The following is a 56,114-nucleotide window of genomic DNA, read 5'->3' as shown; positions in this document are numbered from 1 at the left end:
TGTCCGCGCGGCTGTTCGCTTCCGACGAAGCACGCGAAGGCATGACGGCGTTCCTCCAGAAGAGACCGCCGAGTTGGGCGCCCGACGCAGGCTCATGATGAGCTAGCCGACTCACGCAACACACGCTGCACGAACCCGAGCTTGCCCACGACCGGCGGCGGGATCTCGAATGGGTAGAGTGGGTTCTTCCCATCGCGGTGTTGACCCGGTTGTACAACAGCGACAACCACTTCCAGTCATAGAGAAGTCGCTCGATGGGCTCGTTGACGTATGAGGGAAGCAAGTCGAGATCGTGGGGGAACGAGAACCGTACCTTGTCAGCGCGCAGCACCAGGCCCGCCTCGCGTGAGGTATCGATCGTGTCGGTGATGTGCAGAAAATGCGCGAAGCACTCCGCGAAGTCCTCCCACGGGTGCATCGTCGCGTACTCGGAAATGTATGAGTCGCGCCAATTCCCGGGTGCGCCGAATTTGTAGTGCCGCTCGATCTCTGCTGCGTAGTCGGCCCGCTCGTCGCCGAACAGGCTGCGGCAGTCGTCGAGATATCGGTCAGCGCCCGCGCCGGTTTCGATCAACACGTGCTGGTAGTAATGGCCAACCTCGTGACGGAAATGACCGAGCATCGTCCGGTACGGCTCACCGAGCCGCACCCGCAGCGACTCTCGGTACGCGTCAAGTGACTCCACGAGGTCGATCGTGATCACGCCGTTCGCGTGCCCGATCACGACGCGTTCGGTGCCGCTGTAACTCGACACCAGGTCGAAGGCGAGGCCACCGGCCTGCTGCCAATGCGGCTTGATGGGCAGGTGAAGATGCACGAGTTGGTAGACCAGCCGCCGCAGCGCGGTCGCGGTCGGCACCAACTTCTCGACGGCGATCGTGTCGTCGGCGTCGGGTTCACGCCGGATCAGTGAGTCGGCCAGGCAGCGACCACGACTGCCCGCTTCGATCTCGTCCTGCCATACCAGCCAATTGCACCCGAGACTGTCCGCCTTGGTGCACCGGACCATCGCCCGTCCATTAACCGTCGCACCACCCAACATTAGAGCGATCATCGATTTGCTGGAGAGGTCAAATCCCAACTCGGTCAAACAGTTCGGGCAATGCTCGGCCTCAAAGGGGATGAACCGGACGCAGACCGGACAGGCGAATGCGCGCATGTTACTCATCGTTGCACCAATGGCGGTCTACCATCATCGATATGAAGCGCCTGCTCCTCCGGACCCTGGTGTTTCTGGGATCATCGGCGATCGGCTTGCTCGTAGCCTGGTGGCTGGTCGAGGGTATGTCGATGACGGTGCCCGGCTTCATCGTGGCCGTCGTTGTCTTCTCGGTCGCACAAGCCCTGCTCGCTCCGCTCGTCACCAAGCTCGCTCGTCGCTACGCCTCCGCTCTGCTCGGCGGCGTGGGCTTGATATCGACACTGCTCGCGCTGATCCTTGCGCACGTTTTCACCAATGGGCTCAATATCAGCGGCTTGGGATCGTGGGCCGCAGCAACGGTTTTGGTGTGGCTCGTCACAGCGTTCGCGACTTTGCTGCTGCCAAAACTGCTGATACGGAACGAAACAGCCACCAAAGCCTGACCGCGCCATGTGCCGTTGACGTAAGCTGTCGCCGGCAGCGAGGCTGTTGCGCCGACTAACGGTTAAGGAGTAGCCGCATCATGTGGGACACGTTCTGGCATTTTCTGTGGTCGACGGTCGTCATCTTCGCGTTCATCGCGTACCTGATGATCCTTTTCAGCATCATCGTCGACCTGTTCTGGCGTGACCATAAGACCTCTGGTGTGGTCAAGGCGATCTGGGTGATCTTCCTGATCGTGCTGCCCTACCTGACGGCGCTGGTGTACCTGATCGCCAGAGGCGACGGTATGGCACTGCGCGCCCGCGAAGCCGCGTCCTCCGCGAAGAAAGACACCGACGACTACATCCGCCAGGCTGCCGGCCGGTCGCCCGCGCAGGAGATCACTGACGCCAAGGCCCTGCTCGACGGCGGCACGATCACCCAGCAGGAGTTCGACTCACTGAAGGCCAAAGCGCTGAGCCAATAGGACAGGCGCCGCCGTCATCCACACCGCGGAACGTCGGTGCCGCGCGTCGCGGCGGCAAGCAGCCGCTTCAGCTGCCGCTGTTCGGCGGCCGTGAGTTTGTCCAGAACCCGCTGATCGGCGACGCGAACGGCATGCTCGGCGCGCTGCAACAACGCTTTGCCTTTCGCAGTGAGCTGCGCGGGCAGCGCGCGCCCCGAGGCCACGCTGGCGGGCCGGGCCACCACGCCCCGCTCTTGTAGAGCGCGCAGCACGTTGTTCATGGCTTGCGGCGAGACGTTCGTGTCGCGCGCCAGTTCGGCATTCGACCGACCGGGCGACATCGACAGGATCCGCAGGCAGACGAAGTCCGGCAATCCCAGCTCGAACGGCCGTAGCTCCGCGGTGACCGCAGGGCGCAGCTCGGACATGATCCGGTGCATCAGGTATCCAAGCGGCTCCTCATCCAGATCCATATCAACCATATTGACATATATCAAGGCGGTTGATATGCATGACGTATGACCACTGCACCGAATGACATGGATTTCGATTCCGCCTATCGTGGCGAGGCCCCTGAACTCGGAGTGGGCGTTCGCCCGCCATGGAGCATCGGCGAGCCGCAACCCGAGCTTGCCGCCCTGATCGACGCGGGCAAGTTCCACGGTGACGTGCTCGACGTCGGCTGCGGCGAGGCCGCGGTTTCGCTGCACCTCGCCGGATCGGGCTACACCACTGTCGGACTTGACCTTTCGCCGACTGCCATCGACCTCGCCCGCGCAGAGGCCGCGAGCCGCGGCCTTGCGAATGCGACGTTCGAGGTCGCCGATATCAGCGCCTTCGGCGGCTACGACGGCAGATTCGGCACGATCGTCGACAGCACGCTTTTCCACTCCATCCCGGTCGAATTACGCGACGGGTACCAACGTTCGATCGTGCGAGCGGCGGCGCCGGGTGCGTCGTACTTCGCGCTCGTCTTCGACCGGGCAGGCATGCCCAACGGCCCGGCCAATCCCGTGACCGAACCCGAGCTGCGCGACGTGGTGTCGAAGTACTGGACGGTCGACGAGATCAGGCCGGCCCGGATCCACGCAAACGTGCCCGAGGGATTTGGCGCGATCGTGGGCGTCGAGCTGCAAGACGAGCCGAACGGGCGCAAATCGATGTCCGGCTGGCTGTTGTCCGCGCATCTGGGCTGAACACTCGCCGGCGTTTGCTGGCCGTGACGCGCACGGCGACGATGGCCGTGTCCTCCGCACGCGGCAAGGTACCTCGCGGGCTAACGGTTCGACGTCCGCACGATCCGGCGGATATTGCGACGTCAGGGGTGTGCCTACCTCGATCTTGGAGGTTACCTGGGCAACGTTACGTTCGCGTCGTAGGCTCGATAGTTGATGACGAGCAATATGCCTCAGCGGAACGCAGAGACGCGGGCCGCCGACACCGACCGGATCCGGGTCGCGCAGTTGCTGACGGATGCCGCAGCACAGGGCAAGCTCGAGATGAGCGAGTACGAGGAGCGGCTGGCCAAGGCCTATGCCGCCAAGACCTGCATCGAACTTGATGAGCTCAGCGGCGATCTGCCCGGAGCTGCGATGCCGCGTCGAGGCTCGGTCCGGCCCGCGCCGTCGACGGTGCTGCTTGCCATCATGAGCGGGTTCGAGCGCCGGGGACGTTGGAACGTGCCCCGCCACCTGACCACCTTCGCGCTGTGGGGCGGCGGCGTCGTCGACCTGCGATATGCCGATTTCACCAGTTCCGAGGTCGAGATCAAGTCGTACGCGATCATGGGCGGCCAGACCATCCTGGTGCCACCGGAAGTCAACGTCGACGTGCACGGCGTCGGGGTCATGGGGATGTTCGGCGCAGACACGAACGGCGCCGGGATGCCGGGTGCTCCCCATGTGGTCGTGCGGGGCTTCTCGCTGTGGGGCAGGGTCGGCGTAAAGCGCAAGCACCGCAAGCACTCCGAGGACTAATCCGGCGATGGCGGCCGGAATCGATGCGGATCCGAACCGGCTCGGGGGTCTGGAGTGGGTCCGAAGAACCCACGGAAAGCTGACCCGGCGGGAACGCGCCCGGTTGCTCGCTGCCATTGCCAGAGGGCAATGGGAGAACGTCGTCGGTCGCACGAAACTGATGTTCGGCTCCGTGCCGCCGGGCGCGGCCGACGTCGACCTCGACGCGTTCGCAGTGCCCGACACCCGGTTCGCGCGCGAGGCGGAGGAGGCCTGCGCCGAGTTGCCGCAAGGTTGGATCGGCCACTCGTACCGAACTTGGTTGTTCGGCAATGCGCTTGCTGTTGTCGACGGCACACCACTCGACCGTGAATTGTTCTACTGCGGTGCGCTCCTACACGATTACGGAATCATCAACCCGACGCCGGGCGAGGACTTCACGGCGCGCAGCGCTGAGCGGACGTCGGCCGCTGCCGTCGCCGCCGGCGCAGACCCGCAGCGGGCACACCAACTTGCCGACGCGATCTGCGTCCACACCACTCCCGGCGCGACCATCGAGCGCGACGGACCGCTGGGCACGTATCTGCAGTGGGGCGCGATGGTCGACGGAGCCGGGCTGCGAAGTTGGGACATCACCTCCGAAGTCCGCTCCGAGGTCGTCCGGCGTTATCCGCGCGACGGGTTCAAGGCCGAGCTGATCGCGGCGGTGCGCGCCGAGGCCACCGCGGTGCCCGGTGGTCGATTCGACCTGCTGAGGCGATGCGGGATGACGCTTGCCGTGCGGGCCGCGCCGTTCCCGTCGTGAGGGCTCACCGGTTAGCGCGAGCGTGCGTGTCTGCGGGCGACACGCCGGCTGATTAGCCGAGTCTCCGCACGCTCGCGAGGAGTGGACGCAGCGAAGTTCGTCGCTGCCGAGAGTGCGTGTACTCGTGGACTTTCCTGGCGTGTCGGCCGTAGACACGCACGCTCGCGGGAGAAAGCTAGCGGCGGCGTGACCGCAGGTAGTCGCCGACCACCGCGGCGCCCAGCCCGTCCAGATCGGGAACCACGACGCGGCCTCCCACCCGCCGTGCGACTTGGTCGATGAAGCGGGCCAGGCCGGGGTCGTTGCCGAGGCGGAAGATCGTCACCTGCGCGCCGAGGCGCGCCATGTCGTCGAATCCGCGCACAGTGTGCGCGATCGTCCGCGGATGCGGCGGATAGTCGAAGAACACCTGGGCGGGCTCGTCGCTACGGCCCAGCCCGCTCTCGAGGTGAGCCGTCGGCTCGCCGTCGGTGACCACCAGCACGACGGGCTGAGCACTGGGGTGACGGCGAAGGTGCCTTCCGGCCAGCGCCAGCGCGTGATGCAGGTTGGTGCCCTGCTCGTAAACGCCTTCCAGGCCGGTCAGTTCAGCGGCGGAGAGTGTTCGCGCATAACGGCCGAACGCGATGATCTGCAGTGCGTCGGAGCGAAAACGGGTGCTGACAAGGTGATTCAGCGCCAACGCAGTGCGCTTCATCGGCAACCACCGATTCTCCATCACCATCGAGAACGAGGTGTCGACGAGCAGGGCCACGACGGCCTGTGTGCGCGTCTCGGTTTCGGAGACCTCGACGTCGTCGACGGTGATCCGGATCGCGCCGCCGCCCGCATTGGTTCCGGCCTCGCGTAACACGGCGTTCGTCAGCGTGCGGGTGACATTCCATGGCTCGGTGTCGCCGAACTGCCATGGCCGGGTCGCCCCGGTCAACTCACCCGCCGCGCCCGCGCGCTGTGTCTCACGCTCGCCGCGGCGGCCGGACAACTGCTGCGCGACGTCGCGCAGCGCGGCTTGACCCAACTGCCGCATGGCTTTTGGTGACAACCGCCATTGGCCGTCGGAGCCGCGGTCAAGGAAGCCCTGATTCAGCAGCGCCTTCTCCAGCTCTGCCAGTGTCTGGGCGTCGACCGCGGCTTCGTCGCCGAGCTGACGGGCAAGCATCTCCAGGTCGACGTCGTCCATCGTCGCGCCGGCGTAGCTTTGCGACAGCGCCTCGGCCAGCTGCTCCAATTCGGCGATGTCCGACAGCGCCTGTGCGCCCGCACCCATGCCCAGCGGGTCGTCCCCGGAGAACCGCGACGACCCCGACCAGTCCTCGCCCGGCCGCGCAGCCTGCAGATGCCCGTCAAGCCGGTTCAGTGCGTTCATCAGGGACGGCGACCCAAAGGCCTGCTGCGCCAGTGCATCCAGCTCGGCGCGCTGGTCGGGGCTCAAGCTGTTACGAAACCGCTGAGCGGCAGCCGCCCGTTGGGCCAGCGAATCGATCAGCTCGTCCACGTTGCGCGGGTTCTCCGGGAAGAACTCGCCGTGCTTGGACATGAAATCCTCGAAATCCTGCTGGGTGTCCTCGCCTCGGGCGTGCTTGTCGAGCAGGTCGTTGAGATCGTCGAGCATGTCGTTGACGCGCTGGCGGTCCTCGTCGGTGGCGTTTTCCAGCGCCTCTTTCATGCCAGCGAACCGCTGATCGAGCATCTCCCGGCCGAGCAAATCCTTGATCTGGTCGTACTTTTCGCGGGCTTCTTCGCTGCGCCACTCGTAGTCGGCGAGCTCCTGCACCGCCTTCGCCGGCGACGGCGGCAACGATTCGATCCGCATCTCCGCGAACCGTGCGTCGTCGTCGAGCGCTCGCGCCAGTTCCTTGCGTTCGGCCAGCACCGCCTCATCGAGCAGGCGCTTGACCTCCTGCAGGGTGCCGTCAAGGTTGTGCTGGCTCAACAACTCTCGGCGTCGACGATTCGCTTCGGCGGCCAGCCGGTCGGCGCCGCGCATGTCCTTGGTGCCGCGCCGCAACAGCTCCGACAGGGCACGCCGCGGTGACGTGCCGTCCATGACGTCGCGACCAATCTGCTCCAGCGCGTCGCGCAGGTCGACCGGCGGTGCCAACGGATCGGGGCCGCCGGTGTACGGGGAGTAAATCGAAGACCGGCCGTGCCTCCTTGCAGGCCTAGCCATAGACGGTCTCTCCGTCACCGCTGACCTTGTCGATCCGCTTGGCCAGATAGAGCGCTTCCAGCGCCAATTCGATTGCGGCAGCGCGCTGTCCGTCGGACTTGGCGTGCAGGCGCTGCTGAATCGCGGCGACGGCCGCAACCTCGGGCACAGCAGCCAGGACGTCTCGTGCCGAGACCCGCTCACCGGTGGTGACGGGTGAGCCGTGCTCGACGGCGGCGACGATCGGCCCGACGTCGATGCCGCCCAACAGTTTCTGCGCAGTGTCCGCGGTCGCCCGCCGAAGCAGATGTTCAAGCACCGCCTGTTCGCGGCCTTCCTCTCCGGACTCGAACTCCAGCTTGCCCCGCAGCACGTCGATCACGGTCTCCAGATCGACGACCCGGGCGACCGGATCTTCTTCTCCGAGAACGGCACCGCGATGACGCGCCGACGCGGCGACGGTCTCTGCCGCCGCGATCGCGAAGCGCGCCGACACCCCGGACCGCTGGTCGATCGAACGGGATTCACGCAGATAGCGGGCGAACCGGGCGAGGATCTGCAGCAGGTACTCGGGCACCTCAGCCGCCAGATGGGCCTCCTGGCGGATCACGTCCACCTCGGCGTCGAGCTCCAGCGGGTAGTGCGTGCGGATTTCGGCGCCGAACCGGTCCTTCAGCGGGGTGATGATGCGGCCGCGGTTGGTGTAATCCTCGGGGTTCGCGCTGGCGGCCACCAACACGTCCAGCGGCAGCCGCAACGTGTAGCCGCGTACCTGAATATCGCGTTCCTCCATCACGTTCAGCATCGAGACCTGGATCCGCTCCGCAAGGTCGGGAAGCTCGTTCACCGCGACGATGCCCCGGTGCGCACGCGGCACCAGTCCGTACGCGATGGTCTCGGGGTCACCAAGACTGCGGCCCTCGGCCACCTTGATCGGGTCGATGTCGCCGACCAGGTCCGCCACGCTGGTGTCCGGGGTGGCGAGTTTCTCGGTGTAGCGCTCGCTGCGGTGCCTCCAGTCCACCGGCAGCTCGTCACCGAGTTCGGCGGCTCTGCGGATCGAGCCCGGGGTGATCGGGTGATACGGGTGCTCGCCCAACTCGGCGCCGGCGATCACCGGCGTCCACTCGTCCAGCAAGCCCACCAGCGATCGCAGCAGCCGTGTCTTGCCCTGCCCGCGCTCGCCAAGAAGGACGAAGTCGTGCCCGGCGATCAGCGCACGTTCGAGCTGCGGAAGCACGGTGTCGTCGAAACCGAATATCCCGGTCCAGACGTCGCGACCCTCGGCGAGCGCGGCGAGCAGGTTCTCGCGGATCTCTTCTTTGACGGCACGCTCGCGGTGGCCTGACGCGCGCAGCTCGCCGAGCGTGCGCGGGAGTTCTTTCGAGTGGGTCACCACTTCACGTTACGACTGCTTGGCGAAGTGTTCACATCGGCACGGCTATGAGGTCGGTCAGGTACGAGATTTCTCGCTTCTGCGCCGTGATCATCAGCTGGGCCGTCTTCATCGCCTCTGGGCTTTGGCCGTGCGCGAGCTCGGCTTCCGCCATCGTGACGGCGCCCTGGTGATGGCTGATCATCGACGTGATCCACAACGAGTCGAAATCAGTACCGGACAGCGTCTGAAGCCGACTCATCGTGGCGGGATCGACCATTCCCTCCATCGTCGTCGGCATGGGCGCGGGGTCCGGTTCGCCCCACTGGTGAAGGAAGTCCGTCAGCAAGCTGATCTCCGCGCGTTGATCGGTCTTGATGTGGATCGCCGCCGTCTTCAGCTTCTCGTTGCCGGTGCGCGAGGGCACCATGTCCGCCATGTCGAGTGCTTGCTGATGGTGGGGAATCATGTGTACTGCGAACATGACGTCCTGGCTGTTGTGAACGCTTGACGTGCGGTCGTCGCGTGAGCCGGCAGCGGCCTCATTGCGCGAATCCTGGCAGCCGCACGCCGCCACGAGGGCGAGGACGCCGACGAGGGCCCATGCCCATACCGCGCGCATCACTCCCACACCTCCATGGTGCCTGGAGCTTCGCTGTGGCCCCTGCTGGTCAGCGCAGAATTTGGTGTCAGCGTGCGCTCGCTTGATCAAGATGCCGGCGGCGTAGTTCGTTCATCAGCTGATCCCAGAGCTGGGGGCCCTTATTTTCGAGAGTCTCGAACCGGAGTCCGAACTCGGGCGCAGAGGGTGTGTGCCTCGTGCCCCAGGCGCCGAGCTGAATCATCAACGGCAACAGCTGAATCGCGGACTCCGTCAAGTTGTAGATGACCCTTTGCTTATGAGCGGGATCATCGGTTCTCGTCACCAGACCGTGGTCGACGAGGGCTTGAAGCCGGGCTGCCAATATGTTTGAAGCGATGCCTTCCTCCGAGCTTTGCAGCAGGTCCCGGAAATGCCGCCGGTCGGCGAACATGATGTCTCGCAGGACAACTAGCGACCACTTGTCGCCGAGTATCTCGACCGCAAGGTTGATCGGGCACGGTGAACGTCCTTCGTTACCCACAAGCCCGCCTCCAAATCGATACCGCCCGCGAATTCACTGGCCGTGGAGTGCGCATACCCCAAGGTCAGTGATCTGAAGCCGGCTGAATGTTCTAGTACGAAAAGACCGCTAAGACAACGACCAGAGCCACCACCGCGGCCAGCACAAGCGCCGCCAGTGCGCGGCCGATCCAGCGATCAGAATTCGTCAGGGGTTGGTAACTGTCCGTGGGCGCAACTCCCCATCCTCCGCCGCGGCTCGCGTGGGATGGCGGCAGAGCGTCTGGACGGATGCGGTGACGCCGTCGTAATAGGGCCATAGCAATTCCTTTCCCGACGGGCCTAGCCCGCGAATCTGAATCCTCTGCGGCGACACGCCGAAACGAATCGCACAGACTTCAGATTCGCGAGGCCGGTGCTCGGCGATCCGACATGCCGCAGTTCGCATTCTAATAGCAGAATGCAACCGGTTGCAATATACAATTGGTACCTCAGAGTGGGCAGCGCGCGTTCAGTGCGCGAAATGCCTTGCGCCGGTGAGGTACAGCGTCACCCCGGCCCTGGTCGCAGCGTCGGTCACAACGTCGTCGCGCACGGATCCGCCCGGATGGACGATCGCCTTGACACCTGCTTCCGTCAGCGTCTCCAGCCCGTCGGGGAAGGGGAAGAACGCGTCCGAGGCGGCCACTGCCCCCTTGACCCGATCACCCGCGCGCTCCACCGCGAGGCGGGCAGCGTCGACGCGATTCACCTGACCCATCCCCACACCGACCGTGGCGCCGCCGGTAACGATCACGATCGCGTTCGACTTGACCGCGCGAGCGCTGCGCCACGCGAACTTCAGGTCGGTCAGCGTCTCTGGGTCGGCGGGATCTCCCGCCACCAACTGCCAGTTGGCGGCGTCGTCGCCCGGGGCGTCCAGCGCATCGCGCTGCTGCATCAGCACTCCGCCGCTGATCTGCTTGAACTCGACACCGTCGACCAACGGCTCGGACGCGACGAGCACGCGGATGTTCTTCTTGCGTGCGAGCACGTCGACGGCGCCCTGTTCGTAGGCCGGCGCGATGATGACCTCAGTGAAGATGTCGGCGACGGTCTCGGCCATCTCGACGCTGACCGCGGTGTTCGACGCGATCACGCCGCCGAATGCGCTCACCGGATCGCAAGCGTGCGCCTTGCGGTGCGCGTCGGCAACCGAGACCGACGAGATCGCGATGCCGCACGGGTTCGCGTGCTTGATGATGGCCACGCACGTCTCCTCATGGTCGAATGCGGCTCGCCACGCGGCGTCGGCATCCGTGAAGTTGTTGTAAGACATCTCTTTTCCGTGCAGCTGTTCGGCCTGCGCCAGCCCGGGCCAAGCCGAATCGTCAAGATAGAGCGCGGCCTTCTGATGCGGGTTCTCGCCGTATCGCAACACGGCAGATCGCCGCCACGCTCCCGCAAACCACGACGGCAACGGCTGCGGCGGATCCTGCGGTGCCAGCGTGGAGCCCATCCACGTCGCCACCGCTACGTCGTACTCGGCGGTGTGGCGAAATGCCAACGCCGCCAGTCTCTTCCGCTCGTCGAGAGTGAACCCGCCGTTTCGCACAGCGGCGAGCACGCCATCGTAGCCACGCGGGTCGGTCACGACCGCGACGGTGGGATGGTTCTTCGCGGCAGCGCGCACCATCGCCGGGCCGCCGATGTCGATCTGCTCGACGCACTCGTCGACGTCTGCGCCGGATGCGACAGTCTCGGAGAACGGGTACAGATTCACCACCACGAGGTCGAACGGCGCAATGCCAAGCGCCCGAAGAGCTTCGAGGTGGTCAGGCTTGCGGGAGTCGGCCAGCAGGCCCGCGTGCACTGCGGGGTGCAGGGTCTTGACTCTGCCCTCCAGAATCTCCGGGAACCCCGTCACGGACTCGACCGGCGAGACGGGAATTCCCTCGCCAGCAATTGTTTTCGCGGTTGAACCAGTAGAGACCAGCTCTACGCCCGCATCGTGCAGTCCGCGGGCCAGCTCAGGAAGTCCGGTCTTGTCGTAGACACTGACCATTGCGCGATTAATCGGCCGCTTCGTGCTGTCTTGCTCCTCGCGTCCGCGTCCTGTCATCCTATCGTCGCCTTTCGTCCCGTCCAGGTCACGCCGCGGGTGGCCACGTCGGCGATCACCTCTGCCAGCAGCCGTCTTTCGACGACCTTGATTCGTTCGTGCAACGCCGCCTCGTCGTCGTCGTCCAGGACGGCGACGACCTCCTGCGCGAGGATCGGTCCGGTGTCCATCCCCGCATCGACGAGGTGCACCGTGCAGCCGGTGACCTTCACTCCGTAGTCGAGTGACTCCGGCACCGCGTGCGCGCCGGGGAAAGCTGGAAGCAACGCGGGATGCGTGTTCACTATCCGGCCGAGGTAGCGGGAAAGGAATCGCGGGCCAAGTAGTTTCATGAATCCAGCCGACACCACGAGGTCTGGTCGGTGCGCCGAGGTGGCCTCGGTCAGTGCCGTGTCCCACGCGGCGCGATCGGCGTGGTCCTTGAGCCGGACCGTGTACGCCGGCACCTCCGCTGCCGTCGCGATGTCGACGGCGGGGCAGTCTCGATCGACACCGACGGCCACCACCCGACCGGGGTAATCACCGCAGGCCGTGTTCAGCAGTGAAGTGAGCAGCGATCCGGTACCCGAGGCCAGGACCACGATCCGCGCCGGCGCGGTGGGAGGCACGCGCAGCGGCTGTTTCACGCTGGCAGCCTAGTCGGAGGACTCGGGCGTGCTGTCGTCAGCCACGCGCGTGCCGTCGTCGCCCACCGGCGCGCTTTCGTCAGCAACGGGCGCCTCGTCAGTCGCCACAGGCGTGCTTTCCTCGGCCGCGGGCGCCTCGTCGGTCGCCACGGGCGTGCCTTCCTCAGCCGCGGGCGCCTTGTCAGTCGTCTCGGCGACGTCGCGGTCCTCCTCGGCGTCAGGCACGCGGCGGCGGCGAGGCGGCCGGACGATGCCGCCCGACATTGCGACGGTCAGCGCGCCGATTCCGGCGAACCAGACGAACACCGCCGGCCCGAAGGTGCTTTGATCGACGCCGACCTCGCCGAAGTTGCCCAGCCGGCCGCCGGCCGCGTATCCCAGCACAGCCAACACGAGCGCCGAGATCAGGGCAGCGAGCACCAGCTTTGCCAACGCGGTCGTCACCGGCAACGGGCGGCGCGCACACTGCTGGCCGAGTGCCACCGCGGACGCGGCAGCCGCGATGAGCAGGATCACCCAGATCGGGCCCAGCGGCGGCGGCGGAGCCGCGGCCAGCACCGGCACCGCGGGAATGTCGCCGCCATAGACCGTGAACGCGGAGAACGTCGCGATCCCGACATGAACGCTCGATCCCACCGCGACGGCGGCGGCACCCACGATCACGTTGGGGATGTACAGGATGGCGAGCAGGGTGAGGCTCAACTGCCCGAACAAGGAGTCGGTGACCGCGTACGCGTCATGCATGGCGGCCCAGTGCACGACGAGGGAGACGGTCGTGATCACACCGGACAGGCCAAGCAGCGCGCATACTCCGGCTGCGGCGGCACGCACCGAGTCGCCCACCCACACCGGCACTTTCGCGTCGTGCATGACGCGGTCCCGGGTTCGGGAGACGACTCCGAGGGCCGCGCCGATCGCGTGAACTGCCAGCACTCCTCCGAAGGCACGCAACGCATTTGGGGTCTGAAGCTCGGTCAGCACCGACCCGGCGTCGTGGATCACGGCTAGTGCGATCGCGGTCATCAGCAGCGGGCCACCCAATGAAGCGGCGACGATCCAGCGAATGACGAACCACGAGCTGTCGGCCGGTGTCGCACGCGCGGTGGTGCGTGCGGTACCCCACACCATGGCGAGCACCGGCAGCAGCGGCATCACCGAAAGCTCGTGGCCTGCAATGGTGACCGGAACCTGATGGACGCCGAGCCATAGGCTCGCGATCGCGCCCATCGCGCCCGTCAGATCACTGTTGGCGACGACCAGCTGGATCAGGACGACGGCGGCGATCACCAGCAGCGCGACCAGCGACGGACCGAAGGCAACGGTGAGCAGGTCTCGGCCCTGCCGCGGTCCCGCTGCCCGGTTGCGGTCCATCAGGGGCTTTCCGGCCAAGCGCTACGAATGCCTTTCTACGCTGGCGGCGATGCGGGCGATTCGCTGGGCTTCGGCTCGAGCCGCACCTCTTGGGTGGGCTGATCGTGCGAAGGCACCGGCGGCTGTTGGTCTTGACCCGCAGGCTGACTGGGCGGCGGCGCATAGGTGGGGAAGCCGGTCGGCGGGGTGGGAGGACCAGAGGCGTGCCCGTGCGGCGGGAATCCGCCGCCCGCCGGGCCGCCGGCAAATCCGGTCGGCGCACCGGCTGGCTGAGCCGCCGGGAAGGGACCCGTCGAAGGACCACCGGGCACGCCATAGGGCGGGAAGCCCTGTGGCTGGCTGAAACTCTGCGTGGCCGCGCCCGCCTGCTGCGGTACGCCCTGCGGCTGGATGAATTGCGGTTGCTGGCCGGGCTGCATGTAATACCCACCGTATTGCTGGTAGGGGTCGTACCTGGGCCGCGGCGCAGGCGGCGAGATCACGCCGGCGTCCAGCAGCAGGGCCGCGATCGCCAGCACTGTCTGCAGCGCCGCCACGACGACGATCACGATCAACGCCCAGCCCGCAACCTTCGCGTGGCTGATGAGGTCGTAGATCGTCAGCAGGAACCCGACAACCGCGATCACGGTGATCACGCCGGTGTATTTGCTCTGCTTGGGCAGCAGTCCGACGACCGCGAACAGCCCGGCGAACAACGCGGCTATCACGCCGAGCGTCACGGTGGCGCCGGCGCCCGCGTCTCCCTTCCAGATCGGCCCGAAATTCAAGAGATAGGCGGCCAGGCCCAGGATCGCCACGCCGACGAGCAGATACACGGGTAGCTTGCTCGGTCCGGCGTCGACCGCCGGCAGCTGGGTTGTGGGTGTCTGCGCACCCGGCTGCTGCGCGCCCGGGTACCCGGGCCCCCCTGAGGGATAGGTCATGGCATCTCCCGTGCGGTAGGCATCGGATCAGTCGTCGGCACCACGCTAGCGCACTGGACTGAGCGATCCCCGGCGACGGCGGCTGTCGCGAGGCCGTGAGGGCCGCCTTGCACTTCAAGACTGAAACACGTTCTAATTCCGGGATGGACTACGGGATCGTTCTGTTCACCAGCGACCGGGGTATCGCGCCCGCGGCAGCGGCCAAGCTCGCAGAGGACCACGGCTTCCACACGTTCTATGTCCCCGAACACACCCACATACCGGTGAAGCGCGAGGCGGCCCACCCGACGACCGGCGACGCGTCGTTGCCCGACGACCGCTACATGCGCACACTGGACCCCTGGGTCAGCCTCGGGGCCGCGTCGGCGGTCACTTCGCGGATCCGGTTGTCGACTGCCGTCGCGTTGCCCGTCGAGCACGACCCGATCACGCTGGCCAAGTCGATAGCGACTCTGGATCACCTCACCAATGGCCGCATCAGCGTGGGTGTCGGATTCGGTTGGAACACAGACGAACTCGCCGATCACGGGGTGCCTGCAGGCAAGCGGCGGACGATGCTGCGTGAATACCTCGAGGCGATGCGGGCGCTGTGGACGCAGGAGGAGGCCGCCTACGACGGCGAGTTCGTCTCCTTCGGGCCGAGCTGGGCATGGCCGAAACCTGTTCAGTCGCACATTCCGGTGCTCGTGGGGGCGGCCGGAAACGAGAAGAACTTCAAGTGGATTGCGCGCAGCGCCGACGGCTGGATCACCACACCGCGCGACTTCGACATCGACGAACCCGTGCGCCTTCTGAACCAGATCTGGTCGGACGCCGGACGAGAGGGTGCTCCGCAGATCGTCGCGCTCGACTTCAAGCCGGACGCCGAGAAGCTGGCCCGCTGGGCCGACCTGGGCGTGACCGAGGTGCTGTTCGGGCTCCCCGATTGCGCCGAGGACGAGATCGCGGCCTACATCGCCAGACTGGCGGACAAGCTCGCGGCCGCCGTCTGACACCGGCACGACCGCTACCATCTGGTCACGTAGATCCTGCGCTGACGAGGGGCGAGTTAACGATGTCGGTGTTCATTAGTCACTCCAGCCGTGACGGCGATGCGGTCAGCACCCTGGTCGAACATCTGGAAGCCGCGAACGAAACCGTATGGCTCGACAAGAAACTCAGCGGCGGACAGGCATGGTGGGACGAGATCCTCAGGCAGATCCGCGAGTGCGCGGTGTTCGTCGTCGCCCTGTCGAACAACTCACGCAACTCCAATCCGTGCCGCTCCGAGCTGGATTACGCCAAGGCACTTGGATTGCCGATCCTGCCGGTGCAGATCGGCGAGACAGACTGGTACCTCGTCGACCCAACATTCACCAACATCCTCGACTACCGCACGCCGAACGCGCAGAGCAGCATCAAGCTGATCACCTCGCTGAGGGCCAAGGCCGCCGAGCGTTCGGACCTACCTGATCCGCTGCCCGAGCCGCCGCCGGTGCCCTACGAGTACCTGCAACGAATCGGAGCCACCATCGATGCGGAGTCGGTGTCGCCCACCGAGCAGTCCAGGATCGTCATGGAGCTTCGCTCGTCGTTGGCCAACGAGACGGATCCCAGTGTCGTCAGCGACATCCGGCACGTCCTGCGCAATTTGCGACGCCGACCGGATGTCACCTTCACCACGGCCAGCGAGATCGACGAGCTGCTGGCGCAAACCGAGGAGCTGCCGCCGCCCGCACCACCGCCCTCCGAGAGCGAGACCGCGTCGATTCCGCCGATGGCCACGGTGCCGCACCTGCAGCCGCCGGCGCCTCCTCCCCCGTCGTACTCGCCGCCGAGTCAGCCGTCGATGCCGTCATGGCAACCGCCCGCTCCGCCGCAAGCTCCCAACCGTGGAAAGTGGATTGCGCTGAGCGTCGGAGCGATCGCGGCCGCGGCGATCGTGGGGTTGGTCATCTGGCTCGTGGTCCGGCCATCAGGCGGCGGCTCGTCCACGGCAAGCAAGGGCACGTCGACGTCGAGCACGACGCGGACGTCGACGAGCACCCCGTCGTCCTCGGAGCCACCGACCGTCGTCCCCGGCGGCGAGGCTGAGCTACGCGAGATGCTGCCGCAGGGATACACAGAAAGCGCATGCCGCAGCGGCAACCCGCAGGGACCAGGCGGCGTGGCCCGGCTGGACTGCGGGCAAAACACGATGACAGGCGGCCCGTCAGGAGCCACGTATTTGACCTTCTCCGATCAATCGTCCGTCGACGAAGCATTCGACAAAGTTGTCGCCAACAGCAACGTAGAGATGTTGACCTGCCCCGGATTACAAGAACCAAGTCCAACCGTGTGGCACCTTCGCTCAACTCCCACCGTCGACGAGGGAAAGATCGCCTGCGGGAAGTACAAGAACCAGGACTTGTACACCTTGCTATGGACCCACGACTCGAAGCTCTTCTACGGAGGCGGAGACAGCACCGACATCGACGCGCTCTACAAGTGGTGGCAGCAGTACACCTGACCGCCCGCCGTTAGAGGTTCTTCAGGATCTCCCTGGCGATGTTCGCAGTCTCCGAGGGCGTCTTGCCGACCCTGACGCCTGCGGCCTCGAGTGCTTCCTTCTTCGCGGCCGCCGTGCCCGACGACCCCGAAACGATGGCGCCCGCGTGGCCCATCGTCTTGCCTTCCGGCGCAGTGAATCCCGCGACGTAGCCCACCACCGGCTTGGACACGTTGGCCTTGATGTAGTCGGCCGCCCGCTCCTCGGCGTCGCCGCCGATCTCGCCGATCATCACGATCAGCTTCGTGTCGGGATCCTTCTCGAACGCTTCGATCGCGTCGATGTGCGTGGTGCCGATCACCGGGTCACCCCCGATACCGATGGAGGTCGAGAAGCCAAAGTCGTTGAGTTCGAACATCATTTGATAGGTCAGGGTGCCCGATTTCGACACCAGCCCGATCGGGCCCGAACCCGTGATGTCTGCGGGGGTGATCCCCGCGAGCGCCTCACCCGGCGTGATGATGCCGGGACAGTTCGGGCCGATGATGCGGGTCGTGCCCCTCCTGACGTTATAGGCCCACGCATATGCGGTGTCCTGCACCGGGATTCCCTCGGTGATGACGACCAGCAGCGGGATCTCGGCGTCGATGGCCTCGATGATCGCGTCCTTGGCGAACTTCGGCGGAACGAACACCACCGACACGTTCGCGCCCGTCTCTTTCATCGCCTCGACGACCGTCCCGAACACAGGCAGCTCAATATCGTTGCCGCCCTTGTCTTTATGAGTGACGGTAGTACCGGCCTTACGTGCGTTCACACCGCCGACCACTTGCGTACCCGCCTTGAGCATCCGGGCGGTGTGCTTGGTGGCCTCCGCCCCGGTGATGCCTTGGACGATGACTTTCGAGTCCTTGTTCAGGAAAATGGACATGGGTCATTTCTCCTTTAGGTCAGGCGCTCGCGGCCAGCTCGGCGGCCTTGTCGGCGGCCTCGTCCATCGTGGCGACCTCCGTCACCAGCGGGTGGTTCGCCTCGGCCAGAATGGCGCGGCCCTCGATGACGTTGTTGCCGTCGAGGCGCACGACCAGCGGCTTGGTCGCGGAGTCGCCGAGGATCTTCAGCGCGGTGACGATTCCATTCGCCACTTCGTCGCACGCGGTGATGCCGCCGAACACATTCACGAACACGCTCTTGACCTGCTCGTCGCCGAGCACGACGTCCAGGCCGGCGGCCATGATCTCGGCCGAGGCGCCGCCGCCGATGTCGAGGAAGTTGGCCGGCTTGACGCCGCCGTGCTTCTCTCCGGCGTAGGCGACCACGTCCAGCGTGGACATCACCAGACCGGCACCGTTGCCGATGATCCCCACCTCACCGTCGAGCTTGACGTAGTTGAGGTGGTTCTCCTTGGCCTTGAGCTCCAGCGGATCGGTGGCGTCACGGTCCTCGAACTCGGCGTGCTCCGGGTGACGGAAGTCGGCGTTCGCGTCGAGAGTGACCTTGCCGTCCAGCGCGAGGATCCGGTCGTCAGGTGTGCGCACCAGCGGGTTGACCTCGACCAGCGTGGCGTCCTCCTTAACGAAGACTTCCCACAGCTTGGCGATGGTGATCGCGGCGGCGGCGAGCACCTCGGCGGGCAAGTGACCCTGCTCGGCGATGGAGCGCGCGAACGCGAGATCGACACCGTCGACGGCGTTGACGGGAACCTTGGCGAGGCGTTCCGGCTTCGTCGCGGCCACTTCCTCGATCTCCATGCCGCCTTCGACCGAGCACATGGCCAGGTAGGTGCGGTTCGCACGGTCGAGCAGGAACGAGATGTAGTACTCCTCGGCGATGTCGCTCGCCTCGGCGACGAGCAGCTTCTTGACGATGTGGCCCTTGATGTCGAGGCCGAGGATGTTCTTCGCGTGGGTGTAGGCGTCGTCAGGCGTCGCGGCGTACTTGACGCCGCCCGCCTTGCCGCGGCCACCGGTCTTGACCTGCGCCTTCACCATGACGGGCTTGCCGATCTCCTCCGCGATGGCGCGGGCGTCCTCCGCGCTGGTGGTGACCCTGCCCGGCGTCGTCGGGACGTTGTGCTTGGCGAACAGCTCCTTCGCCTGGTACTCGAAAAGATCCATGGGCTCACTGTCTGTCGGCGTCGACGGTTTCGCGTAGTTCGCTCGGGGAACTTTATCCAGACACGCCCGCGGGTTGAGCACCGCCCGGCGTTCGTGTGGTCGATTTCACCGCGATTGCGAGTGATTCAGATCACAAAACCGGCGGGAATTAAGTGCTGGGTTGCTGAAACTTTGGCCGTTGGTTAACGTCTGCCGGAGCCATATAACGTTTCGGTCACAGCATCTAAGGATCTTTCGGGTTGGCGCAGCACGGTTCTTTCCGGTCGCCGCAGGGGGGCGCGTCGGATTCTCGGCATCGTTGGATCGACCCCGAAGTCACTGACATCATCCCGTTCAATGAGTTCGGCAGCCTCGATGACCTGGACTTCTACGGGAATTCCGCGTTCGATACCGACTCGCAGGTGTTGCGCGCGCCTGAACTCGACGACCTGAGCGACACCGACAACCTGACGCCGTTGCGGTTGACGATGCCCGAGGAGTTCGCCGCCGGGCCGCCCACATCGCACCGACTGCGCTCGCGTCGCCCGGAGGTCGCCGGCGCCCCCGTGTCGCGCGGCCAGCACCGCAAAGAGCAGACCTCCGCGAACGTTGCCAAGGGCCGGCTGATGGTCGCTGCGATGGCCACCGGCGCAGTGGCGGCCGCGGCGCATGCCGCCGTCCAGGACGCCGACGCCCACACCAGCGAGACGGTGCTCGCCGCCGATCAGTCGACGCTGGAAGGCGCGACGATCCAAACAACCGGCAGCGGAGTGCAATTGGTGTCGGTTGCCCCGGCGACGAGCACCGCGGTTCATTCCGAGGAGGCCGCCAAGGGCGCTGCCTTCGCCCAGGAGCGCGCCGACCGCGAGGCGAGGCTGCAGCGGCCGCTGTACGTGATGCCCACGAAGGGCATCTGGACATCAGGCTTCGGATACCGCTGGGGAGTGCTGCACGGCGGCATCGATCTGGCGAATGCCATCGGAACGCCGATCTACGCGGCCACCGACGGCGTGGTGATCGACGCCGGACCCACCGCCGGTTACGGCGCCTGGGTCAAGCTGCGCCACGCTGACGGCACCGTCACGCTGTACGGGCATGTCAATACCTGGACGGTCAGCATCGGCGAGCGCGTGATGGCGGGCGACCAGATCGCAACGATCGGCAACCGCGGCAACTCGACGGGGCCGCACCTGCATTTCGAGGTTCTCCTCAACGGCACAAACCGTGTCGATCCGGTGCCGTGGCTGGCCAAGCGAGGATTGAGCCCGGGCAACTACGTCGGCTGAGCAGGTGACCTCTTCCGACGAACCGCGCAGCGAACCCTCGGGCGAGGACACCAGCGAAACCTCGGATGAGGGGCCGCGAATCTTCCGGGAGTTCAGCGGTCCGATGCCCGTCAGCGACGACACCCGGACCTCGATCATCCGACGGCATCCGACCGGGCCCATCCCCGAGCCGCTGAGCGACGACACCCGCACCAGCATCATTGGGCCCCAACCAGACACGTTGCAGCCTGCGGTCGACGACGACGACGCGACGCACATCTTCAGGCAACGGCCCGTGCGGATTCCAGGACAGCGGCCGCCGAGCAATGCGACTGCAGTGATGGCTTCGGCGGTCAGCATCATCAGCGGCTGGGCCACCGCGGTGGTGGCGACCGGCTTGATCACCGCCTGGTGGAAGACGGACCGACTGTTCACCTTCGGAGTCGCGTTCCTCACCGCGGTGTTCGGCGCCTGCACGATTGCCGGGGTGATCATGTTGATGCTCCGCCGTCGCATGGGCGTCGTTGTCACCGTCGTCGCCGCGGTCCTGGCGATCCTGATTTTCTCGGGTATCTTCATCGCCGGCGCGCACATGGCGGGAGTGGTCTATGCGTTTCCCGTGCTGCCGGCGCTGACGATTGCGTTGGCGATCGCCCCGGCCACATGGAAGTGGACGAAACCCGGCTGAGGCCGGTCGGTATCCCTAGAATTTTCCTGGACAGTTGTTGGCAGCCGAGCGGAAGGTCCTCGAATGAGCGATTGGATGCCGCCCGAGCAGCCGCAGCCCTACCCGCAGTACCCCCAACAGCCCCAGCCCTACCCGGCGTACCCCCAGCAGCCCCAGCCATATCCGCGGCACTCTCAGCAACCCGAGCCCTACCCGGAACAGCCCCAGCACTATCCGCAGTACCCTGAGCAGCCTGGGCTTCCTCCCCAGCAGTTCCAGCCGTACTACCAACAGCCGCCGCAGAATTCAGCGAGCGGAGGGACCGCGATTGCGGCTGCTGTGCTGAGTTTCCTTGGGGCCGCGCATCAAACCCTTGTCGCAATCACCGGAATATCCGACACGGGCTCATCTGACTACGCCGACACAATGCAGATTCTTCCCGGCTGGTGGAAGGCGTATTCGGTGACGACGTGGGTTTCGGCCTTCTTCGTCGCCATCGTGCTGATCGTGGGTGGAGTCCAATTGCTGCGCAAACGCTCCTACGCGAGGTGGCTGATCGTCGGTGCGAGCGGAATCGTCATCGCGATAGAGCTTGTCTCAATCGTCATCCTGGCCGACTTGGGTGACAGAATCGCCAAGGGCGTCAAGGGCGCCAAGGGCGCCAGCAGCGTCATGGTGTCGCAGATCACGGGCATGGGGACAGCAGTATTGCTCGTGTTGATGATCTTTCCCATCGTCACGATACTGCTGACGCTGCTGCCGCCGACGAAACGGTGGTGTCTGCAGCGCGCCGACTGATCAGAGCTTGTGCACGGGAGCGTGGTTGTGCATCAACTTGACCCGGCCGGCACTGCCGAAGTCGATCAGCGACATCGCCGATTCGCCGACTCCTGAAACCTCCTCGACGCGCCCGAGGCCGTACTTGTCGTGGCTCACCCGGTCACCGGGTTCGAGCACCAGCAGCGCGCGCTTGCCCGCAGCGGATCGCGCCGGCGACGGCCGCGGCGTTCCGAAACGGCCCGCGCCGCTGACGGGGGCGCTGGGCGCAGGCGTCGAGTCCACCCGGCGCCAATCAACGAGATGTTGCGGGATTTCGCGCAGGAAGCGGGATTCGGGGTTCATCATCGGCTGACCCCACGACGACCGCACCTTCGCGCGAGTGACGTAGAGGCGCTGGCGCGCCCGGGTGATCCCCACGTAAGCAAGCCGGCGCTCCTCGGACAACTCCATCGGATCGCCCAGCGCGCGCATGTGGGGGAACATGCCGTCCTCCCAGCCAGTGACGAACACGACGGGAAACTCCAAGCCCTTGGCGGTGTGCAACGTCATCATCGTCACCACGCCAGCGCCGTGCTCGGGGATCTCGTCGGCGTCGGCGACGAGCGATACCCGCTCGAGGAAAGCCGCCAGTGCGCCGGTGTCAGGAACATCCTCGTCGTCGCTTTCCCGCAGCGCTTCAGCGTTGGCCAGGTCGATGCTGAATTCGTGTGCGACACTGACCAATTCATTGAGGTTGTCGAGGCGCGCCATGTCCTGCGGATCACTGGACGCCTCGAGCTCGGCGCGGTAGCCCGTGCGGTTCAGCACTGCCTCGACCAATTCGCCGAGCTCGTCGCCGAGTCGGGAGCGCAGATCGTCGATCAGTTCGACGAACGCCGAGATCGCCTTCTCTGCACGGGTATTCAGCATCGGCACTCGACCCTCGGCGGCGGCCTGCAGCGCATCGGCGAACGTGGCGCCGGTGTTCTCCGCATACACCGCGACGCATGCCTCGGCGCGGTCGCCGATACCACGGCGGGGAGTGTTGAGGATCCGCCTTAAGCTCACCGCGTCGCCGGGGTTGTCGAGCACCCGCAGGTACGCGACGATGTCGCGAATCTCCTTGCGCTCATAGAACCTAACGCCACCGACCACCTTGTACGGGATGCCGGCCCTGATGAACACCTCTTCGAGAGAACGTGAGGAGTTGTTGGTGCGGTAGAACACCGCGACGTCGTTGTAGGTGATGTCGCCTGCGTCGGAGAGGCGGTCGATCTCGCTTGCGACAAAGGCGGCTTCGTCGTGCTCGTTGTCGGCGACGTAGCCGACGATCAACTCTCCGTCGCCCGAATCGGTCCACAGCCGCTTCTCGCGACGTCCGCTGTTGTTCTTGATGACGGAGTTGGCGGCTGTCAGGATGTTCTGCGTGGAGCGGTAATTCTGCTCCAGCATAATGGTTTTCGCCTCAGGATAATCGCGTTCGAAGTCCTCGATGTTGCGGATCGTCGCACCTCGGAACGCATAAATCGACTGGTCCGCGTCGCCGACCACGACCAGCTCCGCCGGTGGTACGTCGTCATCACTGTCCGTACCCGCCAGCTCTCGCACCAAGACGTATTGCGCGTGGTTGGTGTCCTGGTACTCGTCGACGAGAATGTGCCGGAACCGCCTGCGGTAGTACTGCGCTATCTGCGGAAACCGTTGCAGCACAGCAACGGTTTCACCGATGAGGTCGTCGAAGTCAAGGGCGTTCGCTGCCCGCAGCCTGCGCTGGTACTCGCTGAATGCTTCGGCGGTGATGCGGGTCAGCTCGGCGGAGTCGGCGGACAAGTCCGCAACTGCCTGCTCTGGATCGACCAGTTCGTTCTTCAGATTCGAGATGCAATTGGCAAGCAGCCGTGGGGAATACTTCTTGGTATCCAGGCCCATGTCTTTGGCGATGAGCATCAGCAAACGGCGGGAGTCGTCGGCGTCGTAGATCGAGAAGTTGGAGTTCAGACCGGGCAGCAGTGAGGCCTGGTTGCGCAGGATCCGCACGCACATCGAGTGGAACGTGGACACCCACATCGCCCTGGCGCGCTGGCCAACGAGGCTGATCACCCGTTCGCGCATCTCGGCGGCGGCTTTGTTGGTGAACGTGATCGCGAGAACCTGACCCGGACCGACCTCCCTGGCGGCCAGCAGGTAGGCGATCCTGCGGGTGAGCACCGCCGTCTTGCCCGACCCGGCGCCCGCGACGATGAGCAGCGGCGAGCCCTCGTGCAGAACCGCCTGCCGCTGTTGCGGGTTGAGCCCGTCGAGCAGTTCGTTGGTCTGGGGGCTCGCGTGCGAATCGAACAAATGCGCGGTCATGTCCGTCCAAACTTACCGCCACCGGGCGACAGTATTTTGCTTTGGCACGCACTCTGGTGGCACACTCGATTCGTGCTCTACAGTCGGCGATTTTTCTACGGGTACCCGCCAGCGGTACCCGTGGTGTAGCTGCACTTCAGAGCCCCGCGGTCCGCTTCCGGATCCGGGGCTCGTCTCTTGTGTGAGGCCGGAGAGGGAATGGTCCGCGAACCGACAGAATCCACACATGAAGAGGACGCACAACCAATGACGATTGAGACCGAACCACAATCCGACATCGACGATCTGCGCCACGAGATCGACCGGCTGGACGCCGAGATCCTGGCTGCCGTGAAACGGCGCACCGAGGTGTCTCAGGAAATCGGCAAGGCCCGGATGGCGTCGGGCGGCACACGGCTGGTGCACAGCCGTGAGATGAAGGTGATCGAGCGCTACAGCGAGCTCGGCCCCGAGGGCAAAGACCTCGCGATGCTGCTGCTGCGGCTGGGCCGCGGCCGCCTCGGCCGCTAAGCACCGGCTCGCGAGACGGAAACCAGCGTCGTAATCCACGCGGATTCAGTACATGGAATTCCATTTCGCGGTGTGAGTGTTAGTGCAGCGCGTCGAGCAGCCACGGCGTCAGCCACTTCACGGCCTCGGCCGTCGGGTGCACGCCGTCACTGCGCATCTTGACGCCGTCGACCTTCGTTGTATAGGCCCCGCCGGGGCAGAGCTTCTTGTTGAAGTCGAGCACGACGGCGTTCGGGTATTGCCCGACGACCTTGCGCACCAATGCATTCCAGTGGTCGGGGCGGTCAGGCTGATCCTCGGGATACAGGCTGCCGTCGGGCTTCTCGGCGCGCCTGTTGTACGGCTCGGTGGTCACGACGACCTTCGCTCCGGTGGAGCCGAGGATGTCCAGAGCTTGCCGCAGTTCGCTGGTCAGGTACGCGTCGAACGCGGGATCGCCGACGTGCGTCCACTGACCGTCCATGAGATGGTCGACGGTCTCCCAGCGCCCGACCACCAGCAACACCACATCCGGGCGGTCCTGAGCGATCTGCCCGGCCCAGCTGCTCGGCCACGAATCGCATTCGGCCTTCGTATCGCCCTTTTCCTGGGAATAGCGGTACGCGCCGCCGCGTACGAGGCCGCAGCCGATCAAAGTGTGGTTGACGAACGTGAAGCCCGGCGTCTCCGGTAGATGGCGCATCAACGTCCATCCGACCGAGTCGCCGAACACCGACACCACCCGGCCCGTTTTCGCATTTCGTTGCGCCACCACCACCGGACGCTCGATTGTCTGCGTGGCCGCCATCGACGCCGCCGACAGGTCGCCGCCGTCTGCCCTCGTGGCCACCGGAATGAGGACGACGGTCACCGCGATCGCCGTGCCGACCGTTGCGCCCGCCAACGGCAGCAACGGCACCTTCGCGGGCCGCCACTTACGGATGGGCTGCTCGATCGCCCACCACGACACCGCCGCCAGCGCGATCGTCGCCGCGCACCGGACACCGAACAACGACGGCCCCGACCAACCTGTGCGTTCGCCGTTGAGGAACAGGAAGACAGGCCAATGCCAGAGGTACACGCCGTACGAGATCGCCCCTAGCCACACCAGCGGTCGCAACGCCAGCATCCGCGCCACCAGGCCCTGTTGGTCCAACGCGACCGGCACGATCACCGCGACCGCCGCCAGGGCCGTCAACGTCAGCATGCCGTGCCGGAACTCTGAGGAGCTCCCGGTGGCGTAGTGCACGCAAGCGGCCAGACCGGCGATGCCCAGCACCGGCAGCGGCCGGGCGAGCCACTTGCACCATCTGGACCGGATCGCCGAGCGCCCGGCGGTCAGCGCCGGCCATTCGCGCACGAGCAGTGCCGATGCGGCCGCACCGATGAGCAGCGCCTGAGCACGCGTATCCGTGCCGAAGTACACGCGGTTGAGCGAGCTGTCCGACGCCATGAGAACGGCAGCCGCGGCCGAGCCGGCAGCACCCGCCGCCGCCACGCCGAAGACGAATAGTCGCACCGTGTTGCCCATGACCAGCCGGCGACGGCGTCTGGCCACCAGCGCGATCAGCCCGGCCACTCCCATCACCAGAAGTGGCCACAGGAAGTAGTACTGCTCCTCGACGCCCAGCGACCAGGTGTGCTGCAGCGGCGACGGCGTGCCCCCCTCGCTGAAGTAGTCGGTGTCGCGGGCGATGAAGCTCCAGTTCGCGATCCAGACGAATGCCGCGACGGCGTCGTCGCGGAGCCGAACCACCGAATCGGGTGGGAAGAACTCGCTGGCCGTGGCGACCGCGAGGACCATGACGACCAGCGCGGGCAGCAACCGCTTCGCGCGTCGTCGCCAGAACCCGCCGAGGTCGATCCGGCCGGTGTAGTCCAGCTCGTCGAGAAGAAGCGACGTGATCAGGAAGCCGCTGAGAACGAAGAAGACATCGACGCCGATGAACCCGCCCTGCATGCCGGCGATTCCGCCGTGGCTGACCAACACGAGGGCGACAGCGATCGCCCGTACGCCGTCAAGTGCGGGGATGCCTGACCGGCGCCGCTCACCTGCACGGCGCCGAACCGCTTGCGGCCCAACGCGGTTGCTCACCGCGAAAGTCTATGGGCGCGAGTTGTGGACGCAGCCCGACAACCTCGGCGTGTCGGGGACTTTTGCAGCGGCTAGTTCGTCAGGCCGATGTACTTGGTTTCGAGGTACTCCTCGATGCCCTCGAAACCGCCTTCCCGACCGAACCCGGACTCCTTGACCCCGCCGAACGGCGCCGCCGGATCGGAGATCACGCCGCGGTTGACGCCGATCATGCCGGACTCGATTGCCTCGGCCACCCGCAGCGCGCGGTCCAGCGATTGCGTGTAAATGTAGGCGGCCAAACCGAATTCGGTGTCGTTGGCTGCCGCGACGCCGTCGTCCTCGGTGTCGAAGCCGGTGATCGGCGCGACGGGCCCAAACACTTCTTCCCGCAGGATGCGGGCGTCGGCGGGGACGTCGGTGAGCACGGTCGCGGGGTAGAAATGGCCTGGGCCGTCGGGGACCTTGCCGCCGATGGCGATGGTTGCGCCGCGCTTGACGGCGTCGTCGACCAGCTCGGTGACCTTCTCCCGCTGATCGGCGTTGATCAGCGGTCCCAGCGTCGACGACGAGTCGAGGCCGTTGCCGAGCGTGAACTCGCTCATCCGCTTGACCATTTTCTCGGTGAACTCCTCGCGGACCGCGTTGGCGACGTGGAAGCGATTGGCGGCCGTGCACGCCTCGCCGCCGTTGCGCATCTTGGCCAGGATCGCGCCGTCAACGGCCGCGTCGACGTCGGCGTCGTCGAAAACGACGAACGGCGCGTTGCCGCCGAGTTCCATGGACATGCGCAGCAGCTTGTCGGCGCCTTGTTTGACCAGCGCCTTGCCCACGCCGGTGGATCCGGTGAACGTCAGCTTGCGCAGCCGTGCGTCGGCGAGCAGCGCGCCGGTGACGCCGCGCGCGTCGGTGGTCGGCAGGATCGACAGCACGCCCTTGGGCAGGCCGGCCTCGTCGATCAGCTTGGCCAGGAACAGCATCGTCAGCGGGGTTTCCTGCGCGGGCTTGACGATCATCGTGCAGCCCGAGGCCAGCGCGGGACCGATCTTGCGAGTTCCCATGGCCAGCGGGAAGTTCCACGGTGTGATCGCATAGCACGGGCCAACGGCCTGCTTAGTGACGAGGATTCGCCCGGTGCCCGCGGGGCTTGGGGTATAGCGGCCGTGGATGCGAACCGCCTCTTCGGCGAACCAGCGGAAGAACTCCGAGCCGTATGTCGCTTCGGTCTTGCTCTCGGGCAGGACCTTACCCATCTCCAACGTCATCAGCGTCGCGAGGTCGTCGGCATGGTCGGTGAGCGACTCGAACACGGCGCGCAGGATTTCGCCGCGTTTCCGGGGCGCCGTCGCGGCCCATTCGGCCTGCACTCCGGCGGCGGCATCGAGCGCGGCGGTCGCGTCTGCTGGGGTGGCGTCGGCGACGGAGATCAACACCGTGTCGTCGGAGGGGTCCCGCACGTCGAAGGTCTTGGCGCCGGAGCGTTCCTCACCGCCGATCCATACGCCGGTGGGAACGGATGACAAGAGCTTGGCGGTATCCATACGTCAATCATTTACCCGTTCGGTGCCCGTACGCACTACCCCGACGGCAAAAACCGCCTCAGCCGACGGGCCCGTTGGTCATCACCGACGTGGTCATCACGGTCTTGGGGACCGTCGTCGACGAGGAGCTTTGTGAGCGCGCCGGCCCGTTGTCCGGGGCCTTGCTCTCGTCGTCGCAGGACGCCAGAACGCCCATCCCGAGCAACGAAGCCGCAGCGATCGCGGCGGACAGGCGACGCACAGTTCTGCTGCTGACAGCCAAGGCAATTCCCCTTGTTCAGGTGTACCCACGTTGCGGTACCCGTCGGCTGGGCGACTAAACCGCACACGGTTCGTTCCCTGTTCTATCCGCTGCAACCCGGTCGGCATTAGGGTCGGGATATGGCCGCCACTGCGCAACTCCCAGACATCACCGCGACCTCAGCATGGAGTGCCCTGCAGCGTCATCACGAGCAGATCGGCTCTCAAACCCTGCGCACGATGTTCGCCGACGACCCGGCTCGTGGAACGGAGCTGACGGTCGAGGTCGGCGATCTGTATGTCGATTACAGCAAGCACCGCGTCACGCGCGAGACACTCGCGCTGCTGGTCGATCTCGCTCGGGCGGCCGGCTTCGAACGCCATCGCGACGACATGTTCGCAGGCGTGCACATCAACACCTCCGAGGATCGCGCGGTACTCCACACCGCGCTGCGTCTGCCCAAAGGCGCCGAGCTGGTGGTCGACGGCCAGAACGTCGTCGCCGACGTGCACGAGGTGCTGGACCGGATGGGCGACTTCACCGACCGGCTGCGCAGCGGCGAGTGGACCGGTGCGTCCGGTGAACGGATCACCACCGTCGTCAACATCGGCATCGGCGGTTCAGATCTCGGTCCGGTGATGGTCTATCAAGCGCTGCGGCACTATGCAGACGCGGGCGTCTCGGCACGGTTCGTGTCGAACGTCGACCCTGCGGACCTGGTGGCCAAGCTCGACGGTCTGGACCCGGCGAAGACGCTGTTCATCATTGCGTCCAAGACGTTTTCGACGCTCGAGACGCTGACGAACGCGACGGCCGCGCGGCGGTGGCTGACGGATGCACTCGGTGACGCGGCGGTGTCGAAGCACTTCGTGGCGGTCTCGACGAACGCCAAGCTGGTCGACGCGTTCGGCATCAACACCGACAACATGTTCGGCTTCTGGGACTGGGTGGGGGGCCGCTATTCGGTGGACTCGGCGATCGGGCTGTCGTTAATGGCCGCGATCGGCAAGGAGCGCTTCGCCGAATTCCTCGCAGGGTTCCATGCGGTCGACGAGCACTTCAGGACCGCGCCCTTGGAAGCGAATGCACCTGCGCTGCTTGGGCTTATCGGTGTCTGGTACAACTGCTTCTTCGGGGCGGAGACGCGGGCGGTACTGCCCTACTCGAACGACATGGCGCGTTTTCCCGCATACCTGCAGCAGCTGACGATGGAGTCGAACGGAAAGTCCGTGCGCGCCAACGGCTCACCAGTGACCACGTCGACGGGCGAAATCTTCTGGGGTGAGCCGGGAACCAACGGCCAGCACGCGTTCTACCAACTGCTGCACCAGGGCACGCGGCTGATTCCGGCTGATTTCATCGGGTTCTCGGTGCCCACCGACGACCTGCCGACCGCGGACGGCACCGGCAGCATGCACGACCTGCTGATGAGCAACCTTTTCGCGCAGACGCAGGTGCTGGCGTTCGGCAAGACGGCGGAGGAGATCGCCGCCGAAGGCACGCCCGCCGATGTGGTTGCCCACAAGGTGATGCCCGGAAACCGGCCCACCACAACGATTTTGGCGACAGAGTTGACGCCGTCAACGGTGGGGCAGTTGATTGCTCTGTACGAGCACATCGTCTTCACCGAGGGGGTGATCTTCGGTATCGACTCGTTCGACCAGTGGGGCGTCGAGCTCGGCAAGACACAGGCCAAGGCACTGCTGCCGGTGCTCACCGCCGAGGCTTCGCCCGCGCAGCAGTCCGACAGCTCCACGGACGCCTTGGTGCGCCGCTACCGCGAGGAGCGCGGCCGCACCGCCTAGGCGAAGGGCTTGGTCAGCCGCGGGGGTAGCAGTTTCAGCAGCTGCACCAGCGGCAACCACGGCCAGCTCGGCACGATGGCCCTTCCCCGCTCGCGCTCGATCGCGTCGACCATGGCGCGCACACCGGTTTCGTTGTCCACCATCAGCATTGTGCTTCCGGACTTCGCGGTCATCTCCGACTCGATGTAGCCGGGCTCGATGACGGTCACGCGGATCGGGCCCTTCGGGTACTCAGCGCGCAATGATTCGCCGAGTGACGAGACGCCCGCCTTGCTCGCCGCGTACGCCGCCTTGACGCCCGGCACTCCCTTGTTGCCGAGCACCGATGAGATCAGCACCAGATGCCCGGACCCCGCCGCCTTGAACATCTCGAGCGCGGTTTCGATCTGCACCAGAGCGCTGACCAGGTTGGTCTCGATGGTGGCCTTGTTCGCCCACAGCTTGCCCGAGCCGAGCGGCGCGCCCTTGCCGATGCCGGCGTTGACGATCACCCGGTCGATGCCGCCGAGTTCGTCGGCGAGCGCGGCGAACACCTTCGGCACCTGTTCGTGGTCGTTGACGTCGAGTTCGGCGACGGCGACGGTGATGCCGGGATGACGGGACGTCAGCTCGCTTTTCAGCTCCTCGAGACGGTCGGTGCGACGGGCGCACAGCGCAAGGTCGCGGCCCTTTGCAGCGAACGCCCGCGCCATGCCGGCGCCGAGGCCTGAGCTGGCGCCGGTGATCAGGATCCTCTGGCGAGTCATCCGAACAGCTTATCGACGCACGTCACCCGCATGGCAGCGAGCACCAGATCGCTCGACGTGCGAGGCATGACGCTTTGTGTTGCAATGAATTTCACGAGAGAAGGCGGAGGTGAGCATGCCGACGTACGGATATCGGTGCTCACAGTGCGGGGACTTCGACCGCCTGCAGCCGATGTCCGAAGCAGGCGCCGCCGTCACCTGTGTTTGCGGTTCGAGCGCGCGCCGAGTGTTCGGCCCGCCCGCACTGCCGTCACTGGATGCCGCCTTGCGCCGAGCTCTCGACGGCAGCGCCGCCAGCGCCGATGCCCCGCGAGTCGTGTCGTCGGTGCCGGGCCGCGCCCGGCGCGCGACACCTGTGACGACCGATCCGCGACACGCCCGTTTGCCCCGCCCCTGACCGGAGGTCTCCATGCCCGACGTCGTCTTCTCCGTCGATCAGGCCCGCTCGATGCGCGATCAGGCCGTGCCAGGACACAACCGCTGGCACCCCGACATCCCGCCCGCCGTTCACGTGCGACCCGGCCAGTCGGTCCGTGTCGAATGCCGTGAATGGACGGATGGCCAGATCGGCAACAACGACTCCGCCAACGATGTCCGCGACGTCGATCTCACCCACGCGCACATGCTGTCGGGCCCGATCTATGTCGAGGGCGCTGAGCCTGGTGATCTGCTCGTGGTGGACATTCTCGATCTCGGGCCCGTGCCGCAAGAAGTCGGCGACGCACCCGGCCAGGGCTGGGGATACACGGGCATCTTCGCGAAGGCCAACGGCGGCGGGTTCCTCACCGACCAATTCCCCGACGCCTACAAGGCGATTTGGGATTTCGCCGGCCAGAAGTGCACGTCGCGCCACATCAACGGCGTCGAGTTCACCGGCATCACCCACCCGGGTCTGTTCGGCACGGCGCCCTCGCCCGAGCTGCTCACACGGTGGAACGCCCGCGAACGCGCACTCATCGCCACCGACCCCGACCGGGTACCGCCGCTGGCGCTCCCTCCGCTCGAGGAATCGGTGCTGGGTGGCACCGCAAGCGGCGACGTCCTCGCCGCCATCGGTCGCGACGGCGCCCGGACCGTGCCGGCCAGGGAGAACGGCGGCAACCACGACATCAAGAACTTCACCCGCGGTTCACGGGTGTTCTATCCGGTGCACGTGCCGGGCGCGCTGTTCTCCGGCGGGGACCTCCACTTCAGCCAGGGCGACGGCGAGATCACCTTCTGCGGGGCCATCGAGATGGGTGGGTTCATCGACTTCCACATCGACCTCATCAAGGGCGGCATGGAGACCTACGGGGTGACGACGAACCCGATCCTGATGCCGGGCAACGTCGAGCCGCGCTATTCGGAGTTCCTGACGTTCATCGGCATCGGTGTACAGCACGACACTGATACGCAGTTGTACAACGATGCCACGGTGGCCTATCGCAATGCATGCCTGAATGCCGTTGCCTACCTTCAGAAGTTCGGCTACTCGGGTGCGCAGGCGTACCTTCTGCTGGGCGCCGCGCCCATCGAGGGCAGGGTCAGCGGCGTCGTCGACATCCCGAACGCATGCTGCTCGCTGTATCTGCCGACCGCGATCTTCGACTTCGACGTCACGCCGTCTGCGGCGGGCCCGGTCATGGCGGACCGCGGCGCGTGCGCGGTCTCGTCGTAACTATTTGAGCAGCCGCGACATTCGCCGGTCGGCCAGTATCTTGCCCCCGGTCTGACACGTCGGGCAGTACTGAAAAGACTTGTCTGCGAACGACACTTCGCGCACAGTGTCGCCGCATACCGGGCATGGCAAACCCGTGCGGTCATGAACCCGCAACCCCGAACGCTTTTCACCCTTCAATGTCGCCGCCTGCTGGCCCACCGAGCGGCTCACCGCGTCGGTGAGCACCGAGACCATCGCGTCGTGCAAGGCGGACACCTGCTGGGCGGACAATTTCGACGCCGTCGCGAACGGCGACAGTTTCGCGACGTGAAGAATCTCGTCGCTGTACGCGTTGCCGATGCCCGCGATCACCTTCTGGTCGGTGATGACGGTTTTGAGCCGCCCGCTGTTGGCCGCCAGCAGCGTCTCGAGGCCGTCGGGCGAGATCTCCAGAGCGTCCGGACCCAATGCGGCGATCCCGGGCACTTTCGACGGATCGTCGACAAGCCAGACCGCGAGCCGCTTCTGAGTTCCTGCCTCGGTCAGGTCGAAGCCGGGAGCCTCCCCCGGCGGACCGAGGTGCACTCGCAGCGCGATCGGCCCCTTCCCGGGCTTGAGCGGAGCGGCGGCCAGCTTGTCCGACCACCGCAGCCAGCCCGCCCGGGACAGATGCGTAATCAGATGCAGGTCGCCGACATCCATCCCGAGGTACTTTCCCCACCGGTCCGCGCCCGTGACCGTCTGGCCGTGCAGCACCGAGATCGCCGGGTCGAAGGTCTTGAGCACCGAGAACGCTGAAACGTCGACCCGCCCGATCGTCAGGCCGACGGCGTGCCGACGCAGGTGGTCGGCCAGTGCCTCGACCTCGGGGAGTTCTGGCATGACTCCAGTGTGCCGGTTCAGTCCCGGCGTGCGCGCTCGCGCTCGGTGTCGCGGACCAGCAGCCCCAGCAGCCAGCTCACGATCGACAGCAGGATCGCCGCCCAGATGGCCGTCCACCAGAACTCGTCGATGTGCAGCCCCCACCCGCCGGTGACGTTGTCGGTCAGCCAGGCCGTGATCCACAGCATGAACGCGTTGATCACGATGTGGATCAGCCCCAAAGTGAGGATGTACAGCGGGATCGAGATGATCTGCACGATCGGTTTGACGAAGGAGTTCACGACGCCGAACACCAGCGCGACGACGAAGATGACGCCCATCTCCTGAAGCTGGTTGTGGTAGCCGACGAAGTTGATCCCGTGGATCAATTTGGTGACCACCCACAGCGCGAACCCCGTCAGCACCGTGCGGAGCAGGAAGGGCCACATGCGCCTGATAATGCCATGGCGGCGAGCGGAAAAGGCCTACTTTGGCGATCGCAGTAGGTACGTATCCATGATCCAGCCGTGCCGTGCACGCGCGTCGGCTCGCGCCGCGACGATCTGCTGCCCGATCTCGCCGACCGTGCCCGACATCAACAGCTCGTACGGAGTGCCGAGGTAGGCCCCCCACCAGATTCGCGTGTCCGGCGGGCACTTTCGGAACGCGCAGTCCCCGTCGAGCATCACGACGACGGTTCCGGTGAAGCCGGGGTCCAGCCTGCGCCCCGTCGAAATCAGCACCGGCTCGCCAATGTCGTTGAGCGGTATGCGATGTCGTGCGGTAAGCGCCTGGATCGCGGTGATGCCCGGGATCACGTCGTAGTCGATGTCGACGTGTGCACCGACGGTGTCGAGGATCCGAAGAGTGCTGTCGTACACCGACGGATCGCCCCATGCCAGGAACGCGCCGACCTCGTCGGGCGCTTGCTGCGTCTCGATCGCCTGGGCCCACAGTCGCGCGCGCGCCGCATGCCACTCGGTCACCGCCGCGGTGTAGTCGCCGGTGCGCTCCCGCGGGGGGTCAACGAGTTCGGCGAACCGGTACGCGCGCGAGCGCTCGATAAACCGCGCGCAGACGTCGTAGCGCCAGCCGACCAGGTCGCTCGAACTTTCGCCCTTGTCCACCACGAAGAACACGTCGGTGTCGTTGAGCGCCGAAACCGCCTGTGCGGTGACGTGAGCCGGATCGCCCGCGCCTATTCCGATGACATGGATGCGGCGCGTCACGTCGGCAAGGCTAGCCGGTGCGGACAAAAGTATCCGGTACCGGGGGTATTGACTACTGCGCTTTGCCGACTTAACTTACACATGGACAACCCCGACGAAGGGACGGCTGCGATGACGTCATCTGTGGCGAAAGAGCAGGCTCCCACGCGCGAAGAGTTCGCAGAGCGGCTGCTCAAAGGCTCGGTCAAGAAGTCCTACGAACCCGTCGTCGACATCGACTGGGACGCGCCGCTCGATCCCGACAAGTACTACCTGCCGCCCAAAACCATCTCGCTGTACGGCACACCGCTCTGGGAGTCCATGAGCCGGGCGCAGCAGATCGAGGTGTCGCGCCAGGAGTTCGTCAACACGCTGTCGGCGGGGATCTGGTTCGAGAACATGCTGAACCAGTCGCTGCTGCGCGACATCCTGCACAAGGACCCAACGTCGGCCGCAACGCATTACGCGCTCACCGAACTTGGCGACGAGACCCGGCACATGGTGATGTTCGGCACGGCGATCGAACGCGTGGGGGCCAGACCGGTGCGTCCGCGGCGTTACCAGCGCTGGGCGATCAACGCATTACCGCTCGCATTCCGCGGATCGTTCCTCTGGGTCGCCGCTCTGATCGGCGAGGAGATCTTCGACTCACTGCAGCGGCAGATGATGGATGACGCCGAGCTGCAGCCAATGGTGCAGCGGCTCATGCGGATTCACGTCACTGAAGAGGCGCGGCACATCCAGTTCGCCCGGGACGGCGTGCGCAAGCGCGTCGTCGAGATGCCCAGGTTCAACAAGTTCCTGGTGGCCAATGTCAACGGGCTCGGCGGCTACTTCTTCCGATATCTGTTCACCAGCCCGGTCCCCTACAGCCGCGCCGGGCTCGACGGCCGGGCGGCGCGAAGGGTCGCTCGCGCGAACCCGCACTACCACGAGGCTCAGCGCGATGGCTTCGCTCCGCTGGCGGCGTTCCTGCAAGAGGTCGGCATGATGGGTCCGATCGCGCGGCGGATGTGGAAGCGCACCCACTTCCTGTGATCGACGTAGCGATCATCGGCGACGACGTCAAGGCACGTTTTCTCGCCGAATTCCTTGATCAACTCCACACTCTGCAGCTTCCCGACATCACTGCAGCGGTGTTCGACGGCGCCACCGACACGTGGCAGCTGCAGACGGTCACCGGCGAGAGCCACGTAACCCGCATCGTCGTCGATACCCGCACACTGCACCAGGTACCGACACCAAACATGGCGGGCTGCAACGACTTCGAGGGATCGCTGTTCCACTATGCGGCGTGGCCTGCGGATTTCGACCCGGCCGGCAGGCGCGTCGCCGTCATCGGCAATCGCGCGGCGCACGTCGTTTCCGCGCTTTCCGGCGCGACGGTGACCGTATTCGACTGTCCGCCGACCTGGCAGACCAGAAGAATCAGGCGCCGCTGGTTACCGCATCTTCCCGAGCGATCCGGGCCGCATACCGTCCCCTCGCCCGTGCGCCGAATCACCCGCGCAGGCGTCGAGACCACCGACGGCACGCATCACGGCGCCGACGCGATCATTCTCGCCTCCGGATGCGGTGCCGAAGCGTACCTAGGGGTCGCGGTCCACGGGTCGCCCAACTACTTCACGGTGCTCGGGCCTGATTCACCGATGGGCGACCAGGCCACGATCGCGGAGCAGCAGGGACGCTACATCGCTGACTGTCTTCAGCTGATGCGTGACAAGGGCGGTACGCGAATCGAAGTACGACGCAGTGCGCAGCAGCAGTACGTCGAACGCGGGCGTGTCACCGCCCCCCCGCGGGCGTTCGAGGTGGACGCCGGCTCGCAGCGACAGGTCTACGACGGTCCCGCGCAGCTGACGGTCGGTGACGAGGAGTATTCCGTCCGAGTACGACTCACCGGCCGCCTGGACCCGATCGATGGCAAATACCATTGGCAGGGAACGGTATTCGATACGACAGCCGAATTACCCTCGCGGCCGGTCAGATTGACCGTCGACCAATGCGGCGTGGACGCACGCATCGTCGAAACCACACCGTGGGGCAGCTACTCGATCGCCGGCGTCGGTGCGCCGCCGTACGCCGCTCAGACGTAGCGGCCGAGCCAGTCCTGCACCTTGCTCCAGGCATTGGCAGAGGCCGTCGGGTTGTACCGCGGTCCGGTGTCATTGAAGAACGCGTGGTCTGCGTTTTCCTCGACGACCACCTCATTGACCAGACCGGCCTTGTTCAGCGCCGCCACCGCCGCGTCCTTGGTCGAGGTGACGCGGTTGTCGAGCGCACCGTAGATCGCCAACACCGCAGCCTTCGATCCTCCGAAATCGGGATTGTCCGGCAGCGGACCGTAGAACGGCACCGCCGCTGCGAGTTGCGGCTCGCCTGAGGCCAGCAACTGCCACACCATCCCGCCGCCGAAACAGAACCCCACCGCGGCGACCTTCTTGTCAGGCACGCGGTTCTGGAGCTCGCCGACGCCGGACTTGAGATCTCCGACGAATCGCTCGGGCGAGCTCTTCGAGATGTTGGCCAACGCGGTTTGCGCCTCGGCGTCGCCACCCACCTTCGCGGTGCCACCCTCTTCCGACAGCAGATCGATCGCCAGCGCTGAATAACCCACGCCAGCAAATCGTCCGGCGACTGAACGCACCCAGTCGTTGAGACCTTTGTTCTCGTGAATGACCAGCACGCCGCCTCGCGCGTTGGGCGCCTCCGCCCACGCACCCTGCAGCTCGCCATTGGGCCCAGCCCATGTCACCGGCTGGGTCGGCAGCGCCTTGTCCATACCGGGCGGCGGAGAGGATGGGGGCGACGATGTGCCCGACGACGAACCTGAGGCGGCGGTACTCGAACTCGCGGTCGACGATCCGCTCCCTTTGTTCTCCGGCGTCCCGCACGCTGCGATGAGGGCGCTGGCCGCGCCTGCTGTCAAACCGAGCAGAGCCAGTCTGCGCACAGCCTCTCGCCTCGATAACAACCCCTCGACGTGATCCGTGGCGATTTCTTCAGCGATGTAGCGATGAATGTCGGTCACGGTCGCGAGTATGCGCCCCAACACTATGAGCCAGATTAGATTTCCTTGGCATCCCGTCGGCAATAGCCGGCAACAGGAGTGCCACGGCGTCCACCCGGGTATGCCCTCTGAATAGCTCGAAGAATGTTCTACAAATGCCCGGGGTGGGAGCAGGCGGAATGCCAGCTGATTACGCGCACAACCTCGTCTTCTCCCGAGCACCGGAGACGACGACGAACGTGCTTCAGCCGCATGGCTTCCTGGACGGCTCGACTTACTTGTCGCTTCGCAACGCGATCATCTCCGCCGCGATCGATGAACCTGAAGGCGTCATCGTTGACCTGTCCTCACTCGTGGTACCCGAGCCATCGGCACTGACGGCGCTGAGCAGCGCCTGCTGGCACATCGGCCGGTGGCCTCGCACGCCGATGGCTCTCGTTTGTAACGGCGAAGGCCCTGGCGAAGCGATTGCTCGCCAAGGCATTTCCCGGCGGATACCGATATTCGCGTCGATCGCCGAAGCCGCTGGGGCGCTGCGCTGCCGACGCTGTTGCACCGTGCGGCGACGTACTCACACCGAGTTCCCGCGTGCGACGTCGTGCATTCATGAGTCACGTGAGTTGGTAGCCGCCTGGCTAAGGGAATGGTCGAGGCCCGAGCTGATCTCGGTCGCCAAGCTCGTCGTCACCGTGTTCGTCGAAAACGTGTTCGCGCATACCGACAGCGCTCCTGTGGTCCGCCTCGACAACGTCGACGACATAGTCACGGTGGCGGTCGGGGACAACAGCTCGGCATTGGCCACCCGGACCGAGCGTTGCGGCGGCTTGGCCACCGACATCTCGGGCGTCGCGATTGTGGCCGCCCTGTGCCGAGAGTGGGGCAACGCGCCGACGCCGACCGGGAAGATGGTGTGGGCCGCAATCGGGCCGGAGAACGAGCTGTAAGGTTCGGCGATGCGATTCACCTTCGCCGAAGCCATGACCGACCCGACGTTCTATGTGCCGTTGGCCAAGGCTGCCGAGGCCGCCGGATACGACGCGATGACCATCGCGGACAGCGTCGCCTATCCCCTCGAGTCGGATTCGACGTACCCGTACACCCCTGACGGCAACCGCGAGTTCCTCGACGGCAAGGCTTTCGTCGAGGCGTTCGTGCTGGCCGGAGCGCTGCTGGCGGTCACGACCACGATGCGGTTCAACTTCTTCGTGCTCAAGCTGCCGATCCGGCCGCCCGCGCTGGTGGCCAAGCAGGCGGGCTCGCTGGCCGCGGTTTTCGGCAATCGGCTCGGGCTGGGCGTCGGCACCAGCCCCTGGCCCGAGGACTACGAGTTGATGGGCGTGCCATTCGCCAAGCGCGGCAAGCGGATGGACGAGTGCATCGCAATCATCCGCGGCCTGACCACCGGCGAGTACTTCGAGTTCCACGGCGAGTTCTACGACATCCCGACGACCAAGATGACCCCGGCGCCGTCAGAGCCGCTCCCGATCCTGATCGGCGGTCACGCTGAGGCGGCGTTGCGGCGCGCGGCGCGCTGCGACGGGTGGATGCACGGGGGCGGCTCTCCCGAGGAGCTCGACCAACTTCTGGAGCGGCTCGCGCAGCTGCGCGAGGAGGAGGGCAACACCGGGCCGTTCGAGATCCACGTCATCTCCGGGGACGGTTTCATGGTCGACGGGGTGAAGCGGTTGGAGGACAAGGGCGTCACCGACGTCATCGTGGGCTTCCGGATGCCCTACATCATGGGCTCCGATACCGAGCCGCTGGACGACAAGGTCCGCCATCTCGAGAAGTTCGCCGAGCGCGTGATTGCCAAGGTCAACGGGTAGGTTCGGACACGCATTCACATACGCCACACGCGTCACCGGCCGGAGGCAAAGTTGGATGTGCCCGTATCTTAGCGACAAGATCTGTTGCGGCCGAAGGCCGATCGAGGAACATCGCGATTGTCGCTAAGATACGGGCAATTCGATCACCGCCCGCCCGGGGAGACTGGAGTGACGAAAGTGGTTGCGCCGCTTATCAACGCTCAATACAACAGCTTGCGGTAGTTCGCTTCGCTGTAGTACTCCTCAAGCTGCTTGAAGTCGGCGTCCTTGCGAATCTGGTGTGCTATCTCCGCGGTGCTGGGCACCGCGTCCGGCTTCCACGTCTCCGGTTGCCATGCGTCCGAACGCAGGAATGCTTTCGCGCAGTGGAAGAAGACGTCCTCGACGTTGATTTCCAGCGCGAGGATCGGCTGGTTGCCGTTGACGGCCATCACGTCGAAGTAGTCGGCGTCCGCGACGATCCGGGCCTGCCCGTTGATCCGCAGCGTATCGCCGCGACCGGGCACCACGAAAATCGTTCCGACACTGGGCCGTTGAAGCACATTCAGGTAACCGTCAACGCGCTTATTGCCTGGCCGTTCCGGAATCGCGATCGTCGTGTCGTCAAGAATATGGACGAAGCCGGCGGGATCGCCCTTGGGTGAGACGTCGACGCGTCCGGCGGCGTCAGTCGTGGCGACGAACGCAAGGCGGCTGTGGGCGAGCCACTCGCGATGGATCGGCGCGAGACGGTCGGCGACCTTGTTCGCGACGTACTCCGACGGGTGGCCCACGACTGCTCGCAGTTGCTCTTCAGTGGTGATCTGCCGAGGCATACCGTCGATTATCGTCCACATGTCCAAGGGATTTCGACGACGACCCAGCGAGCGGCCGAAGTACCCTCAGGCCATGACGATCACCGTCGACGAGTTCGAGGTCGCTGACCCAGCGGACGCCTGGACGCGAGCCGGGTTCAGCGTCGACCCCGATGCCGTCTGCCGCCGCCCCTGCAGCGCCCGCCGAGCACGCGAACGGCGTCATCGCGATCGACCACGTCGTGCTGTTGTCACCTGACCTGGATAGGACGGTCGCATCGCTTGCCGCTGTCGGTGTGGACCCGCGCCGGGAACGGGACGGCGAGCTCGGCGGACGTCAGATCCGCCAGATCTTCTTCCGGTTCGGGGAGGTGATCGTCGAGGTCGTCGGCTCTCCGGACACGGCGAGCGAGGGGCCATCCACACTCTGGGGAATCACGTACGTCGTCGTGGACATCGACACGACCGCCTCGTTCTTCGGTGACCGCACAACGCCTGTCAAGGACGCGGTGCAGCCCGGACGTCGGATCACCACACTCCGCCATCATGACCTCGGCATGTCGGTCCGGACCGCAATGATCTCCGCGCGTCGCTGAGCCGACTCGCCAATCGAGGTGCCTATCCTCGGCGTCATGACCGAGGATGTCGTCGTCATCCACACCGATGGCGGGTGCAGACCCAACCCCGGCCCCGGCGGCTGGGGCGCGGTATTGCGCCACCATGAGCATGTCCGCGAGATGTGCGGCGGCGAGTCCGGTGCGACAAGCAATAACCGGATGGAGTTGACCGCGCCGATCATGGCACTGGAGGCGCTCACCAGACCCGTTGCGGTGCATCTGTACACCGACAGCACCTACGTCCGCAACGGCATCACCAAATGGGTGCTCGGCTGGGAACGCAACGGCTGGATGACCGCCGCGAAGCAGCCAGTGAAGAATGCCGACCTGTGGAGGCGGCTCCGGATGGCCTGTGCGCGACACCAAGTCGAGTGGTTCTGGGTGAAGGGACACTCGGGTGTCGCCGACAACGAGTTGGCCGACGTGCTGGCGACCCGGGGAATGCAGGAAGCGATCGACGGTTCGCGCTGATGGCCGGCGGTCAGGTCTGTTCGACGACGACCTCGTCCGGTGACTTGTCCGGCCGAAGACCGCGCCAGCTCGGGTGGCGCAGCCGCCCGTCCCCGGTCCATTCGCCGTAGCGCACCTCGCCGACGAGCTCGGGCCGCACGAACGTCACACCCGCCGCGTCCTGCTTGGAAAGCCGTTCAGTAAAAGGTGATTCGTCCGTGGCCAACGGTGCGAACGTCTTCTTCAGCCTGGTGAGCTCCTTGTCCGTGAAGCCCGTACCGACGCGGCCGACGAACCGCAGGCCGCCGTCCTCGGGGATGCCCATCATCAGCGCGCCGATGCGGCTCGTGCGCCCGCCGGTGCCCTCGCGCCAGCCTCCGATCACGACCTCCTGCGTCTTCCAGTTCTTGGCCTTGATCCACGAGCGTGAGCGCCGGCCCGGCTGATAGGTGGAATCCCAGCGCTTGGCGACGACGCCCTCCCACCGACGGCTGCGGGACTGCTCAAGCGCGTCGTCACCATCCCCGGACAGCAGTTCGTGAACGATGAGCTCGTCGCGGTCCTCAGCCAGTGCTTCCAGCACGCGTCGCCTGTCGCGGTACTTCGCCCGCAGCAACGACCTGCCGTCGAGTTGCAGGACATCAAAGGCCCAGAACTCGATTCGTGTTGCGCGCGCACGGTTCTGCATCTCGGAGAAACTCGGCACGCCGGAGTCGTCGAGTGCGACGACTTCGCCGTCGAGGACGACGCCGTGATCGCTCAGCGCGTCGACCACTACTTGCAGACCCGGGTATTCGCGGGTGACATCGCGGCCGCTGCGCGAAATCAGCCGCATCTCACCGTGATCGGCGTCGACGAGAAGCCGGTATCCGTCCCACTTGCCCTCGAAAGCCCATTCGGTGTGCGTCAGCCGGTCGACGGAGCCGAGGGTGGCCAGCATCGGGGCGAGGTCCTTGACGGTCGGCGACTCCTGATCCTTCATCCGGTGCGCCAACCACTGGTCGCCGTTGGTCTGGATCAGCGCGTAGCGGCCCGAAATCCGTTCTCCGTGAAGGGTCATGATCACTTCGTTGTCACGGAATTTCTCCGCCTCATAGGTACCCGTGTCCCAGATGACCATCTTGCCGGCGCCGTACTCGCCCTTCGGGATGGTCGCTTCGAACGTCAGGTACTCCAAGGGATGATCCTCGGTATGCACCGCGAGGTGGTTCACCGACGGCGTCTCCGGCAGGTTCTTCGGCACCGCCCAGCTGACCAGCACCCCGTCGCGTTCGAGTCGCAGGTCGTAATGCAGGCGTCTGGCGTGGTGCTCCTGGATGACGAACCGATTGCCGTTGCCCGGCTTCGGCTTTGACTTCGGAACGGGTTCCGGGGTCTTCGACGCGTCACGCATGCTCCGGTATTTGGAGAGCCGGTCGGTCTCCGCAGCGTCCAACGGCGCCAGCAGATCACCATCCCGTGCGACCCTCTGCAATACCTCGTCGAACCGCAAGTGCCGCAGATCCGGGTCGTCGAGTTCCTCCCAGGTGCGCGGCGCCGCCACGGTCGGCTCGGGCCGTCCGCGCAACGAGTACGGCGCGATCGTCGTCTTGGACCCGCTGTTCTGGCTCCAGTCGACGAAGACCTTGCCTTTGCGAACGCTTTTGGTCATGGTCGAGGTCACCGTCTTCGGCGAGGCCGCCTCGAGCTGTTGGGCCACCTTCTTCGCCAACGTGGTTGCACCCCGCGAACTCAGGGGGCTGTCCAGCGGAATGTACAGATGCATCCCCTTGCTGCCGCTGGTCACCGGATAGGTGCTAAGGCCGATGTCCGCCAACATATCTCGGATCTCGCGAGCGACTTCGGCCACCTGGGCCATCTGCACGTCTGGCCCCGGGTCGAGATCGAACACCACACGCGTCGCCGGACCGGGCTTCTGCTTCACAAACTGCCATTGCGGCACATGCACTTCCAGTGCCGCCTGCTGGCCGATCCACGCCAGCGCGGCGGGGCTGTCGATGATCGGGTAGGTGGTGTCACCCGAGCTGTGCTCGATGGTGGCGCGGTCGAGCCAGTCCGGCGCCGACGACGCCAGCTGCTTCTCGAAGAACGACGACTCCTCCACGCCGTTCGGCCACCGCTTGCGGGTGGCGGGCCGGCCCGCGATGTGCGGCAGCATGTACTCCGCGACGCTCACGTAGTACCCGAACACCTCTTCCTTGGTGGTTCCTGTCGCCGGATACAGCACCTTCTCGGCGTTGGTCAGCGCTACATGCGGGCCAGGCTCGTCCTCAGGAGGCCACACGTGGGGTATGCGCGCCATGGAGCCGGAGTTCCCTCCCGAGGGTGCCTGTGAACGTCCAACCACGGTATACCGGGCATACTGGCGTTATGCGTTCCATCTGGAAGGGCTCACTTTCCTTCGGGTTGGTGAATGTCCCGGTGAAGGTGTACAGCGCCACCGAGGACCATGACGTGAAGTTCCATCAGGTTCACGCCAAGGACAACGGCCGCATCCGCTACAAGCGGGTCTGCGAGATATGCGGCGAAGTGGTCGAATACCGCGACATCGCCCGGGCGTACGAGTCCGACGACGGCCAGACGGTGATCATCACCGACGAAGACTTGAGCACGTTGCCCGAGGAGCGCAGCCGCGAGATCGAGGTCATGGAATTCGTCCCGGCCAGCGAACTCGACCCGATCATGTACGACCGCAGCTACTATCTCGAGCCTGATTCCAAGTCGACCAAGTCCTACGTGCTGCTGGCCAAGACACTGGCCAGCACCGACCGGGTCGCGATCGTGCATTTCGCGCTGCGCAACAAGACGCGGCTTGCGGCGTTGCGGGTCAAGGACTTCAGCAAGCGCGACGTGATGGTCATTCACACATTGCTGTGGCCCGACGAGATTCGCGATCCCGACTTCCCCTCGCTGGATGCGAAGGTTGACGTCAAGCCGGCCGAACTGAAGATGGCCGAGCAGGTGGTCGAGTCGATGGCCGCCGATTTCAAGCCGGACGAGTTCCGCGACGACTATCAGGAGCAGCTGCACGAGTTGGTACAGGCGAAACTCGAAGGGGGCGAAGCTTTTCCCACCGAGGAGCAGGCTCCCAAGGAGCTCGACGCCACCGACGACGTCTCCGATCTGCTGGCCAAGCTCGAGGCCAGTGTGCGCAAGCGTCGCGAGGGTTCCGGATCGTCTGCGACCAAGTCAACGGCGAAGAAGGCACCCGCCAAGAAGACCGCGGCCAAAAAAGCGCCTGCCAAGAAATCAGCAGCCAAGAAGGCACCCGCCAAGAAAGCCGCAAGCAAGGCTGCGAAGAAATAGCTCGCGGCGGCGGGGCTAGTCTGCCGGAGTGATCCTTGACAGATTCCGGCTGGACGATCAGGTCGCAGTCATCACGGGCGCCGGGCGTGGACTCGGAGCCGCTATCGCACTCGCGTTCGCTGAAGTGGGCGCTGACGTCGTCATCGCCTCGCGCACCGAAAGCGAGCTCAACGACGTCGCCGAACAGGTCCGCGGACTCGGCAGGCGCGCGCATGTCGTCGTCGCCGATCTCGCGGACACCGACGCCACCGCGGCGTTGGCGCAGACCGCCGTCGACGAGTTCTCTCGCCTCGACATCGTCGTGAACAACGTCGGCGGGACGATGCCGAACACCTTGCTGACCACCAGCACGAAAGATCTCCGAAGCGCGTTCACGTTCAATGTGCTGACGGCCCACGCGCTGCTCACCGCAGCGGTGCCGCTGATGCTGGAAACCGCCAACGGCGGCAGCGCTATCAACATCACCTCGACGATGGGCAGGCTGCCCGGCCGTGGGTTTGCGGCGTACGGAACCGCGAAAGCGGCGCTGGCGCACTACACCCGGCTGGCCGCGCTGGACCTATGCCCACGGATACGGGTCAACGCGATCGCCCCGGGATCGATCCTCACCTCGGCTCTCGACATCGTGGCGAGCAACGACGACATGCGGACCCAGCTGGAGACCGCGACGCCGATGCGCCGGCTGGGTGAGCCTGCTGACATCGCAGCTGCCGCAGTGTATTTGGCGTCACCCGCCGGTGCCTATCTCACTGGCAAGACACTCGAGGTGGATGGCGGCCTCATCATGCCCAACCTCGAACTGCCGATCCCTGACCTGTAAAGGACCACGATGACAATACGAGTCGCCCAAATCGGCACAGGCAATGTCGGCCGGCATGCGCTCGCCGGCATTCTGAGCAACCCGCAGTTCGAACTCACCGCAGTCTGGGTGTCGTCGGCGGAAAAGGCAGGCCGCGACGCGGCCGAGCTCATCGGCTCGGACGCGCCCACTGGCATCAAAGCCACCGACGACCTCGCGGAAATCATTGAGGCCCAGCCTGACTGCGCGGTCTACACCGCGCTGGCCGACCACCGGCTGCTCGAAGCGCTCGAAGACTATCGGCGGCTGCTTGAGGCCGGCATCAACGTGGTGGGCACGGGACCGGTGTTCCTGCAGTACCCGTGGCAGGTCATCACCGATGAGATGATCGCGCCGCTCGAAGAAGCTGCGCGACTGGGTAATTCATCCCTCTTCGTCAACGGAATCGACCCGGGCTTCGCCAACGACCTGCTGCCGCTGGCCCTCGCAGGCACCTGCCAGAGCATCCAGCAGATCCGTTGCATGGAGATCGTCGACTACGCGACCTACGACAGCGCCACGGTGATGTTCGACATCATGGGATTCGGCAAGCCGTTGGACGAAACGCCAATCCTGTTGCAGCCCGGGGTGTTGAGCATGGCGTGGGGGTCGGTGCTGCGTCAGATCGCAGCGGGTTTGGGCATCGAACTGGACGAGGTCGTCGAGGTCTACTATCGCGAGCCGGCCCCTGAGGACTTCCAGATCGCGGCAGGATTGATCGCGAAGGGCACGGCGGCGGCGCTGCGGTTCGAGGTGCGTGGCCTCGTCGACGAAAGGCCAGCAGTGGTGGTCGAGCACGTGACGAGGCTTCGCGAAGACCTGCAGCCGGATTGGCCGCAACCGGCGCAGCCGGGAGGCTCCTACCGCGTGGAGATCACCGGCGAGCCGTCGTATGCGATGGACATCTGCCTCGGCAGCCCCAACGGCGACCACAACCACGCAGGTTTGGTGGCGACCGCGATGCGCGTCGTCAACGCGATCCCCGCAGTCGTGCTCGCCGAGCCGGGAATTCGAACCACGCTCGACTTGCAGCTAATTACTGGGAAGGGGTTGTACAGTCCGTAATTACGTGGGGTCGGCGAAAGGAAATCATGCGAATTCGACTGCGGTATCTGATGGCCGCCGGCGCGATAGCGGCGGTGTGCGGCGCGCCCGCCGCCGCAGCGGAGCCCTCCTGCACCACCGTCGGCGGTTCGACCACGTGTTCATCGCCGGGCAATACCGAGATCAACGCGACACCGCCGGCGGGCGATTTCACACTGCCTTACTGGGATGAGACCTTCGGCGACAGCGGGTATTACCCCGGACCGTATCCGGTGCCTTACAACGAGGGCAGCGGCGATGCGGGCAGCCCCAACCACCGGTAGGAGCTGACCGTGCGGGGCTACCGGGTGGGCTTGGCCGTCGCATTCGGCGCAGTCGGGATCGCTTCGATAGCGACCGCGCCGGTGGCGGCGGCCCTGCCCCATTGCGGAATGATTGCGCCGCAGACGATGCAGTGCGAGCGCGGCACCCACACGTCGATCAACACGTCGCCGAACGTCAGCATCAACACGGGTCCGTTCCTCGAGGAGCCGTGGCTCTACCCGGGTTATCCCGTCGTCGGAATCGGTGGCTGGGCGGTTCCCTGAGCGTATGCTGACGGTACGGTCGGGGACCGGCCGCTACTTCAGAGAATCGATCACCATGTCGGCACTTCGCCCCTCCGCAGCCGTCTTCGCAACCGTCGCAGTTTGCCTGTCCCTCGCCGCCGCGCCTCCGGCCGCGGCTGTTCCGGAATGCACCAACACCGGGCCCACCACCACAGTGTGTGAAACCAACGGCAGCACACAGATCAACACTTCGCCCGGCGTCACGAACAACTACCCGTTCGGATGGCCTTTCTGGGGCTCCGGCATCACGATCAGCCTTGGCGGTGGCAGGGGCAGGTAGGCACCGACCTGGTCCACAAGCCCTGTTATTCGTCTCCCGCGAGTCTTTTCGGCTAACCTAAGTTTTTTATTCGCGTGCCGGAAGACCTAAGGGGCGACATTGGCGGTGGAGCAGCACCAGGACGTCGGTCTGCGACGGAACTGGCTCCTGCTCGGCCCGGCGTTCGTCGCCGCCATCGCGTACGTGGACCCCGGCAACGTCGCGGCCAATGTCACCGCCGGGGCGAAGTTCGGTTTCCTGCTGGTGTGGGTGATTCTGCTCGCGAACGTAATGGCCGGTCTGGTGCAGTACCTCTCGGCGAAACTCGGGCTCGTCACCGGGCAGTCGCTGCCGCAGGCGATCGGCGCGCGGATGCGTCGGCCGACCCGGCTCGCATACTGGGCGCAAGCCGAATTAGTAGCGATGGCAACCGATCTCGCCGAGGTCGTGGGCGGGGCCCTCGCGCTGTACCTGCTGTTCGATTTGCCGCTGCTGGTCGGCGGCGCGATCACCGGAGCAGTATCGCTGCTGTTGCTCGTAGTTCAGGACCAGCGCGGCCAGTCGACGTTCGAACGCGTGATCACCGGCCTGCTGCTCGTCATCGCCATCGGGTTCCTCACCAGCCTGTTCGTCAACCCGCCATCGCCCGACCAGGTTCTGGGCGGGGTCGTTCCGCGCTTTCACGGCACCGACAGCGTTCTGCTCGCCACGGCGATGCTCGGAGCGACCGTGATGCCCCACGCCGTCTATCTCCACTCGGGACTGACCCGCGATCGACACGGCCATCCCGAGGGACCCCGACGCGCACTGCTGCTGCGCATGACGAAATGGGACGTCGGGTTGGCGATGGTGGTCGCGGGCACGATCAACATGGCCATGCTTCTTGTTGCCGCCACGAATCTGCAGGGCCGCAAGGACACTGACACCATCGAAGGCGCCCACGCCGCCGTGCGGGACACCCTGGGCCCGACGGTCGCGCTGTTCTTCGCGATCGGTCTGCTCGCGTCGGGTCTGGCGTCGACTTCGGTGGGCGCCTACGCCGGCGCGATGATCATGGCCGGTCTGCTGCACCGCGCGATTCCCCTTGTGCTGCGCCGTCTCGTCACGCTGATCCCCGCGCTGATCATTTTGGCGATCGGCGTCGACCCCACCCGCGCACTCGTGTTTTCCCAGGTGGTGTTGTCTTTCGGCATTCCGTTCGCGCTGATACCGCTGGTGCGGCTGACCAGCGACGCGACGCTGATGGGTGAGGACGTGAACCACCGGGTGACGACGCTGCTGGGCTGGTTGGTCGCCGGGCTTATTAGTCTGCTGAATGTGGGGTTGTTGTACCTGACCGTGGCGGGCTGACGCGGACGCGAGGAGCAAAAGGGAGAGGACGCGAGGAGCAAAAGGGAGAGGATGCACACCTATTTCGCCTACGGCTCGAACCTGTGCGTCAGGCAGATGGCGCGACGCTGCCCCGGCGCCACCAACCCCCGGCCCGCGATGCTCTCCGACCACACCTGGCTGATCAACGAGCGCGGGGTCGCCACAGTCGAGAAGTTCGCGGGCACAGAGGTGCACGGGGTGCTGTGGAACGTGTCCGACCATGACCTCGCGACGCTGGACAGCGCCGAGGGAGTTCCGGTGCGGTACCGCCGTGACCGGCTGACGATTCACTCCGCGCACGGCCCCGCCGACGCGTGGGTGTACATCGACCACCGTGTCGAGCCTGGGCCGCCACGGCCGGGGTACCTGGAGCGGATCATTGACGGCGCCGTCCACCACGGGCTACCGCACCGCTGGATCGAATTCCTCCGCCGCTGGGATCCAGCACATTGGCCGCATCCATTGGCATCAAAAAACACTGGGCCGCAGACATTCTCAGATTTGTTGCAGTTTCCCGGCGTCGTCGAGGAGAGCCGGTTGCGATCCCGCTTCGGCTTCCTGGCCATTCACGGTGGCGGCCTCGAACAGATGACCGACGTGATCGCCGAGCGCGCGGCCTACGCCGCAGATGCGTCCGTGTATGTGGTCCGCCACCCCGACCGGTACCCGCATCACTTGTCGTCTTCCAAGTTCCGCGCAGCGGAATCGTCCACTCTCGCAGAGTTTCTCGAGCATGTAGACGTGGTGGTGTCGCTGCACGGTTATGGCAGGATCGGGCGCAGTACCCAGCTGCTGGCCGGAGGCCGCAACCGCGAGCTGGCGGCCCACCTCACGCGGCACATCGACCTTCCGGGCTACCACCTCGTCACCGACCTGGACGCGATTCCGGCGGAACTGCGGGGCATGCATCCTGACAACCCGGTGAATCAGGCGCGCAATGGCGGGGTGCAGCTCGAATTGTCTTCCCGCGTACGGGGAATCAGCCCTCGCAGCCAGCTCCCCCGCTGTGCTGGATGGTCGCTCGGACAAGCCTCGCTCGGCGACGGCCTGTCGCCGGCCACCTCTGCGCTCGTGCACGGGCTCGCTGCGGCGGCACGAGCGTGGCCGTGACGGTCAAGAAAGCGTTGCCTCGGCGACTTCGCCGATGACGTCGGATATCTCGCCTCGTCGGCGCCACGCGCGTATCTGCCGCATGGCGCCGTTGCCCGCGACGACGATCCGGTTCAGCTCGTCCCGCACATGGGAGTGCTCGCCCAACCGGTCCAACGCCGGGCCAATGCGCGTGACGAAACCCTCGAGCAGACGACGTGTCGGCGCCGACCGACACCCGCCTGCGAGATCAATTGCACTTCCGCTCAAACCTTCTCGGGCCGCCTTCCAATAGGCCGCCCGCAGAGTCTCCGCGGCCACCCTTACTGGAGGTAGGCCACTCTCCAACTCGTCAAGGGCGGTCATCACCGCCGCGCGGATCAACGTCGCGAGCAGCACCGTCTCGGAGACCGTCAGCGGCACGTCGGCACCGCGGACCTCGATCGTCGGGAACTGCGACGACGGCCGAACATCCCAATAGACCATGCCGTCGTCGAGGATCGCACCTGTGTCCATCAGCATGTCGACGGTGGCGTCGTAGTCGTCGACAGATTCGAAGTACGGCGGCGGCCCGGCACTTGGCCACCGGGCCCACAGGATGCTGCGCCAGCTCGCATACCCGGACTCGGCACCGCGATAGATCGCGGAGTTGGCGCTGAGCGCGACCAACAGCGGCAGCCATGGCCGCAGCCAATTGCTCACGTGGATCGCCGCGCCGCGATCGGGCACCGCGACATGGACGTGGCAGCCGCAGATGCCTTGTTCGTGGGCGATCATGCCGAAGCTGTCGGCGATCTTGCTGTACCGCGGGGTGTCGGTGATCGGGAACTGGTGTGGCACAGAAGGCGGCAAGCCGACGGCCAACAGCCTTGCGCCACACGCGGATGCGGACTCCGCAGCGATGCTGCGCATACGAGTCAGGTCAGACCGAAGTTCGTCACTAGTGTCCGCGACGTCCGACGTCGTCTCCACCTGGCAGCTGGTCAGTTCCAGCTGGAGGTCGACACCACGCGTCTTGGCCTCTTGCGCCACAACACGATTCACCGGGACGGGCTCACCGGACTCGGGGTCGACGAGCAGAAACTCTTCCTCGACGCCAACGGTCGGATTTACCATGTCACGACGCTACCGAGTGTCAGAATTGACTGCAGCCGGATGCGCGGCGATTCTGGCGTTGTGGCAGACGAGCAGCAGCGAAGCGATCCGGTATCGCGATTGCTACGCCTGCCCGGGACTACCCGAGGCTTCATCGATCGAATCGTCGCGGGCAGTGTCAACCAGTCCGGCCGGACCACCCTGCACATGCTGATCACCACGTGGGACCTGGCAGGTGGCGGACCATTCGCCGCCAGTGCGATGGCCACGACCGGCATGGCCAAGACGGTCGACATCGTCGAGAAGAGCCTGACCGTTCCGGTGTTCAGCCCGATCATCAAGCGGCTTGGGGCGGACAAGGTCAAGCTGCGCGCGTCGCTGTGCGCGTCGGCGCTCGTCGGCATCGGCATCATGCGCTACGCCGTGCGCTCCGAACCGATCCACTCGATGGAGGTAGACGCCCTGGTCGACGCGGTTGCGCCGACCTTGCAGCGGTACCTCACCGGCGACCTTTCAAGGCCCTGACTTACTGCGGGTGAGACGCCACGTATGTGTCGACTGGAATCGGTGCGTCCGCGGCAAAGCCGATCGGCAGCAGCACGTCACCGGCGGTCGTATAGCAGTAGACCTCCCAACGGTAGTAGGTACCGAACACCGCCGGATCGGCCGCAATCAGCGCCGCGTAGTCGTCGACCGCTCGGACGTATTGAGCCGCGTGGTTGTAGGCGAAGACCGCGCGATCGCGATCAGCGGCAAAGCCGTTCGCCGCGAGAAACCGGCCGGCGGCCATGATGCTGTCGCGCGGCGAGTGAATATCGCCTCCGTCGCCGTACGCCGCGAATGTCGCGGGCAGGAACTGCATCGGGCCCTCGGCGCCGGCGGTACTCACGCCGTTGATGCTGCCCAGCCTCGTCTCGATCAGGTTGATCGCAGCCAGATAATTCCAGCCGACGCCCGTCGCCGCTTCGGCGTCGTGGTAGTAGCCCAGCAGGTCACCGGCCGGCGCTGGCGGCTCGATCCGCCACGCGGGAAGCGTGTCTCGCGTGTGCGCCATCGCGGCGAGTTGCCGGCGGGCGTCGACATTGCGGGCGTAAACCTCACTCAGCGACGAGGGCATTCGGGAACGCACGACCGCGTCCCACTCGGGGTGGCGCCCGATGGCGCGGTAGGCCGCCTGTTGACGTCGCGCCGCCGCTGACAGCGCTGCGTCCGACGTCGCCGCGTCGCGAAGAGCCTGCTCATCGGCAATGAGGTCGTCAGCAAGCTTCACGGGGTCTGACGACAGCCTGGGCTGTGCGCCGGGGGGTCCAGACACCGTCGTCTCGTCCATCGCGGTGGCTCGGACTGTCGTAGGCGCGGCGACCGTCGGCGCGGACGACGTGCCATGCGCGCAGCCACCGAGCGAGCCCATGATCGCGACAAGCGCGAGCGGCGCGCCTAGCCTGCTGAGAATCAACCCGTTCTCCCCTTTTGGCGTCGCCGGAGCGGTAGCGGCACCGCTGCCACCAGGGTAGAAGAGGCCTTGATCACGCTCGCAGCGCGCATTGGCTTGCGTCAGGGATAATTCTTGGGAATCATGACCAGCCCGGCACACCGATCTGGGGGTCGGGACAGCCGGCCTCATCGACACCAGCCGCGCCATCGCCTCCCCGAGCGGGCGGTGAGGCGCCGGCTGCTGAGGGGCGCGCAGGCACTGATTTCCCTGGTCGCGGTCGGCATGATCGTGGTCACCGGGTTCGGATGGGTGAAAACGCACGACATGTTCACCGGCATCACCACCTCGCAGGCGCTGGAGGGCGATCCTGGCTCATCCGGTGGTGAGCAGAACATCCTGATCATGGGACTGGACAGCCGGCTCGACGAGCATGGCAACCCCTTGCCGCAGGAAATCTACGACGCGTTGCACGCCGGTGACGAAACCACGGGCGGATACAACTCGAACGTGCTGATCGTGGTGCACATCCCCGCGGGCAATGGTCCGATCACCGCGATTTCGATCCCCCGCGACGACTTCGTCGACCTCGCCGGATGCCCCACCTCGAGTTGCAAGGGCAAGGTCAAGCAGGCCTACGGGATGGCCTACCAGAACGCGATGGACTCGATGGCCAAGAAGTCCAGCTCCAAAAGCACAGACGACGACCCGACGGTCAACGAGCAGAAAGCACGCGAGGTCGGCCGCAAAGCTCAGATCAATACCGTTCGCAATCTCCTCGGGATCCCGATCGACCACTTCATCGAAGTCACCCTGGTGGCATTCTTCGAGATCGCCCAGGTGGTCCAGCCGATCACGGTGTGCCTCAACGAAGACACCAAGGACACGTTTTCCGGCGCCGACTTTCACAAGGGCACCCAGCAGATCAATGCCTCCCAGGCCATGGCCTTCGTCCGACAGAGGCGCGATGTCAACGACGAGCTGATGTTCACCGACCTGGACCGGACCCGACGCCAGCAGGCGTTCATCGTGTCGCTGCTGTCGGCGCTGCAGCACGGCGGATCGTTATCGAAGACAAGTGACCTGAACAAGCTGCTCGACGTCGCCCGCCAGAACATCGCGGTGGACTCCGGGTTCAACCTGCCGGCGTTCCTCAAAGACGCGCCGTCGTTCACCAGCCGGGGCATCTCCCTGTTCACGCTGCCGATCACGGGATTCAGCCGAGACTCCCTCGGTGAGGACATCAACACCGTCGACGTGCCGACCATCCGCTCGATCGTGCGCCATCTTGTCAACGGTGAATCACCCAAGCCGTCGTCGAGCAGCACGGCCGGAAGTTCGTCGTCGTCGGTGGACAACGCGGCCGCGACGACGACGAGCGGCATCGTCCTGAACGTCGTCAACGCTTCGGAGTACTACGGTTTGGCCACCCGGGTGCTGGCCGCGCAGACCAAAAAAGGCTTTGAGCCAGGGGACATCACGACAGCGGACACCGTGGCCGACGAAAGCACGGTCACGTACGGGTCCGGCGCGCAGGAAGCGGCCGAGGCGCTGGCCCGTGAGCTGAACATGACCGCGACCGCGTCAGAATCCGTAGCCGCAGATAGTGTGGAGCTGACGATCGGTACCGACTTCCCGAGCAGCGACTTCGCGTCGGGAACGGAGACCACCGGTAGCAGCGCGGCGACGACGACGTCGTCGACTCCCGTGGCTACCGTGTCAGCGACCGCCACCGGCACACAAGCACCCGCACCAACGGATCTCACCCGTATGACGATGGATAAGGCGCCCTGCGTCAAGTGACGGGCGGGGAGGACACTAGAGGACATGGCGAACGATCCGGGGTACGCGCCAGGCCCTGATGGACCCGGGTCCCCCGACTGGCGCTGGCGGCATCCGGATCCGCGCCCGCCTCACGCCGGCTACCGGCAGCCGTACGACTGGGGCTATCCTCCGCAGCCGCAAGACCGCGGCGTTGCTGGTGAAATGCCCACTGCGCCAAATGTTTTGCCGAAAGCACCTAAACGCGGTCGCGCGTCATGGCTAATCGTGGGCGCATTGGTTCTCTGCGTGGTGTCCGCCGCGCTCGGAGGCGTGGTCGCGCTGACGGTCCGTTCGCCTCACTCGATGATCAGCAGCTTTGTCACCGCGCCTGCGAACAGCAGCCCACCGCAACGCTTTCAGCCCGGATCTGTCGAGCAGGTCGCCGCCAAGGTCGTGCCCAGCGTGGTGAAACTCGAAACGAAATTGGGAAACAAGTCCGCCGAAGGCTCCGGCATCATTCTCAATGCCGACGGCCTGATCATGACCAACAATCACGTGGTCTCGGTGCCCGATTCCAGTGCCGGCGGCAAGACCGACTCCTCGGTGACGTTCAGCGACGGCAGGACAACCACATTCGCCAAGGTCGCGGCGGACCCGACCACCGACATCGCCGTCGTTCGCGCCGAGAACGTCTCCGGTCTCACGCCGATCACCATCGGGTCGTCGGCAAATCTGCACGTCGGCCAGAGCGTCGTCGCGGTGGGTTCACCCCTTGGCCTGACAGGCACCGTCACCACCGGGATCATCAGCGCGCTCAACCGCCCGGTGTCGACCGTCGGTGAGGCCGATAACCAGAACACGGTGCTCGATGCCATTCAGACCGACGCCGCGATCAATCCCGGAAACTCCGGCGGCGCGCTCGTCGATATGAGCGGCACGCTGGTCGGCATGAATTCGGCCATCGCCACCGTGGACGCCGACAGCCGCGCCGCCGGCGAAGCCGGATCGATCGGACTCGGCTTCGCGATACCCATCGATCAAGCCAAGCGCATCGCCGACCAGCTCGTCACCTCCGGCAAGGCCACGCACGCGTCACTCGGCGTACGGGTCGGAAGTGATGCGACCACGCACGGTGCCAGGATCATGGGCGTCACCGGCGACGGCCCGGCCGCGTCGGCCGGCATCCCAAGCGGAGCCGTGGTCACCAAGGTCGACGAGCGCGCGATCGACAGCGCCGACGCGTTGGTTGCCGCGGTCCGATCGAAGGCGCCCGGAGACAAAGTCACGCTGACCTATCAGGATCCTGCCGGCGCGACGAGAACTCTCTCGGTGACGTTGGGGACTGCTCCGCAGTAACACGATGGCCCAGAAATCAACGTGGGCGTTGGACGCCTCGGATGGTCAGCTGGTGATCAAGACCGGCGTCAGCGGCCGCGCCGCGCGGATGGGCCACCGACTCACAATCGCACTGAATTCCTGGCGCGCGGAGGTCAATTGGACCGGCGACGAGCCGTTGTCGGTGGATCTGAACATCGATGTCGATTCGCTGGAGGTTCTGCGCGGGGACGGCGGGGTCACCCCGCTGTCGGGGCCCGAGAAGACGTTGGCCCGGTCCAATGCGTTGAAGTCGCTGGGCGCGGACCGGTTTCGGACCATCAGCTTCCGCGCTGACGTGGCGGAGCCGTCGTCGGTCGGGTACCGCCTCACAGGGACTCTGGAGATCCACGGGGTGAGTCGCCGCCACGTCGTGGAGCTGAGGGTCGACGACCTCGGCGATTCGTGGCGGATGACATGCGAGGCGCAGGTCCGCCAGTCCGAGTTCGGCATCAAGCCGTATTCCATGTTCATCGGCGCCATGAAGGTTTCCGACGACGTGACGGTCATGTTCGAGGCGGCTCGGGCCAAAGACGGCTGAGCCATTGTTACCGGGTGGCCAACTGCCCGAGTATTTTTCGCCACGCCGG

56 protein-coding genes and 3 pseudogenes (1 of these 59 running past the window's edge) are annotated in these 56,114 nt (G+C 65.6%); 33 read left to right on the top strand and 26 right to left on the bottom strand.

The features are described from left to right. A protein-coding gene (locus QOH60_RS02225) for an enoyl-CoA hydratase family protein (protein WP_526416631.1) crosses the window boundary here: on the top strand, positions 1-98 show its final stretch. It extends 697 nt beyond the left edge of the window; 98 of the gene's 795 nt are visible here — the last part of the coding sequence; its start codon lies beyond the left edge, outside the window; the stop codon is at positions 96-98. Here QOH60_RS02225 and QOH60_RS02220 read toward each other — a convergent pair. Then, positions 93-1,159 (bottom strand): annotated as a pseudogene (locus tag QOH60_RS02220) (zinc-binding metallopeptidase family protein). The gene QOH60_RS02225 and the pseudogene QOH60_RS02220 overlap by 6 nt on opposite strands. Before the next feature lie 41 nt (positions 1,160-1,200). Between QOH60_RS02220 and QOH60_RS02215 the strand changes: the two are divergent. Together QOH60_RS02215 and QOH60_RS02210 are read left to right on the top strand one after the other, a co-directional pair. Then, a complete protein-coding gene (locus tag QOH60_RS02215; protein ID WP_526416629.1) occupies positions 1,201-1,584 on the top strand; it encodes a hypothetical protein in 384 nt (127 codons plus the stop codon). A gap of 80 nt (positions 1,585-1,664) precedes the next feature. After that, positions 1,665-2,051, top strand: a complete 387-nt coding sequence (locus QOH60_RS02210) for a PLDc N-terminal domain-containing protein (protein WP_526416627.1) — start codon at positions 1,665-1,667, stop codon at positions 2,049-2,051. Positions 2,052-2,065: 14 nt separating this feature from the next. On the opposite strand, the gene QOH60_RS02205 is transcribed toward QOH60_RS02210, so the two are convergent. Continuing rightward, positions 2,066-2,512 carry a MarR family winged helix-turn-helix transcriptional regulator gene (locus QOH60_RS02205; protein WP_526416625.1) on the bottom strand — a complete coding sequence of 149 codons (447 nt, stop codon included), beginning with the start codon at positions 2,510-2,512 and terminating at the stop codon, positions 2,066-2,068. Between the two features lie 36 nt (positions 2,513-2,548). Here QOH60_RS02205 and QOH60_RS02200 point away from each other — a divergent pair, with 36 nt between their 5' ends. The 3 genes from QOH60_RS02200 to QOH60_RS02190 all read left to right on the top strand — a co-directional run bounded on the left by QOH60_RS02200 (position 2,549) and on the right by QOH60_RS02190 (position 4,790). After that, entirely contained in the window at positions 2,549-3,226 is a 678-nt protein-coding gene (locus QOH60_RS02200; protein WP_526416623.1) for a class I SAM-dependent methyltransferase, read from the top strand. 195 nt (positions 3,227-3,421) lie between these two features. Further along, positions 3,422-4,006, top strand: coding sequence for a DUF1707 domain-containing protein (locus QOH60_RS02195; RefSeq protein ID WP_526416621.1), 585 nt, complete (start codon positions 3,422-3,424; stop codon positions 4,004-4,006). A 7-nt stretch (positions 4,007-4,013) separates the two neighbouring features. Continuing rightward, a complete protein-coding gene (locus QOH60_RS02190) occupies positions 4,014-4,790 on the top strand; it encodes an HD domain-containing protein (protein WP_526416619.1) in 777 nt (258 codons plus the stop codon). Between the two features lie 175 nt (positions 4,791-4,965). Here the strand turns inward: QOH60_RS02190 and QOH60_RS02185 are convergent, their stop codons facing one another. The 8 genes from QOH60_RS02185 to QOH60_RS02150 form a co-directional block, all read right to left on the bottom strand. Further along, entirely contained in the window at positions 4,966-6,960 is a 1,995-nt protein-coding gene (locus QOH60_RS02185) for a vWA domain-containing protein (RefSeq protein WP_526416617.1), read from the bottom strand. Beyond that, positions 6,953-8,335: a sigma 54-interacting transcriptional regulator gene (locus QOH60_RS02180; RefSeq protein WP_526416615.1), complete on the bottom strand. Its 1,383-nt coding sequence runs from the start codon at positions 8,333-8,335 to the stop codon at positions 6,953-6,955. The genes QOH60_RS02185 and QOH60_RS02180 overlap by 8 nt, the downstream gene beginning before the upstream one ends. Positions 8,336-8,366: 31 nt before the next feature. Continuing rightward, the gene (locus tag QOH60_RS02175; protein ID WP_526416645.1) at positions 8,367-8,936 is read right to left on the bottom strand and encodes a DUF305 domain-containing protein; all 570 of its coding nucleotides are present in this window, start codon (positions 8,934-8,936) and stop codon (positions 8,367-8,369) included. 67 nt (positions 8,937-9,003) lie between these two features. Further along, positions 9,004-9,438, bottom strand: a complete 435-nt coding sequence (locus QOH60_RS02170; protein ID WP_526416613.1) for a winged helix-turn-helix transcriptional regulator — start codon at positions 9,436-9,438, stop codon at positions 9,004-9,006. 489 nt (positions 9,439-9,927) lie between these two features. Beyond that, a complete protein-coding gene (gene purH / locus QOH60_RS02165; RefSeq protein WP_526416611.1) occupies positions 9,928-11,517 on the bottom strand; it encodes a bifunctional phosphoribosylaminoimidazolecarboxamide formyltransferase/IMP cyclohydrolase in 1,590 nt (529 codons plus the stop codon). Next, a complete protein-coding gene (gene purN, locus QOH60_RS02160; RefSeq protein WP_526416609.1) occupies positions 11,514-12,143 on the bottom strand; it encodes a phosphoribosylglycinamide formyltransferase in 630 nt (209 codons plus the stop codon). Before purN ends, purH begins: the two co-directional genes overlap by 4 nt. Positions 12,144-12,152: 9 nt before the next feature. Next, positions 12,153-13,514 (bottom strand): cell division protein PerM, encoded by a 1,362-nt coding sequence (locus QOH60_RS02155; protein WP_526416607.1) that lies wholly within the window; start codon positions 13,512-13,514, stop codon positions 12,153-12,155. A 35-nt stretch (positions 13,515-13,549) separates the two neighbouring features. Then, positions 13,550-14,437, bottom strand: coding sequence for a DUF5336 domain-containing protein (locus QOH60_RS02150; protein WP_526416605.1), 888 nt, complete (start codon positions 14,435-14,437; stop codon positions 13,550-13,552). Between the two features lie 143 nt (positions 14,438-14,580). Between QOH60_RS02150 and QOH60_RS02145 the strand changes: the two genes are divergently transcribed. Both QOH60_RS02145 and QOH60_RS02140 read left to right on the top strand, forming a co-directional pair. Continuing rightward, positions 14,581-15,429 carry an LLM class F420-dependent oxidoreductase gene (locus QOH60_RS02145; RefSeq protein ID WP_526416603.1) on the top strand — a complete coding sequence of 283 codons (849 nt, stop codon included), beginning with the start codon at positions 14,581-14,583 and terminating at the stop codon, positions 15,427-15,429. Positions 15,430-15,491: 62 nt separating this feature from the next. Next, positions 15,492-16,925 (top strand): TIR domain-containing protein, encoded by a 1,434-nt coding sequence (locus tag QOH60_RS02140; protein WP_526416601.1) that lies wholly within the window; start codon positions 15,492-15,494, stop codon positions 16,923-16,925. 10 nt (positions 16,926-16,935) lie between these two features. On the opposite strand, the gene sucD is transcribed toward QOH60_RS02140, so the two are convergent. Both sucD and sucC read right to left on the bottom strand, forming a co-directional pair. Beyond that, positions 16,936-17,835, bottom strand: coding sequence for a succinate--CoA ligase subunit alpha (sucD, locus tag QOH60_RS02135; RefSeq protein ID WP_526416599.1), 900 nt, complete (start codon positions 17,833-17,835; stop codon positions 16,936-16,938). A gap of 19 nt (positions 17,836-17,854) precedes the next feature. After that, positions 17,855-19,021: an ADP-forming succinate--CoA ligase subunit beta gene (gene sucC / locus QOH60_RS02130; RefSeq protein WP_526416597.1), complete on the bottom strand. Its 1,167-nt coding sequence runs from the start codon at positions 19,019-19,021 to the stop codon at positions 17,855-17,857. A 239-nt stretch (positions 19,022-19,260) separates the two neighbouring features. Between sucC and QOH60_RS02125 the strand changes: the two genes are divergently transcribed. The 3 genes from QOH60_RS02125 (at position 19,261) to QOH60_RS02115 (ending at position 21,730) form a co-directional block, all read left to right on the top strand. Beyond that, entirely contained in the window at positions 19,261-20,286 is a 1,026-nt protein-coding gene (locus tag QOH60_RS02125) for a M23 family metallopeptidase (protein WP_526416595.1), read from the top strand. Positions 20,287-20,290: 4 nt separating this feature from the next. Beyond that, complete coding sequence (locus tag QOH60_RS02120) at positions 20,291-20,953, top strand: hypothetical protein (protein WP_526416593.1); 663 nt, start codon at positions 20,291-20,293, stop codon at positions 20,951-20,953. Between the two features lie 63 nt (positions 20,954-21,016). Beyond that, the gene (locus QOH60_RS02115) at positions 21,017-21,730 is read left to right on the top strand and encodes a hypothetical protein (RefSeq protein ID WP_526416591.1); all 714 of its coding nucleotides are present in this window, start codon (positions 21,017-21,019) and stop codon (positions 21,728-21,730) included. On the opposite strand, the gene pcrA is transcribed toward QOH60_RS02115, so the two are convergent. Beyond that, positions 21,731-24,043, bottom strand: coding sequence for a DNA helicase PcrA (gene pcrA / locus QOH60_RS02110; protein ID WP_526416589.1), 2,313 nt, complete (start codon positions 24,041-24,043; stop codon positions 21,731-21,733). A 198-nt stretch (positions 24,044-24,241) separates the two neighbouring features. Here pcrA and QOH60_RS02105 point away from each other — a divergent pair, with 198 nt between their 5' ends. Then, positions 24,242-24,553 (top strand): chorismate mutase, encoded by a 312-nt coding sequence (locus tag QOH60_RS02105; RefSeq protein WP_526416587.1) that lies wholly within the window; start codon positions 24,242-24,244, stop codon positions 24,551-24,553. A gap of 79 nt (positions 24,554-24,632) precedes the next feature. On the opposite strand, the gene QOH60_RS02100 is transcribed toward QOH60_RS02105, so the two are convergent. The 3 genes from QOH60_RS02100 to QOH60_RS02090 all read right to left on the bottom strand — a co-directional run bounded on the left by QOH60_RS02100 (position 24,633) and on the right by QOH60_RS02090 (position 28,388). Beyond that, complete coding sequence (locus QOH60_RS02100; protein WP_526416585.1) at positions 24,633-26,627, bottom strand: acyltransferase family protein; 1,995 nt, start codon at positions 26,625-26,627, stop codon at positions 24,633-24,635. Between the two features lie 71 nt (positions 26,628-26,698). Then, a complete protein-coding gene (locus QOH60_RS02095) occupies positions 26,699-28,147 on the bottom strand; it encodes an NAD-dependent succinate-semialdehyde dehydrogenase (RefSeq protein WP_526416583.1) in 1,449 nt (482 codons plus the stop codon). Positions 28,148-28,205: 58 nt separating this feature from the next. Next, entirely contained in the window at positions 28,206-28,388 is a 183-nt protein-coding gene (locus tag QOH60_RS02090) for a hypothetical protein (RefSeq protein ID WP_526416581.1), read from the bottom strand. A 140-nt stretch (positions 28,389-28,528) separates the two neighbouring features. On the opposite strand from QOH60_RS02090, the gene pgi reads away from it, so the two are divergent. After that, positions 28,529-30,193 (top strand): glucose-6-phosphate isomerase, encoded by a 1,665-nt coding sequence (gene pgi, locus QOH60_RS02085; RefSeq protein ID WP_526416579.1) that lies wholly within the window; start codon positions 28,529-28,531, stop codon positions 30,191-30,193. Here the strand turns inward: pgi and QOH60_RS02080 are convergent. Further along, positions 30,190-30,939 carry an SDR family oxidoreductase gene (locus QOH60_RS02080; protein WP_526416577.1) on the bottom strand — a complete coding sequence of 250 codons (750 nt, stop codon included), beginning with the start codon at positions 30,937-30,939 and terminating at the stop codon, positions 30,190-30,192. The two genes, pgi and QOH60_RS02080, sit on opposite strands and share 4 nt — an antisense overlap. 115 nt (positions 30,940-31,054) lie before the next feature. Here QOH60_RS02080 and QOH60_RS02075 point away from each other — a divergent pair, with 115 nt between their 5' ends. Beyond that, positions 31,055-31,336, top strand: a complete 282-nt coding sequence (locus QOH60_RS02075) for an FmdB family zinc ribbon protein (RefSeq protein WP_526416643.1) — start codon at positions 31,055-31,057, stop codon at positions 31,334-31,336. 12 nt (positions 31,337-31,348) lie between these two features. Next, positions 31,349-32,596, top strand: a complete 1,248-nt coding sequence (gene fmdA, locus QOH60_RS02070; RefSeq protein ID WP_526416575.1) for a formamidase — start codon at positions 31,349-31,351, stop codon at positions 32,594-32,596. On the opposite strand, the gene QOH60_RS02065 is transcribed toward fmdA, so the two are convergent. The 4 genes and pseudogenes from QOH60_RS02065 to cobF all read right to left on the bottom strand — a co-directional run bounded on the left by QOH60_RS02065 (position 32,597) and on the right by cobF (position 34,668). After that, positions 32,597-33,064: a zinc finger domain-containing protein gene (locus QOH60_RS02065; RefSeq protein ID WP_526416641.1), complete on the bottom strand. Its 468-nt coding sequence runs from the start codon at positions 33,062-33,064 to the stop codon at positions 32,597-32,599. 153 nt (positions 33,065-33,217) lie between these two features. After that, positions 33,218-33,460, bottom strand: a pseudogene (locus QOH60_RS02060) (DNA-formamidopyrimidine glycosylase family protein); the annotation flags it as partial. 17 nt (positions 33,461-33,477) lie between these two features. Beyond that, positions 33,478-33,888 (bottom strand): phage holin family protein, encoded by a 411-nt coding sequence (locus QOH60_RS02055; protein WP_526416573.1) that lies wholly within the window; start codon positions 33,886-33,888, stop codon positions 33,478-33,480. Between the two features lie 36 nt (positions 33,889-33,924). Further along, positions 33,925-34,668: a precorrin-6A synthase (deacetylating) gene (cobF, locus tag QOH60_RS02050; protein ID WP_526416571.1), complete on the bottom strand. Its 744-nt coding sequence runs from the start codon at positions 34,666-34,668 to the stop codon at positions 33,925-33,927. A gap of 111 nt (positions 34,669-34,779) precedes the next feature. Here cobF and QOH60_RS02045 point away from each other — a divergent pair, with 111 nt between their 5' ends. Beyond that, the gene (locus tag QOH60_RS02045) at positions 34,780-35,685 is read left to right on the top strand and encodes a diiron oxygenase (RefSeq protein ID WP_526416569.1); all 906 of its coding nucleotides are present in this window, start codon (positions 34,780-34,782) and stop codon (positions 35,683-35,685) included. Next, a complete protein-coding gene (locus QOH60_RS02040; RefSeq protein ID WP_526416567.1) occupies positions 35,682-36,743 on the top strand; it encodes a DUF4873 domain-containing protein in 1,062 nt (353 codons plus the stop codon). The genes QOH60_RS02045 and QOH60_RS02040 overlap by 4 nt, the downstream gene beginning before the upstream one ends. Here the strand turns inward: QOH60_RS02040 and QOH60_RS02035 are convergent. Beyond that, complete coding sequence (locus tag QOH60_RS02035; protein ID WP_526416565.1) at positions 36,734-37,678, bottom strand: dienelactone hydrolase family protein; 945 nt, start codon at positions 37,676-37,678, stop codon at positions 36,734-36,736. The genes QOH60_RS02040 and QOH60_RS02035 overlap by 10 nt on opposite strands. 158 nt (positions 37,679-37,836) lie before the next feature. Between QOH60_RS02035 and QOH60_RS02030 the strand changes: the two genes are divergently transcribed. After that, complete coding sequence (locus tag QOH60_RS02030) at positions 37,837-38,601, top strand: ATP-binding protein (RefSeq protein WP_526416563.1); 765 nt, start codon at positions 37,837-37,839, stop codon at positions 38,599-38,601. Between the two features lie 9 nt (positions 38,602-38,610). After that, positions 38,611-39,483 carry an LLM class flavin-dependent oxidoreductase gene (locus QOH60_RS02025; protein ID WP_526416561.1) on the top strand — a complete coding sequence of 291 codons (873 nt, stop codon included), beginning with the start codon at positions 38,611-38,613 and terminating at the stop codon, positions 39,481-39,483. Positions 39,484-39,683: 200 nt separating this feature from the next. Here QOH60_RS02025 and QOH60_RS02020 read toward each other — a convergent pair whose 3' ends face one another. Beyond that, a complete protein-coding gene (locus QOH60_RS02020) occupies positions 39,684-40,298 on the bottom strand; it encodes a pyridoxamine 5'-phosphate oxidase family protein (RefSeq protein ID WP_526416559.1) in 615 nt (204 codons plus the stop codon). 73 nt (positions 40,299-40,371) lie between these two features. Here QOH60_RS02020 and QOH60_RS02015 point away from each other — a divergent pair. Together QOH60_RS02015 and rnhA are read left to right on the top strand one after the other, a co-directional pair. Further along, positions 40,372-40,873: pseudogene (locus QOH60_RS02015) on the top strand (glyoxalase). Between the two features lie 36 nt (positions 40,874-40,909). Next, a complete protein-coding gene (gene rnhA / locus QOH60_RS02010) occupies positions 40,910-41,365 on the top strand; it encodes a ribonuclease HI (protein ID WP_526416557.1) in 456 nt (151 codons plus the stop codon). Between the two features lie 10 nt (positions 41,366-41,375). On the opposite strand, the gene QOH60_RS02005 is transcribed toward rnhA, so the two are convergent. After that, a complete protein-coding gene (locus tag QOH60_RS02005) occupies positions 41,376-43,646 on the bottom strand; it encodes an ATP-dependent DNA ligase (RefSeq protein WP_526416555.1) in 2,271 nt (756 codons plus the stop codon). A 68-nt stretch (positions 43,647-43,714) separates the two neighbouring features. Here QOH60_RS02005 and ku point away from each other — a divergent pair, with 68 nt between their 5' ends. From ku to QOH60_RS01965, 8 genes are all read left to right on the top strand, one after another. Next, positions 43,715-44,650, top strand: coding sequence for a non-homologous end joining protein Ku (gene ku / locus QOH60_RS02000; protein ID WP_526416553.1), 936 nt, complete (start codon positions 43,715-43,717; stop codon positions 44,648-44,650). 28 nt (positions 44,651-44,678) lie between these two features. Further along, positions 44,679-45,470 carry an SDR family oxidoreductase gene (locus QOH60_RS01995; RefSeq protein ID WP_526416551.1) on the top strand — a complete coding sequence of 264 codons (792 nt, stop codon included), beginning with the start codon at positions 44,679-44,681 and terminating at the stop codon, positions 45,468-45,470. Between the two features lie 9 nt (positions 45,471-45,479). Beyond that, positions 45,480-46,553: an NAD(P)H-dependent amine dehydrogenase family protein gene (locus QOH60_RS01990; RefSeq protein ID WP_526416549.1), complete on the top strand. Its 1,074-nt coding sequence runs from the start codon at positions 45,480-45,482 to the stop codon at positions 46,551-46,553. Positions 46,554-46,579: 26 nt separating this feature from the next. After that, a complete protein-coding gene (locus tag QOH60_RS01985; RefSeq protein ID WP_526416547.1) occupies positions 46,580-46,855 on the top strand; it encodes a hypothetical protein in 276 nt (91 codons plus the stop codon). Between the two features lie 9 nt (positions 46,856-46,864). Then, the gene (locus QOH60_RS01980; protein ID WP_526416545.1) at positions 46,865-47,119 is read left to right on the top strand and encodes a hypothetical protein; all 255 of its coding nucleotides are present in this window, start codon (positions 46,865-46,867) and stop codon (positions 47,117-47,119) included. Positions 47,120-47,123: 4 nt separating this feature from the next. Then, entirely contained in the window at positions 47,124-47,420 is a 297-nt protein-coding gene (locus QOH60_RS01975; protein WP_526416543.1) for a hypothetical protein, read from the top strand. Between the two features lie 105 nt (positions 47,421-47,525). Beyond that, positions 47,526-48,749, top strand: a complete 1,224-nt coding sequence (locus QOH60_RS01970; RefSeq protein WP_526416541.1) for an Nramp family divalent metal transporter — start codon at positions 47,526-47,528, stop codon at positions 48,747-48,749. A 51-nt stretch (positions 48,750-48,800) separates the two neighbouring features. After that, a complete protein-coding gene (locus tag QOH60_RS01965; RefSeq protein ID WP_526416539.1) occupies positions 48,801-49,880 on the top strand; it encodes a poly-gamma-glutamate hydrolase family protein in 1,080 nt (359 codons plus the stop codon). Positions 49,881-49,883: 3 nt separating this feature from the next. Here the strand turns inward: QOH60_RS01965 and QOH60_RS01960 are convergent, their stop codons facing one another. Beyond that, positions 49,884-50,975 carry a carboxylate-amine ligase gene (locus tag QOH60_RS01960; RefSeq protein WP_526416537.1) on the bottom strand — a complete coding sequence of 364 codons (1,092 nt, stop codon included), beginning with the start codon at positions 50,973-50,975 and terminating at the stop codon, positions 49,884-49,886. A gap of 60 nt (positions 50,976-51,035) precedes the next feature. On the opposite strand from QOH60_RS01960, the gene QOH60_RS01955 reads away from it, so the two are divergent. Further along, positions 51,036-51,479 carry a TetR/AcrR family transcriptional regulator gene (locus tag QOH60_RS01955; protein WP_526416535.1) on the top strand — a complete coding sequence of 148 codons (444 nt, stop codon included), beginning with the start codon at positions 51,036-51,038 and terminating at the stop codon, positions 51,477-51,479. Position 51,480: 1 nt separating this feature from the next. Here QOH60_RS01955 and QOH60_RS01950 read toward each other — a convergent pair whose 3' ends face one another. After that, the gene (locus tag QOH60_RS01950) at positions 51,481-52,365 is read right to left on the bottom strand and encodes a lytic transglycosylase domain-containing protein (protein WP_526416639.1); all 885 of its coding nucleotides are present in this window, start codon (positions 52,363-52,365) and stop codon (positions 51,481-51,483) included. Between the two features lie 249 nt (positions 52,366-52,614). Here QOH60_RS01950 and QOH60_RS01945 point away from each other — a divergent pair, with 249 nt between their 5' ends. From QOH60_RS01945 to QOH60_RS01935, 3 genes are read left to right on the top strand one after another with little or no spacing between them, the layout of a single operon-like run. Next, the gene (locus QOH60_RS01945) at positions 52,615-54,189 is read left to right on the top strand and encodes an LCP family protein (RefSeq protein WP_526416533.1); all 1,575 of its coding nucleotides are present in this window, start codon (positions 52,615-52,617) and stop codon (positions 54,187-54,189) included. A gap of 24 nt (positions 54,190-54,213) precedes the next feature. Next, complete coding sequence (locus tag QOH60_RS01940) at positions 54,214-55,506, top strand: S1C family serine protease (RefSeq protein ID WP_526416531.1); 1,293 nt, start codon at positions 54,214-54,216, stop codon at positions 55,504-55,506. 4 nt (positions 55,507-55,510) lie between these two features. Next, complete coding sequence (locus tag QOH60_RS01935) at positions 55,511-56,065, top strand: YceI family protein (RefSeq protein WP_526416529.1); 555 nt, start codon at positions 55,511-55,513, stop codon at positions 56,063-56,065. Positions 56,066-56,114 lie beyond the last annotated feature (49 nt).

The organism is Mycobacterium sp., from assembly GCF_032159765.1.
GTDB lineage: Bacteria > Actinomycetota > Actinomycetes > Mycobacteriales > Mycobacteriaceae > Mycobacterium.
The sequence above is the reverse complement of the archived record's forward strand: the minus strand, read 5'-3'. Positions and strand labels throughout refer to the sequence as shown.

Excerpts from the sequence above, each read along its gene's own strand:
- QOH60_RS02215 (WP_526416629.1), top strand. The coding sequence starts at position 1,201 with ATGAAGCGCCTGCTCCTCCGGACCCTGGTGTTTCTGGGATCATCGGCG.
- QOH60_RS02210 (WP_526416627.1), top strand. The coding sequence starts at position 1,665 with ATGTGGGACACGTTCTGGCATTTTCTGTGGTCGACGGTCGTCATCTTC.
- QOH60_RS02205 (WP_526416625.1), bottom strand. The coding sequence starts at position 2,512 with ATGGTTGATATGGATCTGGATGAGGAGCCGCTTGGATACCTGATGCAC.
- QOH60_RS02200 (WP_526416623.1), top strand. The coding sequence starts at position 2,549 with ATGACCACTGCACCGAATGACATGGATTTCGATTCCGCCTATCGTGGC.
- QOH60_RS02195 (WP_526416621.1), top strand. The coding sequence starts at position 3,422 with ATGACGAGCAATATGCCTCAGCGGAACGCAGAGACGCGGGCCGCCGAC.
- QOH60_RS02190 (WP_526416619.1), top strand. The coding sequence starts at position 4,014 with ATGGCGGCCGGAATCGATGCGGATCCGAACCGGCTCGGGGGTCTGGAG.
- QOH60_RS02185 (WP_526416617.1), bottom strand. The coding sequence starts at position 6,960 with ATGGCTAGGCCTGCAAGGAGGCACGGCCGGTCTTCGATTTACTCCCCG.
- QOH60_RS02175 (WP_526416645.1), bottom strand. The coding sequence starts at position 8,936 with ATGCGCGCGGTATGGGCATGGGCCCTCGTCGGCGTCCTCGCCCTCGTG.
- purH (WP_526416611.1), bottom strand. The coding sequence starts at position 11,517 with ATGACAGGACGCGGACGCGAGGAGCAAGACAGCACGAAGCGGCCGATT.
- QOH60_RS02155 (WP_526416607.1), bottom strand. The coding sequence starts at position 13,514 with ATGGACCGCAACCGGGCAGCGGGACCGCGGCAGGGCCGAGACCTGCTC.
- QOH60_RS02150 (WP_526416605.1), bottom strand. The coding sequence starts at position 14,437 with ATGACCTATCCCTCAGGGGGGCCCGGGTACCCGGGCGCGCAGCAGCCG.
- QOH60_RS02145 (WP_526416603.1), top strand. The coding sequence starts at position 14,581 with ATGGACTACGGGATCGTTCTGTTCACCAGCGACCGGGGTATCGCGCCC.
- QOH60_RS02140 (WP_526416601.1), top strand. The coding sequence starts at position 15,492 with ATGTCGGTGTTCATTAGTCACTCCAGCCGTGACGGCGATGCGGTCAGC.
- sucD (WP_526416599.1), bottom strand. The coding sequence starts at position 17,835 with ATGTCCATTTTCCTGAACAAGGACTCGAAAGTCATCGTCCAAGGCATC.
- sucC (WP_526416597.1), bottom strand. The coding sequence starts at position 19,021 with ATGGATCTTTTCGAGTACCAGGCGAAGGAGCTGTTCGCCAAGCACAAC.
- QOH60_RS02115 (WP_526416591.1), top strand. The coding sequence starts at position 21,017 with ATGAGCGATTGGATGCCGCCCGAGCAGCCGCAGCCCTACCCGCAGTAC.
- pcrA (WP_526416589.1), bottom strand. The coding sequence starts at position 24,043 with ATGACCGCGCATTTGTTCGATTCGCACGCGAGCCCCCAGACCAACGAA.
- QOH60_RS02105 (WP_526416587.1), top strand. The coding sequence starts at position 24,242 with ATGGTCCGCGAACCGACAGAATCCACACATGAAGAGGACGCACAACCA.
- QOH60_RS02095 (WP_526416583.1), bottom strand. The coding sequence starts at position 28,147 with ATGGATACCGCCAAGCTCTTGTCATCCGTTCCCACCGGCGTATGGATC.
- pgi (WP_526416579.1), top strand. The coding sequence starts at position 28,529 with ATGGCCGCCACTGCGCAACTCCCAGACATCACCGCGACCTCAGCATGG.
- QOH60_RS02080 (WP_526416577.1), bottom strand. The coding sequence starts at position 30,939 with ATGACTCGCCAGAGGATCCTGATCACCGGCGCCAGCTCAGGCCTCGGC.
- QOH60_RS02075 (WP_526416643.1), top strand. The coding sequence starts at position 31,055 with ATGCCGACGTACGGATATCGGTGCTCACAGTGCGGGGACTTCGACCGC.
- fmdA (WP_526416575.1), top strand. The coding sequence starts at position 31,349 with ATGCCCGACGTCGTCTTCTCCGTCGATCAGGCCCGCTCGATGCGCGAT.
- QOH60_RS02055 (WP_526416573.1), bottom strand. The coding sequence starts at position 33,888 with ATGTGGCCCTTCCTGCTCCGCACGGTGCTGACGGGGTTCGCGCTGTGG.
- QOH60_RS02045 (WP_526416569.1), top strand. The coding sequence starts at position 34,780 with ATGACGTCATCTGTGGCGAAAGAGCAGGCTCCCACGCGCGAAGAGTTC.
- QOH60_RS02030 (WP_526416563.1), top strand. The coding sequence starts at position 37,837 with ATGCCAGCTGATTACGCGCACAACCTCGTCTTCTCCCGAGCACCGGAG.
- QOH60_RS02025 (WP_526416561.1), top strand. The coding sequence starts at position 38,611 with ATGCGATTCACCTTCGCCGAAGCCATGACCGACCCGACGTTCTATGTG.
- QOH60_RS02020 (WP_526416559.1), bottom strand. The coding sequence starts at position 40,298 with ATGCCTCGGCAGATCACCACTGAAGAGCAACTGCGAGCAGTCGTGGGC.
- rnhA (WP_526416557.1), top strand. The coding sequence starts at position 40,910 with ATGACCGAGGATGTCGTCGTCATCCACACCGATGGCGGGTGCAGACCC.
- QOH60_RS02005 (WP_526416555.1), bottom strand. The coding sequence starts at position 43,646 with ATGGCGCGCATACCCCACGTGTGGCCTCCTGAGGACGAGCCTGGCCCG.
- ku (WP_526416553.1), top strand. The coding sequence starts at position 43,715 with ATGCGTTCCATCTGGAAGGGCTCACTTTCCTTCGGGTTGGTGAATGTC.
- QOH60_RS01990 (WP_526416549.1), top strand. The coding sequence starts at position 45,480 with ATGACAATACGAGTCGCCCAAATCGGCACAGGCAATGTCGGCCGGCAT.
- QOH60_RS01985 (WP_526416547.1), top strand. The coding sequence starts at position 46,580 with ATGCGAATTCGACTGCGGTATCTGATGGCCGCCGGCGCGATAGCGGCG.
- QOH60_RS01975 (WP_526416543.1), top strand. The coding sequence starts at position 47,124 with ATGCTGACGGTACGGTCGGGGACCGGCCGCTACTTCAGAGAATCGATC.
- QOH60_RS01965 (WP_526416539.1), top strand. The coding sequence starts at position 48,801 with ATGCACACCTATTTCGCCTACGGCTCGAACCTGTGCGTCAGGCAGATG.
- QOH60_RS01960 (WP_526416537.1), bottom strand. The coding sequence starts at position 50,975 with ATGGTAAATCCGACCGTTGGCGTCGAGGAAGAGTTTCTGCTCGTCGAC.
- QOH60_RS01950 (WP_526416639.1), bottom strand. The coding sequence starts at position 52,365 with ATGGGCTCGCTCGGTGGCTGCGCGCATGGCACGTCGTCCGCGCCGACG.
- QOH60_RS01940 (WP_526416531.1), top strand. The coding sequence starts at position 54,214 with ATGGCGAACGATCCGGGGTACGCGCCAGGCCCTGATGGACCCGGGTCC.
- QOH60_RS01935 (WP_526416529.1), top strand. The coding sequence starts at position 55,511 with ATGGCCCAGAAATCAACGTGGGCGTTGGACGCCTCGGATGGTCAGCTG.